The sequence below is a fragment of the Pseudomonas sp. TE12234 genome (assembly GCF_054061835.1).
In genome coordinates, this window is sequence record NZ_JBSSEP010000023.1 from 1 (window position 1) to 57,671 (window position 57,671).

Here is a 57,671-nt window from a genome sequence, read left to right on the forward strand (position 1 = left end):
ACAGGCGCCTTTGAAGTGCCTGCCAATCCACTCTCGCGGGCAAGCCCGCTCCCACAGGTTTTTGGATCGTTCACACAATCAAGTAATGCCTTCGGCCTTGTGGGAGCTGGCTTGCCAGCGATGACGGCCTGACAGGCGCCTTTGATGTGACTGTCAGACCGCTATCGCGAGCAGGCTCGCTCCTACAGGTTTTTGGATCGTTCACACAATCAAGTAATGCCTTCGGACTTGTGGGAGCTGGCTTGCCAGCGATGACGGCCTGACAGGCGCCTTTGATGTGACCGGCAGACCGCTATCGCGGGCAAGCCCGCTCCCACAGGTTTTTGCATCGTTCACACAATCAAGTAATGCCTTCGGAGTTGTGGTAGCTGGCTTGCCAGCGATGACGGCCTGACAGGCGCCTTTGATGTGACTGCCAATCCGCTATCGCGGGCAAGCCCGCTCCCACAGTTTTTTGGATCGTTCACACAATCAAGTAATACCATCGGACTTGTGGGAGCTGGCTTGCCAGCGATGACGGCCTGACAGGCGCCTTTGAAGTGCCTGCCAATCCGCTATCGCGGGCAAGCCCGCTCCCACAGGTTTTTGGATCGCTCACACAATCAAATAATGTTCTTCAGTCATTCAATGCATTGCCGCTCAAACCTCTACCTGCACCACCTCGATGCCCAGCTTGCGGTAATCCTCGATATTGCCCGTCGCCACATGGCGTTCGGTGATCAAGGTGTGCACCCGTGAACAGGGCGCCACCACGAATGGCTCCACCGCCCCGAGTTTGTCCGCTGTGGTCACCGCGATCACCCGCGAGGCGCTGTCGATCAGGGCCTGTTTCACCGGCACCTCGTCGAAATGCAGCGAGCTGATGCCCACCTCGGGATGAATCGCGCAGACCCCGGTGAACAACAGGTCAGCCTTGATTCCCTGCAGCAAGCGAAGGGTCTCGTGGCCGCTGACGGACAGGGTCGCCAGGTTGAGTTGCCCACCCGCGAGAATGACCTTGATGCCTTTGTATTCAGCCAGGCTGATGGCGGTCATCGGTGAAGTCGTGATGGCGGTGATGGAAATGTCCGAGGGCAACGAGCGCGCAATCTGCAGCGTGGTCGTGCCCGAATCGAACATCACGATCTGACCGTCCTCCACCCTTTGGGCGGCGAGCTGCGCCAGTCGGGTTTTCACCTCATCGGTTTCGCTGATGCGGGTGAAGTAATCCTTGCCCGTGTCCTTGGGTCGCGGCAACGCGCCGCCGTGTACCCGCTGAACCAGGCCGGCGTTGTCCAGCTCTGCGAGATCGCGGCGGATGGTGTCTTCCGACACGGCGAAGTGCTGGCTCAACCCGGAGGCCATGACCTTACCGTCACGTTCTAGGATCAAGAGGATTTTCTGCCGGCGCAGATGCGGGAGTTCGGCCGCGGAATGCTGATCGTGCATGTTTTTGCCTGTTTATGCGCTGATATGCGTGTTTGTGCGAGATTAGTCAAACGGCGCCAGAAACACAAACCGGGCGAGGCCAATCATCAATTGTTTCGATCTTTCAAATCACGAAGGCGAATTTTTTATTTGCGCGTGACCTGTTCAAGATGAGCGCCATCACAAAAAGCACCGGATGGACATCTCATGAATCTCAATTTCGCCTTCGCCTGCATGATCGTGGTCTCGTTTGCCATTGCGCTGGGCCACGCCTGATTCAAAACGCCCGGCCTTGCTCGATCTTGCCCTTGCTCAGTCCCAGCTAAGTTTCAGTCGGTAGCCTTTCTCTTGCGCAACTAACAGCGCTGCCCAGGAGAATCGATCGACATGAACCCGACACCCGCCGGCTGGCTCAACAAGGTGCCCGAAGTGACGCTGTCATTTTGGGTCATCAAGATCATGTCCACCACGGTCGGTGAAACCGGCGCCGACTTTCTGGCCGTCAACGCCGGCCTGGGGGCGGGCTGGACCAGTATCGGCATGGCGGCCCTGCTGGCCATCGCGCTGACCTGCCAACTGCGCACCAAAGCCTACACCCCCTGGATCTACTGGCTCACCGTTGTGTTGGTGAGCATCGTCGGCACGCAGATCACCGACATCCTCACCGACATGCTGGACGTGAGCCTGTACACCAGCACGGCGGTCTTTTCCGTACTGCTGGCGGTCAATTTCCTGGTCTGGTACCGGACCGAACACAACCTCTCCATCCGCGAAATCGTCACGCCACGGCGCGAGTTGTTCTATTGGGCGACCGTGCTCTGCACCTTTGCCCTGGGCACCGCGGCGGGCGACCTGGCCACTGAAGCATTGGGCCTGGGCTTCACCCTTGGCGCGGTGATATTCGGTGTATTGATTGCCGCGACCCTCGTCGCCTGGCGCCTGGGCGGCAATGTCGTGCTGACCTTCTGGATCGCCTACATCCTGACCCGCCCCTTCGGCGCGTCCCTCGGTGACCTGCTGACGCAAGCCAAAACCTACGGCGGCATGGGCATGGGCGCGACCTGGACCAGCGCGCTGTTCCTGTGCGTCATCGTCATTCTGGTGGCCGTCGCGCAAATGAGCGTCGGCAACCGCAAGCACATCACTCAGTAATTCTTCAAAAGCCATTCAGGGAACCGTCATGCGCCACGTTCAAAACGCCATCCGCCACCTTGCCATTGTTGGCGCCATTGCCTTGCTCGGCATCGCAACCGGCTGCTCGAAACCGGCGGACAAACCCAATGCCGCAGCCCCTTCAGGCGCGGTCAGCAACCCGGTCAACGCGGGGTCCAGACTGGGCGACTTGTCCGCGTTCCGCAGCATTGCCGCCGACGTCGCCGGGCTGGTCGACAAAAGTGACCTGCCTGCGGCGAAAGCGCGGATCAAGGACCTGGAAACCTCCTGGGACGAAGCCGAAGCCGGCATCAAGCCCCGTGCCGCCAGCGACTGGCATGTGGTCGACAAGGCCATCGACCGCGCCCTGTCTGCGCTGCGCGAGAGCAGCCCGGTCCAGAGTGACTGCAAAATCGCCATGGATGACCTGCTCAAGGCCTTCGACGCCATGAAAGCCACCCCATGACCGATGGCGGCGACCGGCGCTGAGGGCGCAGCGGACAATTCCGGGCGCAGGTGTTTCAATACAGGCGCGACGGCCGACACCGTCGCGTCTTTTTTTGGCGGAGGGAACATGCGGATACTGCTGGTTGAAGATGACCCGATGATCGGCGACGCGATCCAGAGCGCCCTCACGGATGCCAGTTACGCCGCCGACTGGGTCAAGAACGGCCTTCTGGCCCTGGCCGCGTTGCACACCCAGCACTACGATCTGGTGTTGCTGGACCTTGGTCTGCCCGGCAAGGACGGCCTCGATGTGCTCGACCGTATTCGCGGCGAGAACAACCCTGTGCCGCTGCTGATCATCACCGCCCGGGACAACCTCGATGATCGCCTGCGCGGGCTCGACGGCGGCGCTGACGATTTCCTGCTCAAACCCTTCGACATGGCCGAACTGCTGGCGCGCATGCGTGCGGTGCTGCGCCGTCACGGAGGCAGCGCCCTGTCGCGTCTCGACAACGGCGTCGTGGCCCTGGACCTGATCTCCAAGGAAGCCAGCACAGAAGAAAACCCCGGCGTTCTGCTCTCCAGTCGCGAGTTCGCCTTGCTCCAGGCGCTGTTGATCCGGCCGGGGGCCATCCTGTCGCGCAGCGAACTCGAAGACCGTCTGTATGGCTGGGGCAATGAAGTGGAAAGCAATGCGGTGGAGTTCCTGATTCATGCGCTGCGCCGCAAGCTGGGAAGCCATGTCATCAAAAACGTCAGGGGAATGGGATGGATGGTTTCAAAAAACGTTTAGGCGAGTCGGTCCAGCTGCGGTTGAGCGTGGCGCTGTCGCTGGCCATCCTGACGGTCGCCCTCCTGGCCGGGGTCTTCGCCTACGTGTCGGCCTTCGATGAAGCCCACGACATGCAGGACGACACCTTGCGCCAGATGGCCAAGCTGTTCGACCGCCAGCACATGACTCTCCAATACCCGGAGAATGGCGCGGCGGATGACGACGAGGCGCGCATCATTCTTCAGTACCTGGCCGACGGCAGCAAAGCCTCGGGGGACGATGATGCCGGCACGCCGCTGCCCTTCCCCACGACCCTGCCCGACGGCCTGTCGACCGTGCCCATTGCCGGCGAAGCCTTTCGCGTCCTGGTCAAGACCACCGCCCGGGGCGAGCGCATCGCCGTCGCCCAGGAAACCGGCGCCCGCGACAAGGACGCCCGTGCCAGTGCCTGGCGCAGTGTCCTGCCATTCCTCGTTCTGCTGCCCATCCTGCTGCTGGTGGTCAGTGACCTGGTGCGCAAACTGTTCCGGCCCATCGCCACGCTGTCGTCTGAAATCGACCGTCGCGATGAGCAGGAACTGCATCCGATCGACGAATACCACCTGCCCCTGGAAATCCGCCCCTTCGTCGTGGCGATCAATCGGCTGCTCAACCGTGTCGCGCAGTCCATGGAGAGCCAGCGCCGCTTCGTCGCCGATGCCGCCCACGAACTGCGCTCGCCGCTGACCGCCCTGTCCCTGCAGGCCGAGCGACTGGCCGCCGTCGACATGCCGGAACCGGCCCGCGCGCGGCTGGTGCCCTTGCGGCGGGGCATCGAGCGCGGCAGACAATTGATAGACCAGTTGCTGACCCTGGCCAAGGCACAGTCCACTGCGAGCAGCGAGGCATCGACAACCTCCGTGCACGAGGTCTATCGCCACGTGCTGGAAGATCTGTGGCCACTGGCCGAACGCAAACACCTCGACATCGGTGTCGAGATCGAACAGGACGTACGGGTGGGCATCAACGAAATCGACCTGACGGCCGTGGTGAAAAACCTGGTGGACAACGCCATCCGCTACACCCCGGCCCATGGCCGTGTAGACCTGACGCTGAAAATGGACAACGGCCAGGCCCTGTTGCAGATCAGGGACTCGGGGCCTGGTATAGCAGTGGAAGAACAGGAGCGGGTGTTCGACCCGTTCTATCGCAGCCTGGGCACCGATGAATCCGGCTCGGGGCTGGGATTGTCGATCGTCAAGGCGATCATGGACCGCAGTGGGGCGCGGGTGCGATTGGGTTTCACGAATGAACGGGCCAGAAGCGGCCTGTGTGTGTCGCTGTGGTTGCGCGTCAGCACCTGATCACGCCTTGACGGCCGATGCACCGGCCGTCAGTTGCTGGCCACGTGATCCATGTTGCCAGTCGTCACCAGCGCCTTGAGCGACGCATCGAACTGTTTCAGCGCATGCTCCTGCAACTCGGTCTGCTGATTGATTTGTGCGGCAATCTGCGGGGCGGGTTTGCCATGCACCCACACCGAAGGCATTTGCTTGGCGCGTGAGCCTTCGGCCTGGCCGATGTATTGCAGGTTCGAATCGTAGAACCTGGCGACAAACCGTGCTTCGACCTGGTTGTTGCGCTTGGACACCAGGCGGCTGTAGGTGTCGAGCATCACCACCACATCGGGATGCGCCTGAACGACGGCGTCGAGGTTGTCATAGACGGTCACCGAGGCGAACTGTTTCTGCAGCGACGCCATCAGCCAGTTGAGTGCACGCTGCGGATCGGAACTGTCGACGAACGCCTTGGCGATTTGCGGATCCATCTGCGGGTTCTTCGCGCCATTGACCGCAACGGCGTGGTAGCTCTCAAGGTATTGCTGGGTGTTGACGGTGTTCTCGCTGTAAAGCACCGCCACCGATTGCGCGTTGCGCAGGCTGAAGGCGCTGTCGGCGATCGGCGGGAAATGGCAGGACTGATCGGCCGCGACGGCCGGTACGGTGGCGGCAACGCTGCCGGTGAGTACAGCGACAAAAGCCAACAGGGTTGAGATTCTCATCGCGCTGATTCCTTCAAAGGCGAGATCGGTATAACGCTATCCTCCTCCTATGACAGAAAAACAGAACTTGCATTCTTTAATGATGAGTATCGACCAAATGAATGGTCGCTATCAGGGGCTCAATATGTCACTCACATGTTTAGAGTCATTGAACAGCGTGGATTTGAAGTGCCGAAGGGGCCGTGATCAGGTTTCAGTGATGGAAAACGTGCATCGCAGCGGTCTTTTTTGATGCCTGCTCAGTTATTGATTCCTTTCAAGCGGTCTACGCTATGCCAGAGACAATTCCCCACACGTCTGGAGACCGCGCCATGCTTCGCATCCTGCTGACTGCTCTCGCACTCCTCACCCTAAGCCTTCCGGCACAGGCCGCGGTGACGCCATTCCCCAAAACCTTCCGTACCCAGGACATCCCGCTCGATGGCGTCACCCTGCACGTGCGCGTCGGCGGCAAAGGCCCGGCCGTGGTGCTGTTGCATGGCTTTGGCGATACGGGTGACATGTGGGCACCGCTGGCGGCCGATCTGGCCAGGGACCACACGGTCGTGGTGCCGGATTTGCGTGGCATGGGTTTGTCGTCGATTCCAGAAAGCGGCTATGACAAAAAGACTCAAGCAGGCGATATCCGCGGGGTATTGGCGAAGTTGGGCATCGAACACTCGGTGGTCATCGGCCACGACATCGGCACCATGGTTGCCTTCGCGTACGCCTCGCGTTACCCGCAGCAGACTGATCGCCTGGTGGTGATGGACGCGCCAGTACCGGGCATCCCACCGTGGAACGACATCGTTCGCTCACCGATGCTGTGGCACTTCGACTTCGGCGGAGCGGACATGGAACGCCTGGTTGCCGGTCGTGAGCGGATTTACCTGGACCGCTTCTGGAACGAATTCGCGGGCGATCCGGCGAAAATCGATGAAAAGATCCGCCAGCACTACGCCGCACTCTACGCCCGCCCCGGCAACATGCGCGCCGCCTTCGCCCAGTTCCGCAGCATTCGTCAGGATGACGCCGACAACAAAGCGTCGATGGCGACGCGCCTGACCATGCCGGTGCTGGCCGTTGGCGGGGAGAAATCCTTCGCAAATAATGAAGCGATCGTGATGCGCAATGCGGCGGACAATGTCACCGAAGTGGTGGTGCCAGGGGCCGGGCATTGGTTGATGGAAGAGGCGCCGACGCCGACGATCAAGGCGATTCGGGACTTTATCGGGCAATGAAACACGGGGCTGAGGTGCACAACTTCTTCGAATCGCACAGTTGCCATGAATACGAACGCACGCACTGGAAGGCCAGGTAGCGCTGGCGCCCCCAAGGCTGCGGGGCCAAGGGCGCTGCATCAGTTATTTATACTCAAATGCCAGCTTAATAATATTTTACCGATATCAGGGTGATCCCTAGTCTTGACCCCAAGAGATGGCAGGCCACATACGGTTTGAATCCAACTTCAAAGGGTATTGAGATGACCACTGAAAAAATAAAAACAGATACGCTGATTGTGGGTGCCGGTCAGGCTGGCGTGGCCATGAGCGAACACCTGAGCAAACTCGGTGTGCCGCACCTGGTGCTGGAGCGTAACCGCATCGCCGAACGCTGGCGCACCGGCCGCTGGGATTCGCTGGTAGCCAATGGCCCGGCCTGGCACGACCGCTTTCCCGGCCTTGAATTCGACGACCTGAGCCCTGACAGCTTTGCCCCGAAAGAGCGAGTGGCCGATTACTTCGAAGCCTACGCGAAAAAATTCAACGCCCCGATCCGCACCGGCGTCGATGTACTGAAGGTCGAACGCAATGTCGGTCGCCCCGGCTTCACCATCGAAACCTCCGAAGGCGTGATCGAGGCCGCCCGCGTGGTCGCCGCCACCGGGCCTTTCCAGCGTCCGGTCATCCCGCCGATCGCACCGAAAGATCAACCATTGCTGCAGATCCACTCGGCTGACTACCGCAACCCTGGGCAATTGCCTGAAGGTGCCGTGCTGGTCGTCGGTGCCGGCTCGTCGGGGGTGCAGATTGCCGACGAATTGCAGCGTGCGGGCAAAAAGGTCTACCTCTCGGTCGGTGCCCACGATCGCCCGCCTCGCGCCTACCGCAACCGTGACTTCTGCTGGTGGCTGGGTGTGCTGGGCGAATGGGACCAGGCGGCGATGAAGCCGGGCCGTGAGCACGTGACCATCGCCGTCAGTGGCGCCCACGGCGGGCGCACCGTGGACTTCCGCGGGCTTGCCCATCGCGGCATGACCCTGGTCGGCCTGACCCAATCGTTCAACGGCAGCGTGGCGACTTTCCAGCCGAACCTGGCCGACAACCTGGCCCGGGGCGATGAGAACTATCTGGCGCTGCTCGATGCCGCCGACGCCTACATCGAGCGCAACGGCCTGGACCTGCCGCAAGAACCGGAAGCGCGGATAACCTTCCCTGATCCGGAGTGCGTGACCCACCCGATCCTGCAGCTCGATCTGGCCGAGGCCGGCGTGACCTCGATCATCTGGGCCACCGGTTTTGCCACCGACTACAGCTGGTTGAAGGTCAACGCTTTCGACGCCAACGGCAAACCGCAGCACCAGCGCGGCGTGTCGAGTGAGCCCGGGGTGTATTTCCTCGGTCTGCCGTGGCAGTCGCGGCGCGGTTCGTCGTTTATCTGGGGCGTGTGGCACGACGCGAAGTACGTGGCTGACCAGATCGCCATCCAGCGCTCATACCTTGAATACCGTGACCTCGAGCAACGCGAAGCGCAAACCGCCCCGCTCGCCCATAAAACCACGGTCACTGCCTAAGCCTTTTTCTGTCAGGAGCTTCAAATGTCCACGCCTACCCATACCCGTATTCGCATGTTCAACACCAAGCAGACCTACCCGAACCAGAGCCTGGACAACGACCTGTGCCAGGCCGTCCGGGCCGGCAACACCGTTTATGTGCGCGGCCAGGTCGGCACTGATTTCGAAGGCAACCTGGTGGGCCTGGGTGACCCTCGCGCGCAAGCCGAGCAAGCCATGCGCAACGTCAAACAGTTGCTGGAAGAAGCCGGCAGCGACCTGAGCCACATCGTGAAAACCACCACCTACCTGATCGATCCGCGTTACCGCGAGCCGGTCTATCAGGAAGTGGGCAAGTGGCTCAAAGGTGTGTTTCCGATTTCCACCGGGCTGGTGGTGTCGGCCCTGGGGCAGCCACAGTGGTTGATGGAGATTGATGTGATTGCGGTGATTCCCGAGTAAGCAGGCTTACCGAGTGGCTGCCATCGCTGGCAAGCCAGCTCCCACAGGGATCGCCATCATCTGTGGGAGCGGGCTTGCCCGCGATGGGGCCCGCCCAGACACCTCACATGGCAAGGCACACCAAGGAGCACACCCATGACCTTTTCCATCGCCGCACGCTGCCCCGAAACCGGTCAGTTCGGCATCGCGATAAGTTCCTCGAGCATCGCCGTCGGCGCCCGCTGCCCCTGGCTGCTGCCCGGTGTCGGCGCGGTGTCCACGCAAAACATCACCCTGCCGTCCCTCGGCCCGGAAGTCCTCGCCCTCATGGAACAAGGCCTCGCGCCGGCCGAGGCGCTGGATAAAGTGCTGACCCGCCATGGCTACAGCCAGTATCGGCAAGTCACGGCCATCGACCACCTCGGCCGCACCGCGCACTTCAGCGGCGCGCAAACCCTGGGTAACCACAACGCAGTGTCGGGCGAACAATGCGTGGCGGCGGGCAACATGCTGGCCGATCGTGCGGTGATCGAGGCCATGGTCGTGGCGTTCGAACACGGCGAAGGTCAACTTGCCGACCGCCTGCTCGCCGCGATGAAAGCGGCCATTGCCGCCGGTGGCGAAGCCGGGCCGGTGCATTCGGCGGCGATGGTGGTGGTGGGTGAACTGACCTGGCCGATCATCAACCTGCGGGTCGACTGGGCCGAGGAAAACCCGATCGGTCAGTTGGAAAAGCTCTGGGACGCCTATCGCCCCCAGGTTCAGGACTACATCGACCGCGCCCTGGCCCCGGACAAGTCGCCGGGCTACGGGGTGGCCGGAGACGACCGATGAGCCGCAGCCGCGAGTTGCTGCAAACCCTGGTGGCATTCGACACCACGAGTCGCGAATCCAACCTGCAGTTGATCGAGTTTGTCCGCGACTACCTCGCACGCTTCGATGTGCCTTGCGAGCTGATCTACAACGAACAGCGCAGCAAGGCCAATCTGTTCGCGACCCTCGGCCCGGCGGATCGTCCGGGCATCGTGCTGTCGGGGCATACCGATGTGGTGCCCGTGGACGGCCAGCCGTGGACCGTCGCGCCGTTCGAACTCACCGAGCGCGACGGCAAACTCTACGGTCGCGGCACGGCGGACATGAAAGGCTACATCGCCTGCGTGCTGGCGCTGGTGCCGGCGCTGGTGAAGGCCGACCTGCGGCTGCCGGTGCACATCGCGCTGTCCTACGATGAAGAAGTCGGCTGCCTTGGGGTACGGTCCTTGCTCAAAGCCCTGGAGCAGCGCCCGATCAAACCGATGCTCTGCATCATTGGCGAGCCCACCGAGCTCAAACCGGTGCTTGGCCACAAGGGCAAACTGGCGATGCGCTGCGACATTCACGGCCAAGCCTGCCACTCGGCGTACGCGCCACTGGGGGTCAACGCGATCGAATACGCCGCCGAACTGATCGGCGAACTGGGGCGCATTGGCCAGCGGCTCAAAGCCCCCGAGCATCACGACGCGCGCTTCGACCCACCGTTCAGCACCGTACAGACCGGCGTCATTTCCGGTGGCAAGGCCCTGAACATCGTCCCCGCCGACTGCCGCTTCGATTTTGAAATCCGCGCCCTGCCCTCACACGACCCGAATGAGGTGGCGCAGGAATTGAAGACCTATGCCGAGCAGCAGGTATTACCGCGCATGCGTGCCGTGAGTGAGCAGAGCGAGATTCGCTTCAGCGAGTTGTCGGCGTATCCCGGCCTGGCGACCGATGCCCACAGCGAAGCCGCCGAGCTGATCGCCGCGTTTTCTGGTTCCCGAGCGTTCGGCACCGTTGCCTTCGGCACCGAGGGCGGGCTATTCGATGCCGCAGGAATACCCACCGTCGTGTGCGGCCCCGGCAGCATGGAGCAGGGGCATAAGCCGGATGAGTTTGTCAGCCTGGAGCAATTGAACGGCTGCGATGAAATGCTGCAAAGGATGCTGCTGTCGATCTGTTGAATCACACCCATCACAACACCCTAAAACCCTTGTGGGAGCGGGCTTGCCCGCGATGAGGGCCTGACAGCCAATGATGATGTGGCTGACCGGCCGCCATCGCGGGCAAGCCCGCTCCCACAGGTTTTTCACCCCTCGGCTGGCATACATTTTTTAACGTCTATACCCACAATCTTACTAATTTATCTATCCCGCCCCACCGCACATCATCACTCCAACAAGAAAAGCGTCGTTCGCGCGGCGCTCACTGAAGTACGTCCACGTACTCATCTTTGCCCTGGAGTTCGTCATGGTCACCGCAACAACAACCTCCGCACCACTCATTGAGAAACACACGATCGGCTACGTGCCCCCCGAAGACCGTCACGGCAAAGTCCGGGACCTGTTCACCCTCTGGTTCGGCGGCAACATCGCGCCGTTGCCCATCGTCACCGGCGCCCTGGGCGTGCAGCTGTTTCACCTGAACCTGGTGTGGGGCATCGTCGCCATTCTGGTCGGGCATCTGGTCGGCGGCGTGCTGATGGCCCTGCACTCGGCGCAGGGCCCGCAAATGGGCATCCCGCAAATGATCCAGAGCCGCGCCCAGTTCGGCTCCCTCGGCGCACTGCTGGTGGTGCTGATCGCCGGCATCATGTACATCGGCTTCTTCGCCTCCAACATCGTCCTTGCCGGCAAGTCATTGCACGGCGTGGTCGACAGCGTGCCGGTGCCGGTGGGCATCGTCATCGGCGCCCTCGGTTCGGGCATCATCGGCATCATCGGCTACCGCTTCATCCATGTGCTCAACCGTATCGGCACCTGGGTGCTGGGCATCGGCATCGTGCTGGGCTTCGGCTACATCCTGACGCACGTGCAGACCGCCGACTTCCTGACCCGTGGCAGCTTCAACATTTCCGGCTGGCTGGCCACCGTGTCCCTGGCCGCGCTGTGGCAGATCGCATTCGCGCCCTACGTGTCCGACTACTCGCGCTACCTGCCCAAGGATGTGCCCGTCGCCGCGACGTTCTGGACCACCTACCTGGGCTCGGCGCTGGGCTCCAGCCTGTCCTTCATCTTCGGCGCCGTCGCGGTCCTGGCAACGCCCGTGGGCATGGACACCATGGACGCCGTCAAACTCGCCACCGGCTCCATCGGCCCGCTGATGCTGGTGCTGTTCCTGCTCAGCGTCATCAGCCACAACGCCCTCAACCTGTACGGCGCCGTGCTGTCGCTGATCACCCTGGTGCAAACCTTCGCCCACCGCTGGATCCCGACCGCCAAGAGCCGCGCCCTCCTCTCGCTGATCGTCCTGGGTGCCTGCTGCTTCGCCGCCGTCGGTGCTTCGGCAGACTTCATCGGCCACTTCGTCGACATGGTGCTGGTGCTGCTGGTGGTCCTGGTGCCATGGACCGCGATCAACCTGATCGACTTCTACGCCATTCACAAAGGTCAGTACGACATCAACTCGATCTTCCAGGTCGACGGCGGCATCTATGGCCGGTACAACCCACAGGCGTTGCTGGCCTATGCGATTGGCATCGTGGTGCAGATTCCGTTCATGAACACACCGCTGTACGTCGGGCCGATTTCCGAGCACATCAACGGCGCGGACCTGTCCTGGCTGGTGGGCTTGCTGGTGACGTCGCCGCTGTATTTCTGGCTGGCCAACCGTGACAGCGCGTACAAGCGCCGCCTTTCGAACGGGAAACTGGCCAACGCGATCTGACTACCCCCCAAAAAACTGTGGGAGCGGGCTTGCCCGCGAAGAGGCCACGGCGGTCAAAATAAATTTGATTGCCAGAACCGCATCGCCAGCGAACCCGCCCTGCAAAATTTAATGAACCCTGCCCAGCACCACTCACCTAACTGAATGACTATCAGGAGGTGACCCATGCACATCGAAACAATCTGGATCGTATTCGCAGCCGTGCTTCTGCTGATTGAGCTGTGGGCGATCAACCGGGTGCGAAAAGCCGAGGGGAAATCCAGTACCAAGGGGGTGTGGATGGTGGTGATCGTGTTTGTGCCGCTGTTCGGGCTGATTGCCTGGGCACTGGCCGGCCCCAAGCGCGTGGCGCAAAATCCGCATTCATCGCAGGCTTGAGAGTGATGCAGGATGCATAGCGATCACTCTCTGGACATTGCACGGTTTGAAAGACACAGCCCCGGTGATTCGGGGCTTTGTCGTTTCAAGCCACCTGATCCGCAGGAAAGCTGCCGGAGACCCGGGCCGCGTTCGGATGCCCTTTTGATTTTGGACTTCCGAAAATCCTGTAGGAAATTACCTTTTGAGGCGAGGGGACTTGCCCCCGTTGGACCACGAAGTGGCCCCAATCCCTGCCCCCGATTTCCCAAGACCCTGTGCACTGCCCGAAATACCGCGAAAGCCCGTAGACAGTGGCTATCCGCCTTGCCAAAACGACCGCCAGAGCGTCCTACAGCGCGGTTGTGAGCATGAAAATGGGCGCCTATATTCGCCCCGGTCGATGACACAAACAGCGACGGGTTTCGCAGCCCTAAAACGAGATGACCGATACCGTCGAATGAGAACTCTGGCAAAATCCGCCCGCGTTTTATTTCATGGCGGTTGTGCGTGGGAGACTTTCGAGTCTGCCGGGTGTCGGTCATCTCTCGGTCTGCGAACCCGCGTACAACTGCCACCCAATTGATTCGCAGCGAAAAGGTGGCGCCTCTAATTACTTCCGTAGAGCACTACTAATGACCATGAACAATCCGCCTCGCCGCTTCACCCCCATGTCCCAATTCGCCACCCACTACCCCGTACTGCTCATCGACAGCGACGCTCCACTTCGCGAACTGCACAACTGCGTCAGCGAACGCCTCAACGCCGTCCTCCAATACCTGCACCTCATGGCCTGCACCAGCCTCCCCGACTACGCCGAAAACGACATCAACACCGTCACCAACATCGCCCGGATCATGATCCAGGATGTGAGCGATGTGTTTCGGGTGATTGAGCAGCGTGGGTTTGAGGTGCCGAAGGGGCAGTGAGCAAGAATGTATGCGTACACCCAACAACAAGGTCGAGCGTTAGCTCGCCTCGCGGTGCTGTTGCGGTGCACGCCCCCTCGAGAGGCCGAGCGAAGGTTCTGCGCAGTGGGCCCACGGAGCAGGACCGGAGCGAGGGCATGCCGAGCACTAGCGAGGCACCGAACGACAGGGGCAAGAGCGCTTGGTTACTTGGCGCCGGGCGGCGTTCCGTTTTTCCAAGTGACCCGCCGTCAGGGCGGAACCCTAGGTGGCCGTTACAGCAGCAATGGATATGTACACCAGAAAGAAAATGGTCGGCTGTCAGGCCGCCATCGCTGCGATGCGGCGACCCGACGGGCCAGCTCCCACAGGGGAATGGGCACGTCAGAAAGAAAATGGTCGGCTGTCAGGCCGCCATCGCTGGCAAGCCAGCTGCCATAGGGGAATGTGTACACCAGGAAGAACATGGTCGGCTGTCAGGCCGCCATCGCTGGCAAGCCAGCTCCCACAGGGGAATGTGTACACCAGAAAGAAAATGGTCGGCTGTCAGACCGCGTTCGCTGGCAGGCCAGCTCCCACAGGGGGAACGTGTACATCAGAAGAAAATGGTCGGCCATAAGGCCGTCTTCGCTGGCAAGCCAGCTCCCACAGGGACAGCGCCGACGCGAAAAAAACACGCCAGCCATGAGGCCGCCATCGCCAGCAAGCCGGCTCACAAGGGAATACGTAGCTAAACCATCCTGCCGTTATCAGAAGTTCGCCGGCGTATTCGCACTGATAATCTCCGCCTCATCCGCCCCGATATTGCGGAACCGATGGGGCAAAGTTGTCGGGAAGTAATAGCCATCCCCGGCGTTCAACACACTGACCTGCCCATCGACCGTCAACTCAACCGTTCCCCGCGTCACCAACCCGCACTCTTCGCCTTCGGCGTGCACGATCGGTTCTTCCCCGGAACTGGCGCCCGGTGCGTATTGCTCGCGCAGCAGACGCATCTGCCGGCTCGGTACGGAGGCGCCGATCAGCAGCAGGCGCAGGCCGTGGCGGCCCAGGTCTGGCTGTTCGTTGGCGCGGAAGACGTATTGATGCTCGCGCGGGGGTTGATCGAAGGTGAAGAAGTCCGCCAGGGACATGGGAATGCCTTCGAGCAGCTTTTTCAGCGAGCTGACGGAAGGACTGACGCGATTCTGTTCGATCAGGGAGATGGTGGCATTGGTGACGCCGCTACGCCGGGCCAGCTCGCGCTGGGACAGTTTGTAGCTTTCGCGTACTAATTTGAGTCGAGAACCCGTATCCATGACAGCCTTATGTAAGAACGACTTAAGGGTAATGGGGGTGGAAAACAGGCACAGATCCTGCCGTTTCCCCTGTCCCTGAACCGTGAAAGGCGGCTATTAAATCACGTTTGTTGGTGTTGCTCAGCAGGTTCGATAAACGGTGGAAAAAAACAGCCTGTAGGAGCGAGCCTGCTCGCGATGGCGGTGTATCAGGGGGCATCCATTTTGGCTGATATGGCCTCATCGCCAGCAAGCTGGCTCCTACAGGGCGCGGCGGTGTTTCAGGTATTAAAAAGCCGGCGACACCTTTTGGGGTGGTCGCCGACGAGGTAAAGCCTAGATACCGAAACGGTCGCGCAGCGAGTAATACGCGGCACCCATCGCGGTGAGCGGCGCCGAAAAGGTGCGCCCGCCGATCATTGGCATGTGTGGCAACGAGGCGAACGCGTTGAAGCGTTCGGCGTCGCCACGGATCATTTCCGAGATCAGTTTGCCGGCCAGGTGCGAACAGGTGACGCCGTGGCCACTGTAGCCCTGCATGTAGTAGGCGTTTTTCTCGATGCGGCCGAACTGCGGCATACGCGACATGGTCAGCAGGAAATTGCCGGTCCAGCGGTAGTCGATCTTCACGTCCTTCAATTGCGGGAAAGTCTTGAGGATTTTCGGGCGGATCAGTTGCTCGATGTCATTCGGCTCGCGAGCGCCATAAACCACGCCACCGCCGTAGAGCAAGCGGTTGTCGGCGGTCAGGCGGTAGTAGTCGAGCAGGTAGTTGCAGTCTTCGACGCAGTAGTTGTTCTTGATCAGGCTGCGCGCCTGTTGCTCCGACAACGGCTCGGTCACGACGATTTGCGAACCGCATGGCATGCTCTTGCTGGTGACGCGGTTGTCCAGGCCTTGGGGCAAATAGGCGTTACCGGCGATCAGCAGGTACTTGGCACGAACCACGCCTTTGGCGGTGCGCACGGTGATCGGTTCGCCGTAGGTGATTTCCACCGCCGCCGATTGTTCGAAGATCTTGCCGCCCAGGCCAATGATCGCCGAAGCCTCGCCGAGGGCCAGGTTCAGCGGGTGAATATGGCCGCCCTGCATGTCCAGCAGGCCGCCGACGTAAGCGTTGGAACCCACTTCGCGCTTGATGTCGGCCGCGTCGAGCATTTTCAGGTTCTTGTTGCCGTAGCGTTCCCAGCTTTTCTTCTGCTCGGCCAGGCCTTTGAGTTGCTTCTTGTTCATCGCCGCGAAGATGCCGCCCGGGCGGTAGTCGCACTGGATGTCGTAGTGCTGTATGCGCTGACGGATGATGTCGGCGCCTTCGAAAATCATGCTGCCCAGGACTTCGGCCGTCCTGTCGCCATAGCGCTCTTCGATGACATCGACATCACGGCTGTAGGAGTTGACCAGTTGACCGCCGTTGCGACCGCTGGCGCCGAAGCCGACCTTGGCGGCTTCCAGCACGGTGACGCTGTAGCCCGCTTCGGCAAGGAACAGCGCCGAGGACAGGCCGGTGTAGCCGGCGCCGATCACGCAGACATCGCACTCCACCAATTCTTCGAGCACCGGGAAGTCGCCGGTGAAGTTACGGGTGGCGGCGTAGTAGCTGTTTACATGCTGTTGATTAATAGAGCTGTGTTTCATAGGTTTCTCCGAGGGTCGCCAGCAACGTGCCGGCGACCGCCGCTTAAAAGGTCTTAGAGCTTGATCCAGGTCGCTTTGAGTTCGGTGTACTTGTCGAACGCATGCAGCGATTTGTCCCGACCGTTGCCCGACTGCTTGAACCCGCCGAACGGCGCGGTCATGTCGCCGCCGTCGTACTGGTTGACCCAGACGCTGCCGGCGCGCAGGCCACGGGCGAAGGTGTGGGCCTTGCTCAGGTTGCTGGTCCAGACCCCGGCCGCCAGGCCGAAGATGCTGTCGTTGGCAATCGCCAGCGCTTCTTCGGCGGTGTCGAAGGTGATCAGCGACAGCACCGGGCCGAAAATTTCTTCACGGGCGATGGTCATGGCGTTGGTCACGCCGTCGAAAATCGCCGGTTCCACATACAGGCCACCGGTCTCTTCGAGGGTGCGGCTGCCGCCGGCGATCAGTTGAGCGCCCTGCTCCTGGCCGATGCCGATGTAGCGCAGCACGTTGTCCAGTTGACGCTGATCGACCACGGCGCCGACGGTGGTCGCAGGGTCGAGTGCATGCCCCGGTTTCCAGGCCTGCAGGGCTTCGACCAACAGCGGGATGAACTGATCGCGGATCGAGCGCTCCACCAGCAGGCGCGAGCCCGCGGTGCAGACTTCGCCCTGGTTGAAGGCGATACCGCTGGCGGCCGCCTGGGCGGCTGCGCGCAGGTCCGGTGCGTCGGCAAACACCACGTTCGGGCTCTTGCCGCCGGCTTCCAGCCAGACACGTTTCATGTTGCTCTGCCCGGCGTAGATCATCAGTTGCTTGGCGATCGCCGTGGAGCCGGTGAAGGCCAGCACGTCGACGTCCATGTGCAACGCCAGGGCTTTGCCGACGGTGTGACCGAAGCCCGGCAGGACGTTGAACACGCCTTTGGGGATGCCCGCCTCCAGCGCCAGCTGTGCGATGCGGATCGCCGTCAATGGCGACTTTTCCGAAGGCTTGAGGATGAACGAGTTGCCCGCCGCCAGGGCCGGGGCGAATTTCCAGCTGGCCATGATCAGCGGGAAGTTCCACGGCACGATGGCCGCGACCACACCCGCCGGTTCACGGGTGACCAGGCCGAGTTGATCGTGGGGCGTGGCGGCGACTTCGTCGTAGATCTTGTCGATGGCTTCGGCGGTCCAGCGGATCGCGTTGGCGGTCGCCGGGATGTCGATGCTCATGGAGTCGCTGATCGGCTTGCCCATGTCGAGGGTTTCGAGCAGCGCCAGTTCTTCCTGGTGGGCCAGGATCAGATCGGCGAAACGGATCAGGACGCGCTTGCGCTCGACCGGGGCCAGTCTGGACCAGACGCCGGACTCGAAGGTACGGCGGGCAACGGCGACGGCGGCGTTGGCATCGGCTTCGTCGGTGCTGGCGACGTTCGCCAGAAAGCGGCCGTCCACCGGGCTGATGCATTCGAACGTGGCGCCACTGGCGGCCGCGCAATACTGGCCGTCGATGAAGGCGCGGCTTTCAATGGTTAGGGACTGGAAGCGTTGCTCCCAATCGCTGCGAGTAATTGTCATTGTTGTGACTCGACGCAGGGGAATAGATGGTCGTGTTAACAGACGGAGCGAGTGGTCAGTAACCTGTGGCGAGGGAGCTTGCTCCCGCTGGACTGCTCAGCAGTCCCATCTTTTGGGGCCGCTACGCGGCCCAGCGGGAGCAAGCTCCCTCGCCACGGGTTGGGTGTCGGCGCTGTTAAACGGTATGCAGGTACCAGTTGTACTCAAGGTCGGAGATGGAGTTCTCGAACTCGGCCAGCTCGCTTTCCTTGCACGCCACGAACACGTCGATGTACATCGGGTCGATGTATTTGGCCATGACTTCGCTGTCGTCCAGCTCGCGCAGTGCATCGCGCAGGTTGTTCGGCAGGCTCTGTTCGTTTTGCTCGTAGCTGTTGCCTTCCACCGGGGCGCCTGGCTCGATCTGATTGGTCAGACCGTGGTGCACGCCCGCCAGGACCGAAGCCATCAGCAGGTACGGGTTGGCGTCGGCACCGGCCACGCGGTGTTCGATGCGCACGGCGTCCGGCGAACCGGTCGGCACGCGTACCGCCACGGTACGGTTGTCGATGCCCCAGCTTGGCGAATTCGGCACGTAGAACTGTGCGCCGAAACGACGGTAGGAGTTGACGTTCGGGCAGAGGAACGCCATCTGCGCCGGCAGGGTCTCGAGCACACCGCCGATCGCATGTCGCAGCGCGGCGTTCTGCTCGGGATCCTCGCTGGCAAAGATGTTCTTGCCGTCTTTGTCGAGAACCGAAATGTGGACGTGCAGACCGTTGCCCGCCTGGCCCGGATACGGCTTGGCCATGAAGGTGGTGTCCATCTCGTGGTCGTAGGCGATGTTCTTCACCAGACGCTTGAGCAGGACCGCGTAGTCGCATGCCTTGATCGGATCGGCCACGTGATGCAGGTTGACTTCGAACTGCGCCGGGGCGCTTTCCTTGACGATGGCGTCAGCCGGGATGCCCTGCTCTTTCGCGCCTTCGAGGATGTCTTGCAGGCAGTCGACGTATTCGTCGAGGTCGTCGATCAGGTACACCTGGGTCGACATCGGACGCTTGCCGGAGACCGGCGAACGTGGCGACTGCGGACGACCGTTCACGTTGTCCTGGTCGATCAGGTAGAACTCCAGTTCGAACGCGGCGCAGATGGTCAGGCCCATGTCATCGAACTTGCGCACGATATTGGCCAGCACCTCACGCGGGTCAGCGAAGAACGGCTCGCCTTCCAGCTCGTGCATGGTCATTAACAGTTGCGCGGTCGGGCGCTTCTGCCAGGGCTCGATGCTGAGGGTGCCAGGGATGGGGTAGCAGATACGGTCGGAGTCGCCGATGTCCAGACCCAGGCCGGTGCTTTCCACCGTCGAGCCGTTGATGTCCAGAGCAAACAGAGACGCCGGCAGGTTGATGCCTTTCTCGTAAACCTTATGAAGACTGGTGCGTTCGATGCGCTTGCCGCGCACCACACCGTTCATATCCGCAATCAGAAGGTCGACGTACAAAACCTCAGGATATTTCTTAAGGAATGCGTTTGCTTCGTTGAGTTGAACGGTACGCAGAGGGACCGACATGATGCACCTATTTTTTACTGTTAATTATTATGTTCACCGCCCTTTCACGAGCCCAGTCAATCCGAAAGGCAAAGTGAAGTCAATAGCGAACACTGAGCCTTTCAGCGTTTATTTTTGGGCCTCTCAGAAGCACGAGAGTGCCAGATACCCCCTCAAACACACGTAAATCCTGATCTTCAGACGTGCGGCGTTTAGAATTTTTTACATGAGAGTTGTTAATTAAAATCAACAAGGCTAAGCTCCGGAAAAGCTCGTTCAAGTGTGAAACTTCGAGGTGATAAAAATGGCATTCAAGCCATTGATCGGCGTTACTGCATGCGTCAAACAGATTGGCCTGCATCCCTACCACGTCAGCGGCGACAAGTACTTGCGTGCTGTCAGCGTTGCCGCACTGGGGCTGCCTGTCGTCATTCCTTCCCTGGCTGAACTGACCGAAATCGAGGACCTGCTGCCGCAGCTCGACGGCCTGTTGCTGACCGGCTCGCCTTCGAACGTGGAACCTTTCCACTATCAAGGCCCGGACAGCGCTCCCGGCACGGAACACGATCCCCAGCGGGATCGCACCACCCTTCCCCTGATCCGTGCGGCCATTGCGGCCGGCGTCCCGGTGCTCGGCATCTGCCGCGGCTTTCAGGAGATGAACGTGGCGTTCGGTGGCAGCCTGCATCAGAAGGTCCATGAATTGCCCGGCTTCCTTGATCATCGTGAAGCCAACCACCCTGACCTGGCGGTGCAATACGCACCGGCGCACACCGTCGACGTGCAACCGGGCGGCGTGTTCCAGGCACTGGACCTGCCCACGCAATTCCAGGTCAATTCGATTCACAGCCAGGGCATCGACCGACTCGCCCCCGGCCTGCGCGCCGAAGCGCTCGCGCCGGACGGCCTGATCGAAGCGGTCTCGGTCGAGCACAGCAAGGCCTTCGCCCTCGGCGTGCAATGGCACCCGGAATGGCAGGTCTTGTCGAATCCTCCTTATTTGAGAATTTTCCAGGCGTTTGGTGAGGCGTGCCGGCAACGGGCGGCGCTGCGTCATGGGCGCTGACTGACGACCTCAAACACGATTCAACGATTTCACTGCCCCCGTGAGTCAGGCGGGCGCGCTTGTGCGCGTCGGTCCCTCACGACAACAACACACTGCAATAACAACAAGTACTACCAGGCAGCCAGGACGGCGGCGCCGAATAAACCCGAGCGGTGCGGGCCAGTGAGTCAAACGCGAGACCCTGTGGGACCAGCGTTTCGACTGACTGACACAGCCCGGCAAGGGTTTGCAATCAACTATTAAGTCAGGCCGCGTTGGCCCGACGACTGAAACCTGTTGGGAGTTTCAAATGGCAAACGCCTCCAGCATCTACCGGAAGGCTCTTGAAGGTCACCAGGCACCGAAAAAGGTGTTGGTGAAAGTCGACCGCGTCACCAAGAAATTCGACGAAACCACCGCCGTGGACGATGTGTCCCTGGAAATCCATCAAGGCGAAATCTTTGCCCTGCTCGGTGGCTCCGGCTCCGGCAAATCGACGCTGCTGCGCATGCTCGCCGGCTTCGAACGGCCGACCGAAGGCCGCATCCTGCTCGACGGTGTCGACATCACCGACATGCCGCCCTACGAGCGGCCGATCAACATGATGTTCCAGTCCTACGCGTTGTTCCCGCACATGACCGTGGCGCAGAACATCGCCTTCGGCCTCAAGCAGGACCGTTTGCCCGCCGCGGAAATCGACGCCCGCGTGGAAGAAATGCTGCGCCTGGTGCACATGACCCAGTACGCCAAGCGCAAACCCCACCAGTTGTCCGGCGGCCAGCGTCAGCGCGTGGCCCTGGCCCGCTCCCTGGCCAAGCGTCCGAAATTGCTGTTGCTCGACGAACCGATGGGCGCACTGGATAAAAAGCTGCGTTCGCAGATGCAGCTGGAACTGGTGGAAATCATCGAGCGCGTGGGCGTGACCTGCGTGATGGTGACCCACGACCAGGAAGAGGCCATGACCATGGCCCAGCGCATCGCCATCATGCACCTGGGCTGGATCGCCCAGATCGGCAGCCCGGTGGACATCTATGAAGCACCGGTCAGCCGCATGGTCTGCGAGTTCATCGGCAACGTGAACGCCTTCGAAGGCACCGTCGTCGAAGACCTGGAAGGCTACGCGATCATTCACAGCCCGGACCTGGAACAGAAGATCTACGTCGGTCACGGCGTCAGCACTTCGGTGCAGGACAAGTCGATCACCTACGCCATCCGCCCGGAAAAACTGCTGGTCAGCACCACCAAGCCAGAGGCCCGCTACAACTGGTCCAGCGGCAAGGTGCATGACATCGCCTACCTCGGCGGTCACTCGGTGTTCTACGTGGAGTTGCCTGGCGGCAAAGTCGTGCAGTCGTTCATGGCCAACGCCGAACGCCGTGGCGCACGTCCGACCTGGGACGATCAGGTCTACGTGTGGTGGGAAGACGACAGCGGCGTGGTACTGCGCGCATGAAAACCTTCAATCAGCAATTCCTGCGCCTGGTGCCCAGTGGACGAAAATTCGTCATCGGGATTCCCTTCCTGTGGCTGTGCCTGTTTTTCCTGTTGCCGTTCTTCCTGGTGATGAAGATCAGCTTCTCGGAAGCGGCCCTGGCCATTCCGCCCTACTCGGAGATCTACACCTACGCCGAGCAGAAATTCCAGCTGATGCTCAACATCGGCAACTACACCATGCTGGGCGAAGATGAGCTGTACCTCTCCGCCTACCTGGGTTCGTTGAAGGTCGCGCTGTTCAGCACAATGATGTGCCTGGTGATCGGTTTTCCGATGGCCTACGCCATTACCAAGGCGAGCAAGGAAGCGCAAAACGTCTTGATGCTGCTGATCATGATGCCGACCTGGACCGCGATCCTGATCCGCGTCTACGCCTGGATGGGCATCCTCAGCAACAACGGTTTGCTCAATGCGTTCCTGCTGTGGACCGGGCTGATCGATCACCCGATCGAGATCCTCAACACCAACACCGCCGTTTATATCGGCGTGGTGTATGCGTATCTGCCGTTCATGATCCTGCCGCTGTACGCCAACCTGGTGAAGCACGATCAGAGTCTGCTGGAAGCCGCATCGGACCTGGGTTCCAGCACCTTCAACAGCTTCTGGAAAATCACCGTGCCGCTGGCCAAGAACGGCATCATCGCCGGCTGCATGCTGGTGTTCATTCCAGTGGTCGGTGAGTTCGTGATCCCGGAACTGCTCGGTGGCCCGGAGACCCTGATGATCGGTCGCGTGCTGTGGCAAGAGTTCTTCAATAACCGCGACTGGCCGGTGGCGTCCGCCCTGGCGGTGGTGATGCTGTTGATCCTGATTGTGCCGATCCTGCTGTTCAACCGCAGTCAGGCCAAAGAAATGGAGGCACGAGGATGAAACGTTTCGGCTTTTCAAAAATGATGCTGGTGCTCGGCCTGTCGTTTATCTACCTGCCGATGCTGATTCTGGTGATCTACTCGTTCAACGCCTCGAAACTGGTGACGGTATGGGGTGGCTGGTCGTTCAAGTGGTACGCCGGCCTGCTCGACAACACCCAGTTGATGGGTTCGGTGGTGCGCTCGCTGGAGATCGCTTGCTACACCGCGCTGGCGGCCGTGGCCCTGGGAACACTGGCGGCGTTCGTCCTGACCCGCGTGACCCGCTTCAAGGGTCGCACGCTGTTCGGCGGCCTGGTCACCGCACCGCTGGTGATGCCGGAAGTGATCACCGGTCTGTCGCTGTTGCTGCTGTTCGTGGCCATGGCGCAGTTGATTGGCTGGCCGATGGAACGCGGCATCGTGACCATCTGGATCGCCCACACCACGTTTTGTGCCGCCTATGTGGCAGTGGTAGTCTCCGCGCGCCTTCGCGAGCTGGATCTGTCCATCGAAGAAGCGGCCATGGACCTGGGTGCGAAGCCATTCAAGGTGTTCTTCCTGATCACCATTCCAATGATCGCGCCCTCCCTGGCCGCCGGCGGCATGATGTCGTTCGCCCTGTCGCTGGATGACCTGGTACTGGCGAGCTTCGTCTCCGGCCCGGGTTCCACGACCCTGCCGATGGAAGTGTTCTCGGCGGTGCGTCTGGGCGTGAAGCCGGAGATCAACGCCGTGGCCAGCCTGATCCTGTTGGCGGTCTCGATCGTGACCTTCATGGTCTGGTACTTCAGCCGCCGTGCCGAAGCCACCCGCAAGCGGGCGATCCAGGAAGCGATGGACCAGACTGCCAGCGAATCGTGGCAGGCGCCTGAGAAGAAAATGCTGGGAGCGACGGCGTAAGTCCTGGGACTTGCTCCTTGTGGCGAGGGAGCTTGCTCCCTCGCCACAGGCACTGTGTAACCACCCAGGTATTGGGGCTCACTGCCACAGGTTTTGTGTCTACTGCACTTTGTGTGTTTTGAATAAGAAAAGAAATGGAGTTGTACCGATGAAAATGTTTGGCAGGACTCTGCTGACACTGTCCTTATTGGGCGCGATTGCCACCGGCGCCCAGGCCAATGACAAGGTACTGCGCGTCTACAACTGGTCGGATTACATTGCCCCGGATACCGTCAAGAAGTTCGAAGACGAGACTGGCATCCAGGTGACCTACGATGTGTTCGACAGTAACGAAACCCTTGAAGCACGCCTGCTGGCGGGCAAATCCGGCTACGACATCGTCGTCCCTTCCAACAGTTTCCTGGCCAAGCAGATCAAGGCCGGGGTCTATCAGGAACTGGATAAATCCAAGCTGCCGAACTGGAAAAACCTCAATCCGGTCCTGCTGAAAAACGCCTCCGCCAGTGATCCCGGTAACAGCCATGCCTTCCCGTACATGTGGGGTTCGATCGGCATCGGCTTCAACCCGGACAAGGTCAGGGAAGTGCTCGGCGCCAATGCCCCGACCAATTCCTGGGACCTGCTGTTCAAACCGGAGAACGCGGAAAAACTCAAAGCCTGCGGCATCAGTTTCCTCGATTCGCCGACCGAGATGCTCCCGGCCGCCCTGCATTACCTGGGCTACCCGGTGAACGATCAGGACAAGCAACACATCGCGCAAGCCGAAGCGCTGTTCATGAAGATTCGCCCGTCGGTGGCGTACTTCCACTCCTCGAAGTACATCTCGGACCTGGCCAACGGCAACATCTGCGTGGCGGTCGGTTACTCCGGCGACGTGCTGCAAGCCAAGGCCCGCGCCCTGGAAGCCGGCGACAAGGTGAAGATCGACTACAGCATCCCCAAAGAAGGGGCCGGCAGTTTCTACGACATGGTCGCCATCCCGCGTGATGCCGCCAACGTCGAGAACGCCCACCTGTTCATGAATTTCCTGATGCGCCCGGACATCATCGCCGAGATCACCAACAACGTCGGCTACAGCAATGCCAACGCGGCCGCCACGCCGCTGGTGGATGAATCGATTCGCAACGATCCGGGTTCGTATCCACCCCAGGAAGTGATGGCGACCCTGTATGCCATTCCCGACATGCCGATCGGTGTGCAGCGGGTGATGACCCGGGGCTGGACCAAGGTGAAGCTGGGTAAATAACGCATCACCCTGTGGGTGAAGCGGTCGAAATTTGATGGTCCGATTTACGTTCATGCAGCGCCTTACCACCGCTGCATCACTCACCTGGCTCCTCGGTTAAGGTGAGTTTCGGCGCCTTCGGGCTAATGCCGATCAGTTAAGAGATAGAGCGAGCACTCAGTAACCTGTGGCGAGCAAGCTTGCTTGCGCTGGGGCGCGAAGCGGCCCTAAAAAAATGGGACTGCTACGCAGTCCAGCGCGAGCAAGCTCGCTCGCCACAGGTACAGTGTTCATCCTTAACTGACTGGTATTACGCCCCCAGGCGCCTTTTTTTATAGCAGTTCCTATGCCACCCCCAGCGGCCAATCGGCCAGCGCCCGGTAGCGGCCCTTGTGGGATTCGAACAGGGTGAAACGGTCGGCGCGCAGGAAAAACTCCGGCGGCGAGGTCGACTCGGGCACCGGCGCCCGATAGTCGCGGGCCAGGGTCAGGTGCGGACGAAACTCCCGTGGTGCGTCCTCCAGCCCAAACGGCAACAAGGCCTGCTCCAGGTCATACACCAGGCGCAGCAGCGCCGGCGGTGCCTGCTCCGGCGCCAATACCAACACCCCTGCCCTGCGCCAGACATCCAGCCGATCAAGGGCCACGGTCAATCGCGCGCCGGGGGTGCGTACAGACGCGACCGCCGTGCAGATGTCCGCAATCTGCCCTACCGCCACCGAGCCGAGAAACTTCAGGGTCAGATGGAAGTTCTCCACCGGCACCGGGCGTCCGCTACGCAGTTGCAGCGCGCCGCGCCACTGGGCGATGGCCTTGCGTTGCGCGGGGGCGCAACCCAGGGCAAAAAACAGCCGTTTGAACGGCTCGCGGGATTCGTCATTCATGCAGGGCACCTCGGCGGGGACACCGCCTGAGTGTACAACCTGTGGCAAGGGCGCTGGGTCAGCGAAGGCAACGATGCGGCGTCAATGAAAACGCCTTCGCCGGCAAGCCGGCTCCCACAGAGATCTCCGGCGGGAGCAAGCGCCCTCGCCACAGGTCTATAGTTGAGGCTGGCGAATCAACCGGAGGGGGCCATGCGACAGATCATCAGCAAGGAACCATGGTGGGCCGAGCCACCCAGGCCCGGCCAGGATGAGTTCGAACTGGAATGGGGCTGGCTGGTGCACTACAGCGAAGGCGAGCCGCGTTTCGAATTCGTCAGGGTACGGCCGACCGATGACGAAATTCGCCATCGCAAGAGCTGCAGGATCACCCCGACGTCAGAGTGACCCTGCGAGCGGGCTCAAGCCTTGACGAGCAGCTCGAAACCGCCGAACACCATGCGCTGGCCATCGAACGGAATCGGACTGACGTCCGGCTGCGTGCGCGGGTCTTTCATCATTTTCTCCATCCCGGCATTGCGGGTGGCCTTGTCCGGCCAGATGATCCAGCCAAACACCACGGTCTCGTCTTCCTTGAGTTTTACCGCCATCGGGAACGAAGTGACCTTGCCTTCCGGTACGTCTTCACCCCAGCACTCGGCCAGGCTCAATGCGCCGTTTTCCTTGAAGATCGTTGCAGCGATTTCGGCGTGTTTCTTGAATTTTTCACGATTGGCGGTGGGCACCGCCGCGATAAAACCATCTACATAAGACATGGGTGTTCTCCTTCAGTCATGGGTTGAGCTGCTGATTAGTCGAATCAGTCGGGCTCCAATCGACAGTCCCCACGCCTATACCGACCGGCGGTTCAGCACTCTGGGCCAGGCTGCCTTCGATTTGCGCGGCCATGTACAAAGTCCCGGCCATGACACCGGTGTTCGGATCCTGCACCAGCTTGATCCAGGCTTTGTCGAAGGTGTTGCCCAGGCTGCTGCGAATCAACGCTTCGCTGTCCGGCCGGTCAGCGGCCTGAATCAATGCGCGAACCCCCGCCACCCCCACGGTAATCAACCCGCCAGCGAGTTTGCCGGCGGCCGCCGCCACCGCACTGGCCGCCCCGCGCGGGGCCATTTCGGCTTCCATCCGTTGGCTTGCGCGCTTGGCCACCGGCGCCATGGCGGTGTCCGTTGAGCCAACGCCTTTAGTGCCGCCGGCCTTGTGGATCTTGTCGACCAACGCGGAGTAGGCCGGCAAGGCGTTCAAATCAGTGTAAACGACCTGATAGAGCGAGGCGTCCCGGGCCGGTGGTGGCCCAAGGGCAATGGCCGGGATTTTCTGGATACGGCCATTGAGTTGCGCCATCGGCACGTCATGGCGCTGGGAGATTTTCTGCAGTTCTTCCTTGAGAATGTCCACGTAGAAGGCCGCCGCCAGGCTGAGAATCGCGTTCGGGTCGATCTCCACCGCCACCGGCGCCAGAACCTTTTCCTGATACTGCTCCAGCAGATAAGCGGCCAGACGCCTTTCCGTGGCGTCCTGCTCGCCCTTGGCGTTGATGGTGTACCAGCTGACCTTCATCGACAGCCATTCCTGGGTCCAGTAACTGCTGAACCAGGGGATGAAATTCTGCTCGGTCAGTTCGTAGACCCGGGTGCGCCAGTAGTCCATGGCGCCCTGCGCGTAGATTTTTGTCTGTTCGGTCGCCGATTGCGACGCCAGGATGATCTCCCGATCCACTTGTTGCCAGGTGCTGGGAGAAATCACCACTTGCGGTGCTTCCACCGGCGCGCGCGGCGACATGGCGCACCCGGCCAACACCACCAGCACGGCGACGATCAACCAGCGCAGGTTCAAGATCACGGTTCCTAAAGTCGGCTCCGAACGGAATGTTCGGTGTTCAAGAGCCCCTCAATTGAGTATAGGTGGCGGCCATTGTCGGCTGAGCGTGGATCGTGGCCCTCAGATACCCCGCAAAAACCGACCATCACTTGCGTCGATATTCACCATCGCCACGAATGCCTTCCGCCCCGCCACCGTCAGCGTAGGATCGATTCCAACCCAACACGAAACCCTGTAGCGGAGGGCCGTACCATGCTGATCCATCTCCTGACCTGTCTGGCCCTGACGGCCTTCACGTTGAGTGTATTGGGCTGGTTCGTCCTCTCCGAGGAGCGCACGTCATGATCAACGAAGTCACCCTGTCCGTGAGCTTCCCGGTGTTCGGCAGCAACTATTACTCGCAACCTTTCGAGTCTCGTAAAGTGTTGACCCTGGTATTCGACAAAAAATTCGAAGCCTTGCTGATTCCGGCCGCCGCCAATCACTTCAACAACGAAGTGGTGGGGCTCAACGATCAGTTCCGGTTCTTGAACGATGTGCTGGCCGAGCATTTGCTGGCGACCGAAGTCGCCGCGACGGCGCGCCGCCATCAGTACATCTGAGGGGCCGACCCAGACGACGCGTCCATCGGGTCGGCGATGATTGATCGCAGGTGATCCTTCAACGGCTTTCCTGGGCGGTCGCCGTTGCCCGACCAATGGCAAAGAGATCCCCCACTTGCTCGATGAGCTCACGGCTGTCGGCGAACATTTGTTGCCAGTCGGTGGGGAACCGCACATTCAACGGCAGTTGATCGATTCGCCATTTCGCCGGCAGCGGGTGATCAAACCGGGCGGCGACCTGCAAACCCATTTCGCTGGCCGTGAATGGTCCTCGCAACACCGTGGGTGTACGCCCGGCACTGTCCACAGCCTGGACAACATGGGCATCCAGCCAGTCCCCATTGGGCATGCGAACGCGCAGCGCCTGGCCAATCGCGGCGTAGCTGATGTTCTGCGGCTCCAGGTAAATCCACAGCAGCGGGTCTTCCTGTCGCTCGATGCGCATCAGCAAGGTGCCGGCTCCGACGTTTTCACCGGGGTTGACCATGACTTCCGCCACTCGCCCGCCCTGCGGGGCCTTGATCGGCAGCGCGGCCAGGCGCGTCTTCAGCCACTGCAGTTCGGCGTTCTGTTGAATGACATCTCGCTCGACGCTCAACGGCGCCTGATTGGCCAGTTGCTCGCGGCGCTCGAACGCCAACAGATCGGCCCTGAAGCCATCCAGCTCAGACTTGGCCGTCAACACTTCTCCCGGAGAGACGGCACCTCGATCCACCAGGTCTTCCAGCACCTTCACACGCTCCTGCGCCCTCCCTATGCGGGTATTGAGCAACTGTCGCTCGCTGCCGCCCAATTTGGTATTGCGTGCCGGCGTCGTGTTGGTCGGCATGGCCGCCAGTTGCGATAGCCGGGCCCGCCATTCGGGGTTGTCGAGATTGACCAGGGGTTGATTGACGCCGATCTGGTCGCCGGCCTTGACGAACAGTTGCTCGACCCGACCGGTATCCCGTGCGCGCACTTCGATGATCGGCAAGCGCAACTGAGCCGGCGCGTCGATCATCAGCATCCCGTAGGCCAGTTTGCCGCCCAGCCAGATCAACGGGCTGGCGACCAGGAACAGGATTAAATACCAGCGCACGCGAAACGCCGTGCGTTTGCCCGGGGCATAGAGCACGTTCAAACCCTGCTCCTGGGTCGGGCTCAGTTCCTTGCGACTATCAAAACGAATCTTCATGAGGGTTCACCGTTTTGGAAAGTCTCGCCAGGCTTGCCAGTCAATGCCGGCAATCCCGAGAGGTTGCAGTTGTTCACGCCAGACGCTGCTCTGGTGTTGCAACTGTTCGGTCGAAGCGCCGGCCCAGGACTCCGTGGCGTCCAGTTGCGGCTCCGTGCTTTGTGCCAGGCGAAATTGCAGGTCGGGCCAGCGCCTGGCGATTTGCTCTACCATTCGCGCGCTGTTGTTCGGATTGCGCGTGTAAATCATCAGGCTGACCTGACGCACGCCCGCATCGGGAAGCGCACAGGGCACGCAGGGGTGTCCGGGTTTGGGATCAGCGAACCAGCGATGGTGACTGGAAATCTCGACCGGCCATGGGCTCACTGAAGAGGCTGTATGCAAGGTTTCGAGCCAGTCTTTAAGGCGCTGATCCGGGACGGGCATGCCCAGTTGCTCGACCTCCAGGTCCAGGTGCAGGCTGATGAAGGCAAGCCCTTTGAGTTTTCCCAGCAGATCGGTGAGCTGATGGCGTTCCGGCGGCTCGATCCAGCTCGGATCGCCCAGTAACAGGCTGACTTGTACCCCCTTGTCCGCCGCGTCCCGCAGCAGTTGTTCCAGGCGCTGGCGGGTCGCGCCCAGGTCTTTGATCTGAGCGGCCTTGAGGCCCAGGTAAATCTTGTCCATCCCGGCGTTGCGCAGTGCCTCCAGTTCAGCCGGCCGCTGGTCAGGATCGAGCAAGGCTTCGCTGTCCCAGACATAACTGGCCTGGGACCATCTTTGCGCTTGCGCCGCCTGAGCCATCAACGGCTGGGCCACCAGCAGGGGCAAGCACAGGGCCAGAAGGATTGATCGCATATCAAAACCTCGTGGCGCGTTTGAGCACCCACCACGGCGCCATCGAGCTTTCTTCATGCCCGCGACGGAACATTTCGTTGAGCATGGCGACCACGCTCCAGCAACGCAGGAGCAACATGAACATCGGGAAAAAAGGCACCAGCAAGCCCAGGGTCATGTCTTGCCGGGGGCGGTCGGACACCATCAACAGCATGGCGCCGAACATCAGCACGGTGATCGTCAGGTACAACAGATAGATCAGCGAAAACAGAAACAGCAGGGTCATGCCCGGCAGGATGAAGATCGCCAGCAAGGTGTAGCTGAAGATGATGAACGGCAGCACCAGCTGGAAAAAGAAGCCGGTCACCAGGATCATCAAAAAGGTTTTCCAGCCTAATAATTTCGGACTGATGTTGCGGTTGTGCTTTCTGATGTACAGAAAGAACAGGTCGCCGTCCCAACGCAATCGCTGCATCAGGAATTGACTGAGTGTCGCGGGCGCGTCGGTGTGACCGATCGCTTCAGGCTCGAACGGGATTCTCAGGTCATGGCGCTTGAAGTAGCTCTTGATGCGCAGCGTCAGGTCAAGGTCTTCGGCTGTATGGGTGTTCCAGCCGCCGATTTTCACCAGGAAGCTACGGCGGAAGGCGCCAAAGGCACCGGACACGTTGTTGACCAGATTCCATTCGGCCAGGCCGATTTTCGACATGTGGATCGACAGCAGGTACTCCAGCGACTGCATCGCCGTGACCCAGGAGCCCCAGACGTTGCGTACCCGCAGGCTACCGGCCACCGCGGGCACCATGGGGTCTTCGAAATGCCGCACGATGGCGCTGACCATGTTGTTGTCGAAGGACGTATCGCCATCGAGCGCCATCACGATTTCGCCGCTGGCCAGCGACAGGCCGGCGTTCAATGAAGACACCCGTCCGCCCCGCTGCCATTTGGCGATCGGGCGCAAATGGCGCCGGGGGTACAACTGCGGGTCCACGTTGAAACTGCGCACGGCGGCCAGCGTCGCCTGGTTCACGGTGGCGCCGTCCACCACGGGAATCATCTCGATGTGGCCGCCATACGTCTGCTCGCACAGGCTCAGGAGCGTGGTCTGCACGTCCATTCCTTCGCTGTAGCAGGTGATGATGCACGATACCTTGGGCTGATAAACGCTGATCTTCGGCACGCGGGAACGCCGACGTGCGAACCAGCGCAGCACGCCCAGCATCACCAGGATCATCATCGGCAATTCAAAAATCAGAAACGATGGAAAGAGCATGTAGAACAACCGGCTCAGACCATCCGCCCCGGCAAGCCCGCCCAGCGCGTTGTAGAGTTGTTCCATCAACGGGTTCATGGGTGTCACACCAACTCGCCGGCCAAACGGGCCAACAGTAATTGACCATCTTCCTGATCAAGAAGATCGTCCGGCGCCGTGATGCTGACGACACGCAGGGAGAGGTCGCTGACCTCCGGCGCCGAAAACAGCTCGGCAATCCGGCTCAAGCGTTGTTTGACGCATTCCAGACCCTTGCCGTCGGTATGGGGCAGCATGATCCAGAAGAACTCTTCGGTGCTTCGCGAGCAGCGGTCCGTTTCCCGCACGGTTTCCTTCAAACGATCGGCCACGCTATCGATGAAGGCATGACCGCGTTGTTCCCCCAGTTGCGACAAGGTCCCGCTCAGGTTGACGAAGCGCATTCCGATCAGGGAGAAGGTCGGCACCGGATAGCGGCGCACAATCTGGATCTGCCAGCTCAGCAGATCATAGAAATCCTTGCCGCCCAGCAGGTTGAGCCGACCAAAGCCGGGGACCGATCGCTCGCTGAACTCCTGGCGGCAGCGGAACCGTCCGGCTTCGGTCAGGCGGAAATCCCTGACCTCGCGGACACGCAATTTGTCCGGCGTATGCGACAAGCCGCAATCCAGGCAACGCGCCTGCACTTCGGCATCGACAAAAAACGCCTGGCATGAGCGGCAGCGATAGTTTTCCATCGGGCGGTCGTAATCGGTACCGATGTGACGCAGCCGGCTCAAACAGTTGGGGCACAGCAGCACGCCGTCTTTGAGAAAGGATTCCTGCGGGCCCACATGCCCACAGGTAAAGCAGTGCAAGGAAGGTTGTCGCGAAATGTCCAGGGCCTGACACTCGGCGCAGACGTCGATGTAATTGAGCCGGCCCGAACCGCATTCCGAACAGAGGCGAACCCGATCGACCAGCACCCCCTCTTCCAGCCAGCCTTGCTGCACCATCAAGCCCAACCAGACAAAGGCATTGATCTGCTCGTTGTCAGCCAGGGCTTCCAGCAGCGGGTAGCGGTAATGCTGGGGCACCTCCGGGTCGCGCAACGCATACACATAGGTGTTGCCGCGTAACCACAGCCAGGACAACACCCGGCTTTCAAATCGCTCGGGCGCGGCGCCTTGTTCAAGCAACCTGAAGCGCTCTTGCCAGGCGACCCAAAGCTGCTTGATCTCGCTGGCATCGACCGGGCATGCACCATCACCCAAGGCCTCACACCAGCCATCCTGGTCGCGGCAACAGTAAATGAGGGTGTAGCGATACGGCGGGATAGAGCGCAGCTTTCGCAGCACTTTCCCCGCATAAGCGGCGGGCATGTCCAGCAGTACCACATCAAATGCGCGGGCAGCCAACAGACTGCCAAGGTCGGAAAAGTGTTCAAGTCCGGGAAGGTTCAAACTTGGCACTCTATTACCGAGTATCGCGATTCGAGGATTTGGAATCGACATGACGCACGTCCTCTACAGAACGACAAGTGCGGTTTATTGAAGTGACCAACACTAACACCGATGAAGAAAAGCGTTCGATTTATTTTGATTTCTTTCCAGATACACGGCAACAGCACTTCGTCAGCCATTTTCCCCGATAACCCGGCTTCTGTTTAGCAATAACAACAATCATGACTCAAATAATACAAACTAATTTATCGATATAAATCAATTAGCTAGACAATATAAAAGGGCAAATTATTGTATATATCCGCAGTACTAGTAAATCGCCACATTGATAGCGTTGCGCCAGTCACCACACTTGCGAACTCTTCTCTTTAGACATTTATAATTATTGAGCCTGCCGCATACCTCATCCAACGGCATAAGTTCAAAGTATTTTTATATGATTATCTTCGCTCATATAACAAAAGGCCCACACATACAAAATCAGTAACAACAGCTTAACACCAGCACTCAATATATCGACTAAGTTGCCACGAATTTAAACTGACTGTTTCTTCAGTTACTTTCTATTCCGAACAAACCACTCGAAGACATTCACGTAACCAGCGATGCACGGGGTCGGCATCCATTCGCGGGTGCCAGAGCATGGCCACGGTGAACGTGGGCAACGATAAAGGAAGCTCGAAACTGTGCATGCCTTGTCGCAGGTCTGCGGTGTGGCGCTCCGGCACGCTGACGATCAAATCGCTGGCCCGGGCGAGCGATAGAGCCGTGGAAAAACCGGCGACGATGGTGGCGACCTGGCGCTCCAGCCCGAGCAATTCAAGGGCATCATCAATCGGCCCCTTGTCCAGGCCGCGCCGGGACACGCTGATGTGACTGCCTGCGGCGAAACGTGCGGCACTCATCGGGCCCTGACTCAACGGATGCCCCGAACGCACCACGCCGATCAAGCGGTCACGAAACAGACCCTGGGTGCGCAACTCCGGACCGGCGCCCTTGCCCACCACCCCGGTTTCCAGATCCACCGTGCCGTCACGCAGTGACGTGCTGTCTTTGTCCGGTTTGTGCACGAAGCGCAGGCGCACACCGGGCGCTTGCCCGGCGACGCGTGCAATCAGCCTGGCGCCGAAATTGTCGACGAAACCTTCGCTGGTCCGCAGCGTGAACGTGCGAACCAATTGCGCGAGGTCCGGTTGCTCGGCCGGACGCAATACCGCTTCGACCTCCTGCACCAATTGACTGACCCGCTCACGCAACGCCAGCGCCCGGGGCGTGGGCACCAGACCGCGTCCGGCCCTGACCAGCAACGGATCGCCAGTGGTTTCGCGCAATCGCGCCAGCGCCCTGCTCATCGCCGAAGGGCTCAGGCGCAAGCGCTTGGCGGCGCGGGCCACGCTGCCTTCTGCCAGCAGCACATCTAGGGTGATCAGCAAGTTGAAATCGGCGCTGGACATGGGATGCCTCGTGGCGGGCTTATAGGGCGTTGAACGCACGTATTAATTGCAAAGGGTGCGTCTTCCGCCATGTTAGGCGCGGGCGTAGTTTTGCGATAGCTCCAATCGGGAGTGGCCACGACAGGGGGACCCATGAATTCCACAACGGCAATGACAGAAGGCACGCAACGAACAGGATCCGTCAGGTGGGCACTGGCCAGCCTGTCAATGTCGATGCTGCTGTCCGCCCTCGGCACCAGCATCGCCAACGTGGGTTTGCCGACGCTGGCCCAGGCGTTCGAGGCTTCCTTCCAGCAGGTGCAGTGGGTCGTCCTCGCGTATCTGCTGGCCATCACCACGCTGATCGTCAGTGTCGGACGGCTCGGCGACCTGGTCGGGCGGCGGCGCCTGCTCTTGAGCGGGATCGGTCTGTTCACCCTGGCTTCGGCCTTGTGCGGCCTGGCACCGACCCTCGGCCTGCTGATTGGCGCGAGGGCCGTGCAAGGCCTCGGCGCGGCGATCATGATGGCCCTGACCCTGGCCTTCGTCAGCGAGACGGTGCCAAAGGAGAAGACCGGCAGCGCCATGGGCTTGCTCGGGACGATGTCAGCGATTGGCACCGCGATGGGACCTTCCCTCGGTGGGCTGTTGATCGGCGGATTCGGCTGGCGGGCGATGTTCCTGATGATGCTGCCGTTGGGCCTGGTGACGCTGCTGCTTGCCTATCGCCACTTGCCGGCCGATCAGCGCAAAGCGAACACCGTACGCAGCGGTTTCGACCCGCTCGGCAGCCTGCTGTTGGCCGTGACCCTGGGCGCTTATGCATTGGCCATGACCCTTGGTCGCGGCCACTTTGGTCCGTTGAACATCGCCTTGTTGCTGGCGGCGTGCGTGGGCGTCGGCCTGTTCATTCGGGTGCAGACACGCGTCGCGGCGCCGCTGATTCGACTGGCGATGTTCCGCGATCCGCAGTTGAGCGCCAGTCTGGCCATGAGCCTGCTGGTGACGACGGTGATGATGGCAACGTTGGTGGTCGGGCCCTTCTATCTGTCGCGGGCGCTCGGGCTGGATGCGGTCGGGGTCGGGTTGGTGTTGTCCGTCGGGCCGCTGGTGGCGGCACTGTCCGGCGTGCCCGCCGGGCGCATGGCCGACCGCTTCGGCGCGCGGCGCATGACCCTGGCCGGGCTCATCGCCATTGCGCTAGGCTGTTTCACCTTGTCAATGCTGCCAACATCGTTCGGCATCGGCGGCTACCTCGCGCCCATGGTCATCATCACCCTGGGTTATGCGGTGTTCCAGACTGCCAACAACACCGTTGTCATGAATGATGTGGCGCCTGACCAGCGGGGCGTGGTGTCCGCCTTGCTCAACCTGTCGCGCAATCTCGGCCTGATCACCGGGGCCTCTGTACTGGGCGCGGTGTTTGCCCTGGCATCGAACTCGGTCGACATCAATACCGCGCATCCCGAGGCGGTTGCCAGCGGCATGCGCGTGACGTTCATGGTCGCGTGGGGGCTGATCGGTATCGCTTGCCTGATCGCCCTGGTCAGCCGCCGCCGTGAACACGCCTGAACCGCTGATTCAGGCGGCTGCCGTCTACGGCTGCAACACCACCAGTGGCGTGTCCTTTTTGACGATGTAGGTCGCCAGCTCCGAGCCTTTGCCCTGGCCGATGTTCTTCGCCACATGGGCGATGCCCGCCGGGATGTACAGCGAATCACCGGCCTTGAGCGTGACCGGTGGTTGCCCTTCGAGTTGATATTCAAAGGTGCCGTCAATCACGTAGGCGACTTCGACGCCGGGATGGGAATGCTTGGGCGACGTCACGCCGGCATCGAAATCGACCCGGACCTGAATGACTTCACGTCCTTCGACATCGAGGTCACGACGGACCAGATCGGTACGCGAGAGCCCGGCCTGCCAGTTTTTCGCCGGGGCTTTGCTCTCCTGCGCCTGAGCGAGGCCGGTAAAGGTGCCGAGTGTCGCGGTGACCAGCGCAACGCCAAGCCAGCCAGCAGCGTAACGGGTGTTGATTCGGGACATAGCCATTCTCCAGTGAGCGCAGGGTAAAAGCGCGGGTGCCGTTGTGGGGCAGCGCCATTAGGCGTTCACCGTGTATCGCGCATGTGTCGCGCTGGGCCCTGTTTTGTATGCGTACGTCACTGTTGCGGCTGAAGATACGTTGCAATACAAACCGCAAGCGGTTGCAGGCCGGAAGCTTTGCGCAAGCCGGCCTGCTGATGCAGCAGTCCGCGCAAAGGTTTCAATGGCGCTGTTGCCCGGGATGGGGCGAGCACGACGCCGTGACGTCGCGCTCGCCGGTCACTCAGTGAGGGGCGCGAGGGATGGTCTTGAGCAGGTCTTCAGGGCTGATGTGGCCGACCACCGACTGAGCGCTGCCCGGTTGCGGCAGGTCCAGGATGTGGCCCTTCATCTTGCCGATCACGTGCATTTCGCACGGCTTGCAGTCGAACTTCAGCGTCAGCACTTCATCGCCGTGCACCAGTTGCATCGGCGCTACCTTGGTGCGCACGCCCGTCACGCCCTTGGCCTGTTTCGGGCACAGGTTGAAGGAGAACCGCAGGCAGTGCTTGGTGATCATCACCGGCACTTCGCCGGCCTCTTCGTGGGCCTCGTAGGCCGCGTCGATCAGCTTGACGCCGTGACGGTGATAGAAATCACGGGCCTTCTGATTGTAGACGTTGGCCAGGAACGACAGGTGCGATTCCGGGTACACCGGCGGCGGGTTGGTCTCGGCTTTGCGACCGCCCCGTGGATGTGCGGAGATGCGCGCCACGGTCAGTGCTTCGATCACTTCGCGGCGCAAGGCCTTGAGCTGCGAGTTGGGGATGAACCAGGCCTGGGGGGCGTCGAGCTTGATGTTCGTAGCGTGGTACTCGGTGGTGCCCAACTGGCCCAGCAGATCGTGCAGTTGTTCCAGGGCCTGTTCCGGCTTGTTGGCCACACCGAACGGACCGTCGAGGCTAACGCTGGCGCTGACGCCCTCTTCACTGGTGGCGGTCAGTTCCAGGCGCTCTTCACGCAGGTGCGCGACCCACGAAAGGCCGATCCGGCGCTCGGCGGACGTCTTTTGCAGCGCCTGGGCCCAGTTGTGATCCAGGTTGCGGCTGAGCGGGTGATTGGGGCGCAACTGGTGCAAGCCTTTTGGCATCTCGTTCGGCTCGACGCGGTAGCGGTAGCGCTTCTCGCCGTCCTCTTCGAACTCGCCCTTGGGCTCGGCGATGTTGGTGCGCCAGCCCACCACTTCACGCTTGACCAGCACATTGAGGCCGTCGCCGTTGGACAGCGGCTCGTGGGTGACCACCAGCAGATCGCGCTTGCCGACTTTTTCCACCACGCCCACCGGCAGGCCGGTGAAGGTCGGCGAGTCGAAGGCGCCGATGTCGATCTTGCGTTCGCTGACGAAGTAGTCGGTGCTGCCGCGGTGGAAGGTCTTGTCCGGATCGGGCAGGAAAAAGTGCGCGGTGCGGCCGCTGGAGGCACGGGCCAGGTCCGGGCGGTCTTCGAGCACAGCGTCGAGGCGCTGGCGGTAATAGGCGGTGATGTTCTTCACATAGCCCATGTCCTTGTAGCGCCCTTCGATCTTGAACGAGCGCACGCCGGCTTCGACCAGGGCGCGGATGTTGGCGCTCTGGTTGTTGTCCTTCATCGACAGCAGATGCTTCTCGTAGGCGATGACCCCGCCCTTTTCGTCTTTCAGGGTGTACGGCAGACGGCAGGCCTGGGAGCAGTCGCCCCGGTTGGCGCTGCGGCCGGTCTGCGCGTGGGAAATGTTGCACTGGCCGGAAAATGCCACGCACAGCGCGCCGTGGATGAAGAACTCGATCGCCGCGTCGGTCTCGTCGGCGATGGCGCGGATTTCCTGCAGGTTCAGCTCACGGGCCAGCACCAGTTGCGAGAAACCGGCCTGATCGAGGAATTTGGCCCGCGCCAGGGTACGGATGTCGGTCTGGGTACTGGCGTGCAGTTCGATCGGCGGGATATCCAGTTCCATCACGCCCAGGTCCTGGACGATCAGTGCGTCGACCCCGGCATCATAGAGTTCGTGGATCAGCTTGCGCGCCGGCTCCAGCTCGTTGTCGTGCAGGATGGTGTTGATGGTGGTGAACACCCGGGCGTGGTAGCGATGGGCAAACTCCACCAGTTGGGCGATATCGCTCACTTCGTTGCAGGCATTGTGGCGGGCGCCGAAGCTTGGGCCGCCCAGGTACACGGCGTCGGCGCCATGCAAAATGGCCTCGCGGGCGATGGCTACGTCGCGGGCGGGGCTGAGCAATTCGAGGTGATGCTTGGGTAGGGACATGTGTTTTTAGTCTGGCCTGTCACGATCAAGGCACGCATTGTAGCGGCGAAACCCTAGACCGGCACCCACAGGCTGCCCGATGGCGCTCACTTGCTGACTTTCTTCAAAACACAGCAGATCAACTATGGGAGCGGGCTTGCCCGCGATGGCGTCAGCACGGTCAATATCAACATCGCCTGATACTCCGCTTTCGCTGCGATGCGACAAGCCAGCTCCCACAGAGTTTTTGGTCGCCCTCAGACTCCGCAGACACCCACAATCCCTGTGGGAGCGGGCTTGCCCGCGATGGGGGCGGCACATCCAGCATCTTGGTTGTCTGACCCACCGCCATCGCGGGCAAGCCCGCTCCCACAGGGTGAGTGTCGCTGAAAGGGATCAGCCCTTGGCGGCCATCGCGGTGACTTCCACGCGCATGCCTTCGACCGCCAGCGCGGCTACGCCAACGGCGGCGCGTACCGGCCATGGTTTGGCGAAAAAGCGTTGGTAAACCTCGTTGAAGGCGGCGCGGTCGGCCATGTCGGTGAGGTAGATGGTCAGGTGCAGAACCCGGTCCATGGAACTGCCGGCACGCTCCAGCGCCACCTTCAGCGCCTGCAGGGTGCATTCGCTCTGCAGGGTGATGTCGCCCAGCTCCAGGCTGCCGTCGGCGCGGGTCGGGATCTGGGTGGAGACCAACAGGCCGCCAAAACCGGCGACGTCGGAGGAGATGGAATCGGCATCGGGGTCCGGAACAAAGGTGATGTCTTGATTGGCCATGGGCAACTCTTGCTTGAATGGGTAAAGGGTCGGTCGAAACCGGGCGGCCAGTTTACAGTGCCATTGTCAGGCCGTCCCTTAATCAGCTCGAAATCCCCAGCCCCAGGCAGAGCGGCCCTGCCCCGTTGCACACGGCCCCGCCCGCGTTTGCCAGATCAATGAGTGGCGCGAAGGCCTGGGCAGGCAGCGGGACCGAGAAGAAATTGCCCTGGCCGATCTCGTAACCCTGGGCCTTGAGGATGTCGCGCTGGACGGCGGACTCAATCCCTTCCGCCACCACGGTCAACGACAGACTCCTGCCGATGCCGATGACCGACTCGCTCAGGGCCCGGCAAGACCTGTCGTGTTCCAGGTCGTCGACAAAACTCTTGTCCAGCTTCAGCTCGCTGATCGGCAGGTGCCGCAGATAGCCCAGACTGGAATAGCCCGTGCCGAAATCATCGATGGCCAGCCGCACTCCCAGCGCATGCAGATCGCGGATGGTTTTATGGGTGCCTGGACTGTTGCAAAGCACCACACCCTCGGTCACTTCCACGCACAAGTCAGCGGGTTGCAAGCCGTATCGCTGCAATTGGCCGGCAATCAGCTCGGCCAGGTCGAGGTTGTGAAAGTTGATCGGCGACAGGTTGATCGAGAGCGACGCAATCGCCAATCCTTGTCGCCGCCACGCGGCCAGTTGCTCACACGCCGCTTGCAGCACCCATTGACTCAGTTCATTGATCAGCCCGCACTCCTCGGCCAGCGGTATGAATTGCCTTGGCGAGATGTCGCCCAGTATCGGATGCGCCCAGCGTGCCAATGCCTCGACACCCACCAGCCTGCCGTTGTTGAGATCGATCTGTGGCTGGTAGAACAGCTCAAGACTGTCGTTGGCCATGGCGTTGCGCAACGCTGTCTCCATGACCAATCGGTCTTGAGCCTTCCGGGTCATCTCTTCGACAAAGAAGCTGAAGCTGCCGCGTTCGATGCGTTTGGCCTGATACATCGCAATGTCGGCACGGTGCAACAGGCTCTCCATGTCACGCCCGTCACCGGGAAACAGGCTGATGCCAATGCTGGCCGAAACGACCACAGATATGCCGGCAATCGTGGTCGGGCGACTCAGGAGCAGCATCAGCCGCTCGAGAAAAGTCGCGACCTGTGTGGCGTTCATGCGTGGCAGCACCAGCACGAACTCGTCGCCGGACAGACGCCCGACCAGGTCGGACTCTCGCAACACGCTGCGCAACCGGTGCGCCATGACGCGCAACAACTCGTCACCCGACGCATGGCCCAAGGCATCGTTGATTTGCTTGAAACGATCCAGATCGACGAACAGCACGGCCAGCTCCGCCTGCTCACGCGCCATTGCGACCAGGGTGCGCTGCGCTTGGGCGAGCAGGAAACTGCGATTGGGCAGGCCGGTCAGGCCGTCGTAAAAGGCCATTTTTCGAATGGATTGGCGGGCTTGCTCGCGTTCGAGCGCCAACATGCACAGATGGGTGCCCGCTTTGACCAGATGGCCGTGCAAGGGGTCAGGCCCGCGGCTTTCGCGGAAATACAGGGCAAAGGTCGCGGCGATGCGCCCGGCACCGTTGCGCACCGGCATCGACCAGCAAGCCTGCAAGCCGGACTGTTGAGCCAGGTGCTTGTAGTCCGCCCAGAGCGGGTCGTTATTGATGTCGGTCACCAGCACGGGCTCGCCCCGGTAGGCGGCGGTACCGCAGGACCCCGCCACGGGGCCGATGGCCAGGCCTTCGATGGCCCTGGAGTATTCGGTCGGCAAACCGGGGCTGGCCAGGGGATGCAGAATCCCTTGCGGGTCGACACTGAGGATCGAAACGATGACTTCGGGGGCGATGCGTTCGATTTCATGGCACAACAGCGTCAGCACGCTTTCCAGCGACTCTTCCTTGAGCAATGCGCCGATGACTTTGTTTTGCAGCACCTCATGCAGCTTTGACTGGGTAATGTCCGTCAGCACGATCACCACGTGCTCGACCTGATCCCGAGCGTCGAACACGGGCGTCGAGGACACATGCACCCACAGGCGCTGGCCGCTGCGTTTGCTGACAAGCGCGCTGAACTCGTGAGGCTGACCGCAGAGAACGGCTTCCAGCTCCGGCTCCGCGTGAGTTTCGGCCCGCGCGTCGGGCACGAAGAACAGCATCGGTGATTGCCCGATCACCTCTTCACGGGAATAGCCCAGCAAGCGGATCAGCCCGTCATTGACGTAGATAAGCTGCCTGTGGGCGTCGACGATGCAGGTCGCCGAATGCGTGGCATTGATCGACATCGACAGCAGCCGGTGCTCGAGGTCTTGCACGCGCAGGTGCGTGACATCCTTGAGGAACGCCGCATGCAGGGTCTGATCGTGCAGGGTGATTTTCGAGACGGACATCACACCCCAGCGCTCCTGGCCGTCGCGGCGCAGGATCCGCACATCCAGACCGCTGTGCTCGCGGGAAGAATCGTCCGGGGTCAGGCTCAGCCCCCGGGGGATCAGGGCACTGACTGCACGGCCCAGCACGTCCATGCGCGAGCAGCCCCAAAAGCGCTCGGCAGCGGCGTTGAAAAACACCACAAGGTCGAGCTCATTCACGACCACCACGGCGTCGATAGCCTGCTCCAGCGTTTGCACAAACAAGCCTTGCGCCGCGTCGTCAGTTGCCAGCTCGACCCTTGTGTTCATCGCTGCCACTTCTATCCGTGCAACCACCGCCTTTCATCCAGGAAAGCCCGTGGGACGCCGCAAGACCCTGTCCTTGCCGGAAGGGACCCATCATCCAGACAACCGTTGATTCCGGTTAACGACGCGGTACAGCATCAAACGCATGAAAAACAGGATAGCCGTGAAGTGGCGACCTGACGAAAACACCGACGTCAGGCCACCCGTTCAATCTTTTGCGAACGGCGCTTCTTCTCCGCACCGTTCAAGCGCATCAAAACGATTCGAACGAACTTGTTCCAGGCATAACCGACCAGGATCCCGCCAAGGATGGCGATAATCACCGCCAGTACAGGGCTGTCATTGAGGCGACGGGCCAAGGACTGGAATTGAAAGTGCGTCAGATAAATGTACAGCGTTGACGCGGCGATGGCGGCAAGCCCCCGCGCGATCAGGCCGGGTACGGGCACGGAACGGATCCAGATCACCGCAAGCACCGCTGGCACCGCCACATCGATGTATTCGCTCATGCCAACCGCCGGCAAGCCATGTCCGTAGAACTCCAGTACGTCCCGCCCACCGAGCACAATCACCGTCACCGCACTGGCCAGCCATTTGCGCCGGGTGGAGTCGGCATAGTGAATGGCCATGCCGAGCACCATGATCGCCAGGTAATGCTGCGGCACCCGGTTATTGAGCGCTGATGCGTCAAACACATAGGCACTGATCAACAGGTCAGCCACCGCCAGCAGACAGGACGCCATGAGCAAATAACGGAACGGATTGGAAAGGATGATTTTCCTGACGCGCTCGAACGACAACACGATCCCGATGATCACGATCATCTGCAACAGCACCTCAATGTACCAATAGGTGAAGTTGCCGATTTCCCTGGGTGGAAACCAGTTGGAAATCATCAAGATTGACGGCCAGTGAACCCTGTCGAAAAGCACCTGGGTCAACACCGTATACAGGACCGTGGGCACCGCGATACTGGCCATGGACTTGAGGAGCGTACTGGCGTTACCGCGTTCATTGATGGCTTGAACCTGGAACCTCGCCAGGCTGAGACCGGACACGGCGAACAACACGGCCGTCTCGCCGAAAAACGCCCAATCGGAAAACAGATGAAAATGCCCGACCACAATCATCACGATGGACATGACCCGCAGCAACACGGGAACTTCCATCGCCCGAATGGCCAGCCTCGACGGTTTCGCCGTGTTGGCCAGCTCACCCAGATCACGGACCGGCAGCATTTCCCATCGATCAGGCAGATGCCCGATCAACTGCTCAAGGACCATTGAAGCCTGGACAAACGACAGCGAATCGCCGCCCAGTTCCACGAACGACAGGTTGGCATCGATAGACGGGACTTCGAGGATTTCAGACCAGGCATCCGCCAGTTTGAGCGTCAGCGGCGACAGGTTCTGGTTCGAGCCAGGGGACGCCGCATCCGTTGAGGCGCCCACCGCAGCCAGTGCCCGCTTATCGATCTTGCCGTTCGGTGTCAGAGGAATGGCGTCCAGGAAGACGAACTGCGCCGGCACCATGTAGTCGGGCAGCTCCTTGCCGACATGCTCACGCAATTGAACCGAGGAAACAGGGTCGGTTGAAACGCAATAGGCCACCAGCCTCACGTTCGAACGATCGTTCGCCGCCAGCACAACGCACTGTTTGACGCGGGGATGGCGCGAAAGGGTGCCTTCGATTTCGGTCAGTTCGATTCGGTGCCCGCGAATCTTGACCTGACTGTCACCGCGCCCCAGAAACATGACACTGCCATCTGGCAGATAGGTGCCAAGGTCGCCGGTCTTGTAGCAAATATCGTCCGGGGCATGGGTAAAGGGATTGGCCACAAAACTGTCCCGGGTCTTTGCCGCGTCGCCCCAGTAACCCAATGACAAATAGGGACTGCGAATCAGGATCTCCCCGACCTCTCCGGTGCCGGCCAGCTGACCGGCCTCATTCACCAGCAGCAGTTGTGCGCCGTCAATGCCTTTGCCCAGGGGTATCCGCGCATTGTCGGCGGCGGGATCGAGCGGGTGAAACGCCATGGCTTGCGGCGTTTCCGTCGTGCCGTAAAAGTTCACGCTCTTTGCATCGGGTGCAATGCCGCGCATCTGTTCGTACAAGGTATCGCTCAGGGCATCGCCGCCCCAGAACAGATAGCGCAGATCGTTGAATCTGGAGCCATTGATCTTTGCCCCCGCCTCTATGAGCTTGCCCAGGGGCGGCGTCAGGTGAATCACCGAAACGGCATGCTTATGCAGCCATGTGGCCAAAGCCGATGGGTCGATCACGAGCGATTGCTCCGGGATGACCACTTTGGCGCCGATCGACAACGGGGTGAAGACGTCCCTGTAGACGGGGTCATGCCCCAGTCCGGACAGCAGGGAAAAACAATCGCTTTCCGACAGCGAATGGTGCCGGGTATGCCACTCGATGAAATGAACCAGGGGGGCATGGTGCGTGACAATCCCCTTCGGCTCACCGGTACTGCCCGATGTGAAGGTGATGTAGGCCGGATGTGCCGGGTCGACTGCCGGCAAATCCTCTGGATCAACGGCATGGGCATGCAGTGATTCGCTGGGCGATTCGGCAATCTTCACCACCCGTGGAGGAGCAACCCCTGGCTGGGTTTGCCCATGCCCCGGGTCGAAGGTCGCCCCGCCGCAGAGCAACACAAATGAAGGTTGCAGTATGCGAATGATCTGCTCGATGCGCGCCGCAGGATAGGCCATGTCGGCGACGCTGAACGTCAGCCCGGCGCGTGAGGCGCCGAGCATGGCGTAGACCAGGCCTGCACAGCGGTTCGACACGATCACCACCCGGTCCGACGCGCTGGCGCCCTGTTCAATCAGCAAACCGGCTATGCGCCGGCTGGTCTCTTCCAGTTGACGATAAGTGCACGTCACATCGTGAGCGATGACTGCGGTTGCATCAGGCGTGCGTCTGGCCTGCTGCAAGAAATCCATGAATATCGGACGTTCGACACAATATTCCAGGGGCTGCGTTGGGTTGGGGCGAACATCCTGCATTTATTGATCCTGCTCCGCATGAAGTCGATTGCGACCCGGTACCCATGACCGCAATCGAATTGACGCCGTCATTCCTTGGTCAGTGCTCCGGGCAAGGTAGCGCCCTGCTGGAAAATCACCGTTTGTGCTGGCATCGGCGCCGGGAAGCCGGCCTCGCCGAGGGCATCCTTGATGATGCGGTTGGTGTCGAAATACACCTGCCAGTAGTTTTCGTTATGGCAGTAAGGTCGCACCGCCAGCACCGGCCCCACCAGGTTGAACTCGAGAATCTCCACATCCACCGCCGGCTCGGCGAGCACGTTGGGGATGGTCGCGATTTTCTCCTTGAGCAAGGCCGCTGCCGCCTTCCAGTCGGCCGCTCCGGAGAGCTGTGCCTTGAGTTCAACACGGCGGAACGGATTGTGGGTGAAATTCTGGATGTTGTCGCTGAAGATCTTGTTGTTGCCCACCAGGGTCAGCACGTTGTCCGGGGTGTTGATCGCCGTGGCGAACAGGCCGATTTCGGTCACCGTGCCGGTCACCCCGCCCGCGCAGATGAAATCGCCCACCTTGAACGGGCGCAGGACAATGATGAAGGCACCGGCCGCCAGGTTGGCCAGCAACCCGGACCAGGCCATGCCGATCGCCAGACCGACCGCAGCGAGCAACGCGGCGAAGGTGGTGGTCTGCATCCCGAGGTAACCGAGAATGCCGATCACCAGGATGATGTTCAGCGTCACCGTGATCGCCGAGCCCACGTAACGCAGCACAGTCGGGTCTACCCTCTGCTTGCCCAGGGCTTTCTGCACCATATGGACGGCAAAGCCGATCAGCCAGCGCCCGACGATCCAGAACGCTATGGCGGTCAGAATCTTGACTGCGAACGCGGCTCCGTAGGCCTGCACGATAGCGATGAGGGCGTTGAATTTGGCAGTGGTGACATTAACGATGGACTCGTCCATGGGGGGAGCTCGCAAATGAGGGTCGACCTCAAGACGCTAGCACAGCCGGCGAACCCCGCCAGTCGATCGAACGTTGTACCCCTCTGAACAGTCGAGCGGCGAACCTGCACAACGATACACAACCCCGGATTCGAGACACATGCAACGTACATAACGGTGGAAAAGTGGGCCGGTCGCAATTACGACGTGACGATCAATCTGGTTTAAGCCCCCGAACCGGTGCGGGCACGGTCCTTGTAGGCGCTGGCCTGCCAGCGATGGTCGTTAACGATAACGCGTGCGGTCTGGTTAAACGCGGCGTACTTGAGTCCATCGCCAGCAGGCTGGCTCCTACATGAACTCTTAGGACACATCCCGTCCCTTGTGGGAGCTGGCCTGCCAGCGATGGTCGTTAACGATAACGCGCATGGCCTGGTTAATCGCGGCGTACTCGGGATCGTCGCCAGCAGGCTGGCTCCGACGGAATTTTGTGAGTTCCATTAAAAAGCCCGCTCAAGGCGGGCTTCGAAGATCAAGTAGGTGGCCAGCGCTGGTCTCTGGCTTACAAGGTTTATCAGGCCTCCCACAGAACAGTCATGGAACCATCTTGTAGCTAAAAGTACTGTTCTGCTTCACACGGCATAAGGGCTGGATCTCAGCGCGGAGATCTTTCTAACCGTGTACCCTTCGGAGCGCGCCCCACGCCTCCTCGCTATCCGCTTGCGCATCAGTCTGCGTCATCACCTACACCTTCAGAGTAGCAAAGCACTCAGCGCCCGGGACGGTGTTTTTAGACCGATTTCATCCTGCGAAATACGGGGCAGGACGGAAAAATGCTATCGCCCGCCCGCCTTGAATCCGTCATTCATCGGATAGGTTCCGCCTGCCCTGGCATTGCCCTTAAGCTCGACTCAAACGCTGCGTAAATGCACACACACCTGCAAAACTGCAGCACTCTTCGAGAAGCGGTCTCTCCCCTATGCCCTGTTTTGTGGCTGTCGAGATTGGCATGCGAAATGCCCCGTCCTTCTCCACCCCTTAGCCGAATCGAGCCGATCCACCGATGGATATCCTGAATTTGCTGGCCAGAAAAGCCCAGCCTCTTGCAAGCACCGTCAGTGCCGACGGGCAACTGCTCAACCTGTCCGCCAGCCTGAGCGATCAATTGGGTTATGCGCTTGAAGAGCTGCTGTCTCAACCGATCGAACGCATTTTCAGTGTCGAGTCGGTGCGCACCGTACAAGCATTGTTTGCCAACCCGCCAGCGGACGAACAGATCCACAGCCTGGAGCTCACCCTGATTCGTCACAACGGTGGCCTGCTGCACGTGATCGCCAGTGGATTGCTGGAGTGGCGCTCGGTACAGCCGGCGCGCCTGCACTTGCTGAAAATCCCCCTCGGATCCCTGGGCCATCGGCTGCGGGAAATGCACAACGCCAATGAAGTGATGAGCCAGATGCTGCAGAGCGCGAAGGTGGCGTACTGGTGCATCGAGTTCGCCGAAGCAGTGGACATCCACAATTGCCCGGATGAAATAGTCCGCCAGGTGTTCGAAAACGACTCCCATTGGCGCTTGTGCAACCGTGCCATGGCCGAGGTCTATGAAATGCCGTCGGATGTCGACTTCAACCAGCAGCCGGTGCGCCTTTACTGGCCGCGCAGCCCGGCCAACGAAGAGTTCGTACGGCGCTTGATCGAGTCCGGTTTCAGCGTCGACTGCGCGCTCTCGGTGGATCGCCGCCACGATGGCTCGCCGGCCTATGTCGAGAACGATGTACGGGCGACCATCGTCAACGGCCAACTGCTGCGGATGTGGGGCAGTATTCGCGACGTCAGCCAGGAACTGCGCATGCAGCATGACGCCGAGCAGCGCATCGATGCCTTGCGCCGGGTGTTCGATGCGGTGCCCGACGCCGTGCTGGTGATCGATGAACACTTGCAACCGCAATGGCGCAACGCGGCTTTTGAAGACACCTTCGGCATCTCCCATGGCGCCGGTATCGCGCGCTTGCTGCTGGACATGGCCTTGCCGGAACGCACCTGGCACAACCTGCCCCTGCCGGACCTGCGCGGACGCGAGCGCCATTTCAACGTGCATTGCTCGCGCATTCTGGTTCGCGAGGGCGTGGCATGGCGGGTCGCGGTCTTTCGCGAAAGCCAGGGCGTTCGCCGCGTCGAAGAGTTGCACCCATGAAAGACTCGAACCTGCCACCCTCGTTGCAAATGGGTATGCGCTCTTCGGTCAATGCCAGCAGCGAGGTGCTGGGTGCCTTGCTGGAAACCCCGGCGTTGCACGCGTTGCTCGACAGCTTCAGTGAAGCCTTGATCGTCACCGACGGTGAAGGCCGGGTGCGCTTTCTCAACCTTGCCGCCGAGCGCGTCAACCGCCTGTCGAAGCAGCAAGCGATCGGCTTGCCCGAGACTGAATTTTTCCAGCGTTCGGCCTTGAATTACGACGACTTGCTGACCGCCCTCAATCGCGGTGGCAACAGCGCCCTGACCCGCTCCCGGGAAGGACGCGTGTTGCTCAGCAGCACCCACGCGATTCCCACCGGCGCCTACGAAAAACCGTTCCGGATGCTGACCCAGAAGGACTTCGACGGCAGCCAGCCGCCGCGCCGGGCAGCGCTCGGCAGCCGCCCCCTGGAGCCGCAAGGCCTGCGCGACCCACAGGACAGCGCCCTGCACCTCTCACCGCAGCTGTCGAGCATCGCCGACACCGGCGTGCGTGCCTTCCGCCGACGCGCGCGGCTGTTGCTCCTGGGTGAGCCCGGCGTCGGCAAGACGGCGATTGCCCGCCACATTCACCGAGCTGCCGGTTGGGGCGATCGGCCATTCATTCACGTCAACTGCGGGAGCATTCCTGAAAGCCTGTTCGAGTCGGAAATGTTCGGCTATGAGCGCGGCGCGTTTACCGGGGCGTTGCAAGGCGGCAAGCAAGGCTATATCGAGGCGGCATCCGGCGGGACACTGTTCCTCGACGAAATCGGCGAGATTCCGCTGCATGTGCAGGCCAAACTGCTGAAGTTTCTCGAAGACAGCACCATTCAGTCAGTCGGCTCGCCCTTGAGCAAAACCGTGCAGGTGCAAGTGATTGCCGCCACCAACAAGGACCTGCGCCATCTGGTAAGCACCGGTGAATTTCGTGCCGATCTCTACTATCGCCTGGCCGTGTTGCCCGTGGAAATTCCCCCCCTGCGCCAGCATCGTGATGACTTGCCGTTCCTCATCGACATCCTGCTCAGCCGCATCAACGGAGATCGCGAACCTTCCTTGAGCCTGTCGGCCGGTTGCCGCAAGCGCCTGATGGGTTATGACTTCCCGGGCAATATTCGCGAACTGGTGAATATTTTCGAACGCCTGGCGGTCCTCGCCGACGATGAGGCGCAGGAGCATCATTTGCCGGCTGAACTGTTGCACCCGGCACCTTTGCAGCAGCGTTTCAAACCCGCAGTGGCGGAGAACGGCCCGGAGCAAAGCCTCGAGCAGAACCTCAAGCTTCAGGTCCAGCAGTTCGAACGCCAGGTCATCCTCCAGGCCGTGGAGCTGTGCGGGAGCAAACGCAAGGCGGCGCAGCATCTGGGGATCGACATCGGCACGCTGATTCGCAAATTGCAGCGCGACTGACCTCAAAGGCTGTAAACACCGTCCTGCAGGCGCTGGCTTGCCAGCGCCTGCAGGGAGGTTCCTTGCTGCATCGGCGTGCTGCAAAAACGCCTACAAATCCAGTTACTTTTGCCTGTACCCCACCGAAAAACAAACAATAAACCCTTTAAATTCAACATCTTAAATAACTGGCACGCCCTGTGCTCCTGCTATCGCAACCCACCGTCGTTGGGCTTTGCATCACAGCCGGCTTTCAACAGCCGAGCCGATAGTCAGGAGGAATAACAAGAATGCTGATCACCGGGATCAAAAGCCGGCCAGTCTATGACCGGCTGCAACCGCTGCCGGGCGGTACGCGGCACATCATTGCAGGGCAAGGCAGTGGCGGGCGCGCCATGTTGCGCCTGCTCGACGAGATGGCCGGGCTGGACCGGCCCATTACCTTGCTGTACTCCCGGGAGTCCTTTTCCGGCCAGGACTTTCTCGCCCGGTTACAGCAGCACCCAGGCCATCAATTGGAGCTGTTCGCCAGTAACCAGGCGTTGATCGACGCCCTGAACGACCTGCTCTTCGATGCACGCATGGGCACTCGACTTTACCTGGCCGGGTCCGAAAGTTTCCTGGGCAGCGCCATGCAAGTGGCCACTCGCTTTGACCTCAATCGAGACGAAGTACTGCGCGAACACTCCGGCACGCTGGTGCGCCGGGTCTGGTGCGTGCACTGCGACACCTACACCGAAAACGTCACCCAACGCGTCTACGACTGCCCTGGTTGCAGTCTGACGCTGGTGGTGCGCGACCACTATTCCCGGCGGCTGGCCGCGTTTCAGGCGGTCAAGGCCGATGCCGAAGTACCGGGCGAACTGCCGCCTGCCGAGGAGCTCGACACATGAGCCAGAACACTGGGACTTTGAATCTGCGCGTGGCCCGAATCGAAGCGGTGACCCCGGAAATCAAGCGCTTCACCCTGGTCTCACCGACCGGCGAGCACCTGCCGGCGTTCTCCGGTGGCAGTCATGTGGTGGTGCTGATCGCCAATGGCCGCAACACCTTGCGCAACCCTTACTCGCTGCTGAGTTCGCCCTACGACACCAGCAGCTACCAGATTGCCGTGCGTCGGGTAGAGAGCGGTCGCGGCGGTTCGGTGGCCCTGCACGACAGCGTCAAGGAAGGCGATCTGATCGAAGTCACGCCGCCGGTCAACCTGTTCCCGCTGATCAAACAGGCACGCCTGCATCTGTTCATCGCTGGTGGCGTCGGCATTACCCCGGTGATTTCCCAACTGGAAGAGCTGCGCCTGAGCAAGGTGCCGTTCGAGCTGCACTACGCAGTGCGCGGCGAAGAACATGCGCGGCTCGGCAAAGAGTTGCGGGCGACCTATGGCGAGCAGGTGCACCTGTACCGCAAAGGCATCGAAGCGCGCATGGACATCGGCCAGGTACTGGCTGATCGCCCGCTCGGCAGCCACGTTTACGCGTGCGGCCCGGACAGCATGATCGATGCCACCCTGACCATTGCCCGTGACCTGGGCTGGACCGACAGCCACGTGCACTTCGAACGATTCCTGGAACAGAGCAGCGGCGGCGAGGCCTTCAGTTTCACCCTCGGCCGCAGCGGCGCGACCATCGAGGTTTCGCCCGACCAGACCATGCTCGAAGCCGTGGAAGCGGCCGGGTACAGCATGCCCTACCTGTGCCGCGGCGGTGCCTGTGGCCACTGCGAAACCGAGGTGCTGGAGCTCGACGGCGAGCTGCTGCACACCGATGACTGGCTGTCCGACGAGGACAAAACCAGCTGCAAGAAAATCATGCCCTGCGTATCTCGCGCCAAGTGCAATCGCCTGGTCATCGACCTCTGATCGACGGAGAAAAAACAATGAATATCCAATTCAATCCCGACGAAACCTACCGCGACGACTACACCTTCGCCAACAGCCCGGAAACCATCGCCCGCGCGCCCTTCCCGTTCCCCGATGACGACTACATGTACTCGATGAACCTCGAGCCCCATGTCTCGGTGGGGGACGGTGCGTTCCGCGCCGCATTCGATATCGACGAGCACTACATCAGCGAATGCCGTGACCGGGCGATCACCCTGGAGAAAGACCCCGGCATGCATTACGTCTCGGCGCCGCACATGATGGAAGCGCAGTGGGACTTGCTGGAACTGATCATGGAATCCTACGCCCGGGACTACCCGCAGTACTTCAGCCTCGAACGTGAAGGCCGCCAGTGGCACTGGACCAACCGCCTGCTGGACATCGACGACCGCTTCACCTTCGGCGATCCGGCCACCCTGCCCTACGAGCCGATGGAGTACGTGACCCGCCAGGCCCAGGGCGACTGGGTATTGCAGGAGGAGCGCGACGGCACGCTGTACTGGGGCGCGGGCATCGCTACCCAGCGCGCCGATTATTCCCTGCGTTTCAACCTCGGCATGAGCTGGGAAGAGTTCCACGGCCCGGTGCCGCTGGTGAAGGAAATCGGCATGCTCGACCGGGCGCTGAAGTTCCTGTTGCGCCTGCGCACCGGGCATCCGGTTCGCCGCCTGAACTGGTCGCTGACGGTCAACCCACGCCTCGAAGTCTCGGCCGAAAGCCTGCCGGAATGGGCGCCGGACCGGACCCTCGTGACCGCGCAGAACGCCGGCAAGCTGGTTTACCTGCGCATCGAGTTGCAGCCCCTGCATCGCTTGCCGCGCAGCAACGCCATCGTCTTCCCGATCCGCACCTACCTGCTCAGCCTCGAAGACATCGCCACCAACCCGGCCTGGGCCCGACGCATGCACCGGGTGCTGCGCGACCTGAACCAGCAACTGGTCGACTACAAGGGCTTCAGTCGCTACCGCGACGCGGCGGTCGAGTGGCTTTCGCAGTACGACGACGGGCGCGACAGCGAAGTGAAGCAGCAGGCTTGAATCGCAACCGCCCTTCGCAGGAGCCCGGCTTGCCGGCAAAGGCGTCCATGAAAACGCCATCGCTGGCAAGCCGGCTCCCACGGGTCGGATGTGCAGCGAACAGAACAACAAGCTCCACAGGAGCAACAGCGGCCCCACCCGCCAGCCTTAATCACTGCCATTGATAATGAGGAAATAACATGAGTGGCTCACCTAACGCGCGTGCAAGCGTCAGCGCCGATCAGGATGCGGAACAGCTCCGCGCCCTCGGCTACAGTTCGGACTTCAATCGCAGCATGAGCCTGTGGGAGAACTTTTCCCTGGGTTTTACCTACCTGTCGCCGGTCGTCGGCGTCTATACCCTGTTCGGTTTGTGCCTGGCCGCTGGCGGCCCGCCAATGTTCTGGTCCTACCTGCTGATCGGCGCCGGACAGATGCTGGTGTGCCTGATTTTCGGTGAGGTGGTGTCGCAATTCCCGATTTCCGGGGGGGTGTACCCCTGGGCCCGCCGGTTGGTGGGCAAACGCTGGGCGTGGATGGTCGGCTGGGTGTACGCCTGGGCCTTGTGCGCGACCATCGCCGGGGTCGCGGTGGGTGCCGGGCCGTATCTGGCTATCCTGCTCGGCTTCAAGCCCGGTCCCGAGGCCAACATCCTCATCGCCCTGGCGATCATCCTGCTCTCCACCGCATTGAACCTGGTGGGCACCAAACTGTTGGCGCGGGTGGCGATGTTCGGCTTTATGTGCGAGTTGGTCGGCGCGATTCTGGTCGGCGGCTACCTGCTGATCTTCGAGCGTCATCAGCCGCTCAGCGTGCTGTTCAACACCTTCAACCTCGAGGTGAATGGTTCGTACCTGCCGGCGTTCCTCGCGGCGTCGTTGGCCGGCCTGTTCCAGTACTACGGCTTCGAGGCCTGCGGCGATGTCGCCGAAGAAACGCCCAACCCGGGCAAGCGCATTCCCAAAGCCATGCGCATGACCATCTACATCGGTGGTGCGGCGGCGATGTTCGCCTGCCTGGCGCTGATCCTCTCGGTGCCGGACATGGCCAAGGTCCTGGCCGGTGAAGACACCGACCCGGTCGCCACCATCCTGGCCAACGCCTTCGGTCCGGTCGGATCGCGCCTGGTCATGGCCGTGGTGATGGTGTCGTTCATTTCCTGCGTGTTGAGCCTGCAAGCGGCGGCCAGCCGGCTGTTGTTCGCCTACGCCCGCGACGAAATGATCGTCGGCAGTTCGCTGTTCAAGCGCCTGTCGGCCAACCATGTGCCGTCGTTCGCCCTGCTGGTCAGCGGCCTGGTGCCCGCGGCGATTGTCTGCCTGGGTTTGTTCATGGCCGATGCCGTGGCCACCATCGTCGGCTTCGCGGCCATTGGTATCTACGTGGCCTTCCAGTTGATCGTGGTCGCCGCGTTGATCGCCCGGGCCAAGGGCTGGCGCCCGAACGGTCAATTCACCCTCGGCGCCTGGGGCCTGTGGGTGAACCTGGCCGCGCTGGTCTACGGTGTGTGCGCCATCATCAACATGGTCTGGCCGCGCTCGCCCGACGCGGCGTGGTACATCAACTACTCGATGATCCTGACCACGCTGGTGGTGATGGGCGCCGGGCTGGTCTACATGCTGCTGGGCAAGCCTTACGACAAGGGCACGGCGCCGGCGGGTGATGCGTGGAAGTTCTCCAAACCCAAGGCCAACGCGACGGGAGTGACCGGCGCAACGCTGCAACAGCCTTGAGGCCATCGCCCCTCAACGACCTGTAGGAGCTGGCTTGCCGGCGAAGCTTTTGGCGTCATTGAATGCCCCTTCGCTGGCAAGCCTGCTCCTGCGGGCTTTGTGTCCTACGCAATTGTGCGGCCCCCCTACAACGTCCGCTGGCTATTGCCAATGCCCTTGGCAATATCGATGCCCCAATCCATCGCCGCCTCCATGTCCATCATGTGCGGTTTGGGATCATGGTTCTCGTCAATGACCGTGCCGTCCGGCCGGTATACACCGATGAACATCCCCAGCGAGCCGTCCCTGAGGATTTCGGCCTTGACCTCGATGCTGCATCCATTGGACAGCGTTTCCTTGTGGACCAGATGGCGCTCAGTCATTGCGGCATTCCTCCCCGTACTGGATTTGGACCCTATTGGCCATGCTAGCTCAGACCCGGCAAACAGCGCTGATTCACAGGACCAGAGGCGCACCCTGACAGCGGCGTAATGCCACCTATACTACAAGCCACCTCCCCTCAGGGGTCTGCACGCCCAACAATAATAAGCAGAGGTGGAACATGGTCTGGCAGCAGGTCTACGATCCGTTCAACAACCCGGTGCTTTCAACGCTCATGGCGGCCGTGCCGGTGGTCGTGATGCTGGCCTCCCTGGCATTTTTTCACGTCAAGGCGCACCTGGCGGCGCTGCTCGCCCTCACCTCCGCCTTGCTGATCGCCATCTTCGCCTTCGGCATGCCCGCCAACATGGCCGGTTCGGCAGCGTTGTACGGCGCCGCCAATGGTCTGTTGCCGATTGGCTGGATTGTGCTGAACATCATCTTCCTGCACCGGCTGACCACCGAGAACGGCTCGTTCAAAGTGCTGCAGGATTCCCTGGCGAGAATCACCGACGACCGTCGCCTGCAACTGTTGCTGATCGCCTTCTGCTTCGGCGCGTTCTTCGAGGGGGCGGCCGGCTTCGGGACCCCGGTGGCGGTGACCGGGGCGATTCTGATCGGTCTGGGCTTCTCACCACTGGCCGCCTCTGGCCTGGCGCTGATCGCCAACACCGCGCCGGTGGCCTTCGGCGCCCTGGGCACGCCGATCATCACCCTGGCCAAGGTCACCGGGCTGGATGAAATGGAACTGTCGATGATGGTCGGCCGGCAACTGCCGTTCTTCTCGGTGATCGTACCGTTCTGGCTGATCTGGGCCTTCGCCGGTTGGCGCAAGATGCTGGAGATCTGGCCGGCGATCCTGGTGGCCGGGGTCACCTTTGCCGTGCCGCAGTTCCTGGTGTCCAACTATCACGGGCCCATGCTGGTGGATGTGATCGCCGCGCTGATTTCCATGGCCTGCCTGACCGCGTTCCTCAAGGTCTGGAAACCGGCCACGGTGCATACCTCCGCCGCCCTTTCCGGACGGGTCGACCATTCGAAAATCGATACCGAGCATGAGAGCAAAGCCGAGCCGAACGCGACCTTTGCCAGCGATGCCAAACCTGCGGTGATGCGTGCGTGGATGCCATGGATCATCCTGACCATCTTCGTCTTCGCCTGGGGCACCCAGGGCTTCAAGAACCTGTTCGACACGCGCCCGGCGATCGATCCGGCCACCCACTCGGCCAGGCTCGACCCGCAGGGCAAACCGTTGTCTGAGGCCAATCCGATATTCGCGCCGGTCCTGACCTTTACCACCATCCATCAGCAGATCGAGAAGGTGCCGCCGGTGGTGCCGGCACCGAAAACCGAGGATGCGGTGTACAAGTTCACCTGGTTCACCGCCACCGGCAGCGGCATCCTGCTCGCGGCGATTCTCGGCGGATTGCTGATGGGTTACTCCATCCCGCAGCTGATCAGCCAATACCTGCGAACGCTATGGGTGGTGCGCTATTCGCTGATCACCATCACCGCCATGCTCGCCCTCGGCTTTCTCACGCGTTATTCGGGACTGGACGCCACCATGGGCCTGGCGTTCGCCGCGACGGGGATTTTCTACCCGATGTTCGGCACCCTGCTCGGCTGGCTCGGCGTCGCCCTGACCGGCTCGGACACCGCCTCCAACGTGCTGTTCGGCGGCTTGCAACGGGTCACGTCCGAGCAACTGGGCCTCAGCCCGGTGTTGATGGCCGCCGCCAACAGTTCCGGCGGGGTCATGGGCAAGATGGTCGATGCCCAGTCGATCGTGGTCGCCTCCACCGCCACCCGCTGGTACGGCCATGAAGGGGAAATCCTGCGCTACGTGTTCTTCCACTCGATCATCCTGGCGATCCTGGTTGGCGGGCTGGTCACGTTGCAGGCCTATGTGGCGCCGTTCAGCCACCTGGTGGTGGGCGGCCATTGATCGCCCCAGGTCCTGGCCAGCCTCGAAATGCCCGGGCAATCGTCCGGGCTTTTCACGAAGGGAGTATCGTAAAGCGACCATGAACATTCTCTACGATGAACGCGTCGACGGCGTGCTGCCGGACGTGGACAAGGCCGGGTTGTTGCAGGCTCTGCGCACGCAGTGGCCGGACCTGGAAGTGCTGCATCAGCAGGAAGAACTCAAACCGTACGAATGCGACGGGCTGTCGGCCTACCGCACGACGCCGATGCTGGTGGTGTTGCCCCGTGACATTGCGCAAGTTCAGGGCGTGCTGCGCCTGTGTCATGAGCGTCAGGTGCCGGTGGTCGCCCGTGGTGCCGGCACGGGTTTGTCCGGGGGCGCCTTGCCACTGGAAAAGGGCGTGCTGCTGGTGATGGCGCGCTTCAATCAGATTCTGCACATCGACCCCGCTGCGCGCACCGCGCGGGTCCAGCCCGGCGTACGCAACCTGGCCATCTCCCAGGCCGCCGCGCCCTACGGCCTGTACTACGCGCCGGACCCTTCCTCGCAAATCGCCTGCTCGATCGGCGGTAACGTCGCCG

49 protein-coding genes (1 of these 49 running past the window's edge) are annotated in these 57,671 nt (G+C 61.2%); 28 read left to right on the forward strand and 21 right to left on the reverse strand.

Annotated features, from left to right (window positions below; all coding sequences use genetic code 11):
- Positions 1 to 639: 639 nt before the first annotated feature.
- The gene (locus tag ACVWYU_RS26745; RefSeq protein ID WP_247257314.1) at positions 640 to 1,428 is read right to left on the reverse strand and encodes a DeoR/GlpR family DNA-binding transcription regulator; all 789 of its coding nucleotides are present in this window, start codon (positions 1,426 to 1,428) and stop codon (positions 640 to 642) included.
- Positions 1,429 to 1,794: 366 nt separating this feature from the next.
- Here ACVWYU_RS26745 and ACVWYU_RS26750 point away from each other — a divergent pair, with 366 nt between their 5' ends.
- From ACVWYU_RS26750 to ACVWYU_RS26765, 4 genes are all read left to right on the forward strand, one after another.
- Positions 1,795 to 2,559 carry a COG4705 family protein gene (locus tag ACVWYU_RS26750; RefSeq protein WP_248915145.1) on the forward strand — a complete coding sequence of 255 codons (765 nt, stop codon included), beginning with the start codon at positions 1,795 to 1,797 and terminating at the stop codon, positions 2,557 to 2,559.
- A gap of 28 nt (positions 2,560 to 2,587) precedes the next feature.
- Positions 2,588 to 3,025 (forward strand): hypothetical protein, encoded by a 438-nt coding sequence (locus ACVWYU_RS26755; RefSeq protein ID WP_390956479.1) that lies wholly within the window; start codon positions 2,588 to 2,590, stop codon positions 3,023 to 3,025.
- A 108-nt stretch (positions 3,026 to 3,133) separates the two neighbouring features.
- A complete protein-coding gene (locus tag ACVWYU_RS26760; RefSeq protein ID WP_457374114.1) occupies positions 3,134 to 3,799 on the forward strand; it encodes a response regulator in 666 nt (221 codons plus the stop codon).
- Positions 3,775 to 5,121, forward strand: coding sequence for an ATP-binding protein (locus ACVWYU_RS26765; RefSeq protein ID WP_457374115.1), 1,347 nt, complete (start codon positions 3,775 to 3,777; stop codon positions 5,119 to 5,121). Before ACVWYU_RS26760 ends, ACVWYU_RS26765 begins: the two co-directional genes overlap by 25 nt.
- 29 nt (positions 5,122 to 5,150) lie before the next feature.
- On the opposite strand, the gene ACVWYU_RS26770 is transcribed toward ACVWYU_RS26765, so the two are convergent.
- A complete protein-coding gene (locus tag ACVWYU_RS26770) occupies positions 5,151 to 5,819 on the reverse strand; it encodes an ATPase (protein WP_457374116.1) in 669 nt (222 codons plus the stop codon).
- A 311-nt stretch (positions 5,820 to 6,130) separates the two neighbouring features.
- Between ACVWYU_RS26770 and ACVWYU_RS26775 the strand changes: the two genes are divergently transcribed.
- The 8 genes from ACVWYU_RS26775 (at position 6,131) to ACVWYU_RS26810 (ending at position 13,979) form a co-directional block, all read left to right on the forward strand.
- Entirely contained in the window at positions 6,131 to 7,039 is a 909-nt protein-coding gene (locus tag ACVWYU_RS26775) for an alpha/beta fold hydrolase (RefSeq protein ID WP_457374117.1), read from the forward strand.
- A gap of 242 nt (positions 7,040 to 7,281) precedes the next feature.
- Complete coding sequence (locus ACVWYU_RS26780; protein ID WP_457374118.1) at positions 7,282 to 8,592, forward strand: flavin-containing monooxygenase; 1,311 nt, start codon at positions 7,282 to 7,284, stop codon at positions 8,590 to 8,592.
- Between the two features lie 24 nt (positions 8,593 to 8,616).
- Positions 8,617 to 9,033, forward strand: coding sequence for a RidA family protein (locus ACVWYU_RS26785; protein WP_047528033.1), 417 nt, complete (start codon positions 8,617 to 8,619; stop codon positions 9,031 to 9,033).
- 135 nt (positions 9,034 to 9,168) lie between these two features.
- Positions 9,169 to 9,846, forward strand: coding sequence for a DUF1028 domain-containing protein (locus ACVWYU_RS26790; protein ID WP_457374119.1), 678 nt, complete (start codon positions 9,169 to 9,171; stop codon positions 9,844 to 9,846).
- A complete protein-coding gene (gene argE / locus ACVWYU_RS26795) occupies positions 9,843 to 10,991 on the forward strand; it encodes an acetylornithine deacetylase (protein WP_457374120.1) in 1,149 nt (382 codons plus the stop codon). Before ACVWYU_RS26790 ends, argE begins: the two co-directional genes overlap by 4 nt.
- A 286-nt stretch (positions 10,992 to 11,277) precedes the next feature.
- A complete protein-coding gene (locus ACVWYU_RS26800) occupies positions 11,278 to 12,693 on the forward strand; it encodes a purine-cytosine permease family protein (protein ID WP_248915153.1) in 1,416 nt (471 codons plus the stop codon).
- Positions 12,694 to 12,858: 165 nt separating this feature from the next.
- Positions 12,859 to 13,071, forward strand: coding sequence for a PLD nuclease N-terminal domain-containing protein (locus ACVWYU_RS26805; protein ID WP_457374121.1), 213 nt, complete (start codon positions 12,859 to 12,861; stop codon positions 13,069 to 13,071).
- A 614-nt stretch (positions 13,072 to 13,685) separates the two neighbouring features.
- The gene (locus ACVWYU_RS26810) at positions 13,686 to 13,979 is read left to right on the forward strand and encodes a fructose-bisphosphate aldolase (RefSeq protein ID WP_457374122.1); all 294 of its coding nucleotides are present in this window, start codon (positions 13,686 to 13,688) and stop codon (positions 13,977 to 13,979) included.
- Between the two features lie 728 nt (positions 13,980 to 14,707).
- On the opposite strand, the gene ACVWYU_RS26815 is transcribed toward ACVWYU_RS26810, so the two are convergent.
- From ACVWYU_RS26815 to ACVWYU_RS26830, 4 genes are all read right to left on the reverse strand, one after another.
- A complete protein-coding gene (locus ACVWYU_RS26815) occupies positions 14,708 to 15,256 on the reverse strand; it encodes a cupin domain-containing protein (protein WP_007938772.1) in 549 nt (182 codons plus the stop codon).
- Positions 15,257 to 15,571: 315 nt separating this feature from the next.
- On the reverse strand, positions 15,572 to 16,870 hold the full coding sequence (locus tag ACVWYU_RS26820) for an NAD(P)/FAD-dependent oxidoreductase (RefSeq protein WP_457374123.1): 1,299 nt from the start codon (positions 16,868 to 16,870) through the stop codon (positions 15,572 to 15,574).
- Between the two features lie 53 nt (positions 16,871 to 16,923).
- Complete coding sequence (locus ACVWYU_RS26825) at positions 16,924 to 18,414, reverse strand: aldehyde dehydrogenase (protein ID WP_090320169.1); 1,491 nt, start codon at positions 18,412 to 18,414, stop codon at positions 16,924 to 16,926.
- 175 nt (positions 18,415 to 18,589) lie between these two features.
- Complete coding sequence (locus ACVWYU_RS26830) at positions 18,590 to 19,966, reverse strand: glutamine synthetase family protein (protein WP_090320167.1); 1,377 nt, start codon at positions 19,964 to 19,966, stop codon at positions 18,590 to 18,592.
- 283 nt (positions 19,967 to 20,249) lie between these two features.
- On the opposite strand from ACVWYU_RS26830, the gene ACVWYU_RS26835 reads away from it, so the two are divergent.
- From ACVWYU_RS26835 to ACVWYU_RS26855, 5 genes are all read left to right on the forward strand, one after another.
- Positions 20,250 to 21,011 (forward strand): gamma-glutamyl-gamma-aminobutyrate hydrolase family protein, encoded by a 762-nt coding sequence (locus ACVWYU_RS26835; protein WP_090320164.1) that lies wholly within the window; start codon positions 20,250 to 20,252, stop codon positions 21,009 to 21,011.
- Between the two features lie 289 nt (positions 21,012 to 21,300).
- A complete protein-coding gene (gene potA, locus ACVWYU_RS26840; RefSeq protein WP_248915156.1) occupies positions 21,301 to 22,443 on the forward strand; it encodes a polyamine ABC transporter ATP-binding protein in 1,143 nt (380 codons plus the stop codon).
- Between the two features lie 29 nt (positions 22,444 to 22,472).
- On the forward strand, positions 22,473 to 23,354 hold the full coding sequence (locus tag ACVWYU_RS26845; RefSeq protein WP_247257323.1) for an ABC transporter permease subunit: 882 nt from the start codon (positions 22,473 to 22,475) through the stop codon (positions 23,352 to 23,354).
- Positions 23,351 to 24,235, forward strand: coding sequence for an ABC transporter permease subunit (locus ACVWYU_RS26850; protein WP_247257302.1), 885 nt, complete (start codon positions 23,351 to 23,353; stop codon positions 24,233 to 24,235). The genes ACVWYU_RS26845 and ACVWYU_RS26850 overlap by 4 nt, the downstream gene beginning before the upstream one ends.
- Positions 24,236 to 24,383: 148 nt before the next feature.
- Positions 24,384 to 25,481 (forward strand): polyamine ABC transporter substrate-binding protein, encoded by a 1,098-nt coding sequence (locus ACVWYU_RS26855; RefSeq protein WP_090320152.1) that lies wholly within the window; start codon positions 24,384 to 24,386, stop codon positions 25,479 to 25,481.
- A 323-nt stretch (positions 25,482 to 25,804) separates the two neighbouring features.
- On the opposite strand, the gene thpR is transcribed toward ACVWYU_RS26855, so the two are convergent.
- Positions 25,805 to 26,344, reverse strand: a complete 540-nt coding sequence (gene thpR, locus ACVWYU_RS26860) for an RNA 2',3'-cyclic phosphodiesterase (RefSeq protein ID WP_090320150.1) — start codon at positions 26,342 to 26,344, stop codon at positions 25,805 to 25,807.
- A gap of 192 nt (positions 26,345 to 26,536) precedes the next feature.
- On the opposite strand from thpR, the gene ACVWYU_RS26865 reads away from it, so the two are divergent.
- Positions 26,537 to 26,731, forward strand: a complete 195-nt coding sequence (locus ACVWYU_RS26865; protein WP_090320147.1) for a hypothetical protein — start codon at positions 26,537 to 26,539, stop codon at positions 26,729 to 26,731.
- A gap of 14 nt (positions 26,732 to 26,745) precedes the next feature.
- On the opposite strand, the gene ACVWYU_RS26870 is transcribed toward ACVWYU_RS26865, so the two are convergent.
- Positions 26,746 to 27,099 (reverse strand): DUF1428 domain-containing protein, encoded by a 354-nt coding sequence (locus tag ACVWYU_RS26870; RefSeq protein WP_457374124.1) that lies wholly within the window; start codon positions 27,097 to 27,099, stop codon positions 26,746 to 26,748.
- Between the two features lie 16 nt (positions 27,100 to 27,115).
- Positions 27,116 to 28,177, reverse strand: a complete 1,062-nt coding sequence (locus ACVWYU_RS26875) for a hypothetical protein (RefSeq protein WP_457374125.1) — start codon at positions 28,175 to 28,177, stop codon at positions 27,116 to 27,118.
- A 326-nt stretch (positions 28,178 to 28,503) separates the two neighbouring features.
- On the opposite strand from ACVWYU_RS26875, the gene ACVWYU_RS26880 reads away from it, so the two are divergent.
- Positions 28,504 to 28,764 carry a hypothetical protein gene (locus ACVWYU_RS26880; protein ID WP_090320138.1) on the forward strand — a complete coding sequence of 87 codons (261 nt, stop codon included), beginning with the start codon at positions 28,504 to 28,506 and terminating at the stop codon, positions 28,762 to 28,764.
- 58 nt (positions 28,765 to 28,822) lie between these two features.
- Here ACVWYU_RS26880 and ACVWYU_RS26885 read toward each other — a convergent pair whose 3' ends face one another.
- From ACVWYU_RS26885 to ACVWYU_RS26905, 5 genes are all read right to left on the reverse strand, one after another.
- A complete protein-coding gene (locus ACVWYU_RS26885; RefSeq protein WP_457374126.1) occupies positions 28,823 to 29,938 on the reverse strand; it encodes an HlyD family secretion protein in 1,116 nt (371 codons plus the stop codon).
- A gap of 6 nt (positions 29,939 to 29,944) precedes the next feature.
- The gene (locus ACVWYU_RS26890) at positions 29,945 to 30,775 is read right to left on the reverse strand and encodes a hypothetical protein (protein WP_457374127.1); all 831 of its coding nucleotides are present in this window, start codon (positions 30,773 to 30,775) and stop codon (positions 29,945 to 29,947) included.
- A gap of 1 nt (position 30,776) precedes the next feature.
- A complete protein-coding gene (locus ACVWYU_RS26895) occupies positions 30,777 to 32,105 on the reverse strand; it encodes a glycosyltransferase family 2 protein (RefSeq protein ID WP_248915161.1) in 1,329 nt (442 codons plus the stop codon).
- Positions 32,106 to 32,110: 5 nt separating this feature from the next.
- Entirely contained in the window at positions 32,111 to 33,457 is a 1,347-nt protein-coding gene (locus ACVWYU_RS26900; RefSeq protein WP_457374157.1) for a TackOD1 domain-containing metal-binding protein, read from the reverse strand.
- Between the two features lie 554 nt (positions 33,458 to 34,011).
- Positions 34,012 to 34,902 (reverse strand): LysR family transcriptional regulator, encoded by an 891-nt coding sequence (locus ACVWYU_RS26905; protein ID WP_390956495.1) that lies wholly within the window; start codon positions 34,900 to 34,902, stop codon positions 34,012 to 34,014.
- 132 nt (positions 34,903 to 35,034) lie between these two features.
- Between ACVWYU_RS26905 and ACVWYU_RS26910 the strand changes: the two genes are divergently transcribed.
- The gene (locus ACVWYU_RS26910; RefSeq protein ID WP_457374128.1) at positions 35,035 to 36,453 is read left to right on the forward strand and encodes an MFS transporter; all 1,419 of its coding nucleotides are present in this window, start codon (positions 35,035 to 35,037) and stop codon (positions 36,451 to 36,453) included.
- A gap of 24 nt (positions 36,454 to 36,477) precedes the next feature.
- On the opposite strand, the gene ACVWYU_RS26915 is transcribed toward ACVWYU_RS26910, so the two are convergent.
- The 6 genes from ACVWYU_RS26915 to ACVWYU_RS26940 all read right to left on the reverse strand — a co-directional run bounded on the left by ACVWYU_RS26915 (position 36,478) and on the right by ACVWYU_RS26940 (position 46,590).
- The gene (locus tag ACVWYU_RS26915; RefSeq protein ID WP_457374129.1) at positions 36,478 to 36,924 is read right to left on the reverse strand and encodes a cupin domain-containing protein; all 447 of its coding nucleotides are present in this window, start codon (positions 36,922 to 36,924) and stop codon (positions 36,478 to 36,480) included.
- Positions 36,925 to 37,207: 283 nt separating this feature from the next.
- Positions 37,208 to 39,205 carry a peptidase U32 family protein gene (locus ACVWYU_RS26920; RefSeq protein ID WP_457374130.1) on the reverse strand — a complete coding sequence of 666 codons (1,998 nt, stop codon included), beginning with the start codon at positions 39,203 to 39,205 and terminating at the stop codon, positions 37,208 to 37,210.
- A gap of 375 nt (positions 39,206 to 39,580) precedes the next feature.
- On the reverse strand, positions 39,581 to 39,961 hold the full coding sequence (locus ACVWYU_RS26925) for a RidA family protein (RefSeq protein WP_090320103.1): 381 nt from the start codon (positions 39,959 to 39,961) through the stop codon (positions 39,581 to 39,583).
- A gap of 82 nt (positions 39,962 to 40,043) precedes the next feature.
- Positions 40,044 to 42,632 (reverse strand): EAL domain-containing protein, encoded by a 2,589-nt coding sequence (locus ACVWYU_RS26930; protein WP_457374131.1) that lies wholly within the window; start codon positions 42,630 to 42,632, stop codon positions 40,044 to 40,046.
- Between the two features lie 191 nt (positions 42,633 to 42,823).
- Positions 42,824 to 45,649: an amino acid adenylation domain-containing protein gene (locus ACVWYU_RS26935; protein WP_457374132.1), complete on the reverse strand. Its 2,826-nt coding sequence runs from the start codon at positions 45,647 to 45,649 to the stop codon at positions 42,824 to 42,826.
- A gap of 68 nt (positions 45,650 to 45,717) precedes the next feature.
- Entirely contained in the window at positions 45,718 to 46,590 is an 873-nt protein-coding gene (locus ACVWYU_RS26940) for a mechanosensitive ion channel family protein (protein ID WP_090320093.1), read from the reverse strand.
- A 1,042-nt stretch (positions 46,591 to 47,632) separates the two neighbouring features.
- Here ACVWYU_RS26940 and ACVWYU_RS26945 point away from each other — a divergent pair.
- From ACVWYU_RS26945 to ACVWYU_RS26970, 6 genes are all read left to right on the forward strand, one after another.
- A complete protein-coding gene (locus tag ACVWYU_RS26945) occupies positions 47,633 to 48,763 on the forward strand; it encodes a PAS domain-containing protein (RefSeq protein WP_457374133.1) in 1,131 nt (376 codons plus the stop codon).
- The gene (locus tag ACVWYU_RS26950; RefSeq protein WP_247257285.1) at positions 48,760 to 50,196 is read left to right on the forward strand and encodes a sigma-54 interaction domain-containing protein; all 1,437 of its coding nucleotides are present in this window, start codon (positions 48,760 to 48,762) and stop codon (positions 50,194 to 50,196) included. The genes ACVWYU_RS26945 and ACVWYU_RS26950 overlap by 4 nt, the downstream gene beginning before the upstream one ends.
- A 269-nt stretch (positions 50,197 to 50,465) precedes the next feature.
- Positions 50,466 to 51,068, forward strand: a complete 603-nt coding sequence (locus ACVWYU_RS26955; RefSeq protein WP_248915170.1) for a dimethylamine monooxygenase subunit DmmA family protein — start codon at positions 50,466 to 50,468, stop codon at positions 51,066 to 51,068.
- The gene (locus tag ACVWYU_RS26960) at positions 51,065 to 52,033 is read left to right on the forward strand and encodes a PDR/VanB family oxidoreductase (protein WP_457374134.1); all 969 of its coding nucleotides are present in this window, start codon (positions 51,065 to 51,067) and stop codon (positions 52,031 to 52,033) included. The genes ACVWYU_RS26955 and ACVWYU_RS26960 overlap by 4 nt, the downstream gene beginning before the upstream one ends.
- A 17-nt stretch (positions 52,034 to 52,050) precedes the next feature.
- Positions 52,051 to 53,091, forward strand: coding sequence for a heme-dependent oxidative N-demethylase family protein (locus tag ACVWYU_RS26965; protein ID WP_090320072.1), 1,041 nt, complete (start codon positions 52,051 to 52,053; stop codon positions 53,089 to 53,091).
- Positions 53,092 to 53,270: 179 nt separating this feature from the next.
- On the forward strand, positions 53,271 to 54,803 hold the full coding sequence (locus ACVWYU_RS26970; RefSeq protein WP_248915173.1) for an APC family permease: 1,533 nt from the start codon (positions 53,271 to 53,273) through the stop codon (positions 54,801 to 54,803).
- Positions 54,804 to 54,928: 125 nt separating this feature from the next.
- Here the strand turns inward: ACVWYU_RS26970 and ACVWYU_RS26975 are convergent, their stop codons facing one another.
- The gene (locus ACVWYU_RS26975) at positions 54,929 to 55,165 is read right to left on the reverse strand and encodes a hypothetical protein (RefSeq protein WP_090320064.1); all 237 of its coding nucleotides are present in this window, start codon (positions 55,163 to 55,165) and stop codon (positions 54,929 to 54,931) included.
- Between the two features lie 179 nt (positions 55,166 to 55,344).
- On the opposite strand from ACVWYU_RS26975, the gene ACVWYU_RS26980 reads away from it, so the two are divergent.
- Entirely contained in the window at positions 55,345 to 57,108 is a 1,764-nt protein-coding gene (locus tag ACVWYU_RS26980) for an L-lactate permease (protein ID WP_457374135.1), read from the forward strand.
- A 79-nt stretch (positions 57,109 to 57,187) separates the two neighbouring features.
- Positions 57,188 to 57,671, forward strand: the beginning of a protein-coding gene (gene glcD, locus ACVWYU_RS26985) for a glycolate oxidase subunit GlcD (RefSeq protein WP_457374136.1). It continues 1,016 nt past the right edge of the window; the window shows 484 of its 1,500 coding nt (coding positions 1-484); the start codon lies at positions 57,188 to 57,190; the stop codon falls past the right edge of the window.

Excerpts from the sequence above, each read along its gene's own strand:
- ACVWYU_RS26925 (WP_090320103.1), bottom strand. The coding sequence starts at position 39,961 with ATGGCCAATCAAGACATCACCTTTGTTCCGGACCCCGATGCCGATTCC.
- ACVWYU_RS26755 (WP_390956479.1), top strand. The coding sequence starts at position 2,588 with ATGCGCCACGTTCAAAACGCCATCCGCCACCTTGCCATTGTTGGCGCC.
- ACVWYU_RS26820 (WP_457374123.1), bottom strand. The coding sequence starts at position 16,870 with ATGAAACACAGCTCTATTAATCAACAGCATGTAAACAGCTACTACGCC.
- argE (WP_457374120.1), top strand. The coding sequence starts at position 9,843 with ATGAGCCGCAGCCGCGAGTTGCTGCAAACCCTGGTGGCATTCGACACC.
- ACVWYU_RS26855 (WP_090320152.1), top strand. The coding sequence starts at position 24,384 with ATGAAAATGTTTGGCAGGACTCTGCTGACACTGTCCTTATTGGGCGCG.
- ACVWYU_RS26770 (WP_457374116.1), bottom strand. The coding sequence starts at position 5,819 with ATGAGAATCTCAACCCTGTTGGCTTTTGTCGCTGTACTCACCGGCAGC.
- ACVWYU_RS26750 (WP_248915145.1), top strand. The coding sequence starts at position 1,795 with ATGAACCCGACACCCGCCGGCTGGCTCAACAAGGTGCCCGAAGTGACG.
- ACVWYU_RS26865 (WP_090320147.1), top strand. The coding sequence starts at position 26,537 with ATGCGACAGATCATCAGCAAGGAACCATGGTGGGCCGAGCCACCCAGG.
- ACVWYU_RS26880 (WP_090320138.1), top strand. The coding sequence starts at position 28,504 with ATGATCAACGAAGTCACCCTGTCCGTGAGCTTCCCGGTGTTCGGCAGC.
- ACVWYU_RS26970 (WP_248915173.1), top strand. The coding sequence starts at position 53,271 with ATGAGTGGCTCACCTAACGCGCGTGCAAGCGTCAGCGCCGATCAGGAT.
- ACVWYU_RS26805 (WP_457374121.1), top strand. The coding sequence starts at position 12,859 with ATGCACATCGAAACAATCTGGATCGTATTCGCAGCCGTGCTTCTGCTG.
- potA (WP_248915156.1), top strand. The coding sequence starts at position 21,301 with ATGGCAAACGCCTCCAGCATCTACCGGAAGGCTCTTGAAGGTCACCAG.
- ACVWYU_RS26775 (WP_457374117.1), top strand. The coding sequence starts at position 6,131 with ATGCTTCGCATCCTGCTGACTGCTCTCGCACTCCTCACCCTAAGCCTT.
- ACVWYU_RS26815 (WP_007938772.1), bottom strand. The coding sequence starts at position 15,256 with ATGGATACGGGTTCTCGACTCAAATTAGTACGCGAAAGCTACAAACTG.
- ACVWYU_RS26890 (WP_457374127.1), bottom strand. The coding sequence starts at position 30,775 with ATGCGATCAATCCTTCTGGCCCTGTGCTTGCCCCTGCTGGTGGCCCAG.
- ACVWYU_RS26780 (WP_457374118.1), top strand. The coding sequence starts at position 7,282 with ATGACCACTGAAAAAATAAAAACAGATACGCTGATTGTGGGTGCCGGT.
- ACVWYU_RS26760 (WP_457374114.1), top strand. The coding sequence starts at position 3,134 with ATGCGGATACTGCTGGTTGAAGATGACCCGATGATCGGCGACGCGATC.
- ACVWYU_RS26785 (WP_047528033.1), top strand. The coding sequence starts at position 8,617 with ATGTCCACGCCTACCCATACCCGTATTCGCATGTTCAACACCAAGCAG.
- thpR (WP_090320150.1), bottom strand. The coding sequence starts at position 26,344 with ATGAATGACGAATCCCGCGAGCCGTTCAAACGGCTGTTTTTTGCCCTG.
- ACVWYU_RS26915 (WP_457374129.1), bottom strand. The coding sequence starts at position 36,924 with ATGTCCCGAATCAACACCCGTTACGCTGCTGGCTGGCTTGGCGTTGCG.
- ACVWYU_RS26835 (WP_090320164.1), top strand. The coding sequence starts at position 20,250 with ATGGCATTCAAGCCATTGATCGGCGTTACTGCATGCGTCAAACAGATT.
- ACVWYU_RS26950 (WP_247257285.1), top strand. The coding sequence starts at position 48,760 with ATGAAAGACTCGAACCTGCCACCCTCGTTGCAAATGGGTATGCGCTCT.
- ACVWYU_RS26790 (WP_457374119.1), top strand. The coding sequence starts at position 9,169 with ATGACCTTTTCCATCGCCGCACGCTGCCCCGAAACCGGTCAGTTCGGC.
- ACVWYU_RS26885 (WP_457374126.1), bottom strand. The coding sequence starts at position 29,938 with ATGAAGATTCGTTTTGATAGTCGCAAGGAACTGAGCCCGACCCAGGAG.
- ACVWYU_RS26825 (WP_090320169.1), bottom strand. The coding sequence starts at position 18,414 with ATGACAATTACTCGCAGCGATTGGGAGCAACGCTTCCAGTCCCTAACC.
- ACVWYU_RS26850 (WP_247257302.1), top strand. The coding sequence starts at position 23,351 with ATGAAACGTTTCGGCTTTTCAAAAATGATGCTGGTGCTCGGCCTGTCG.
- ACVWYU_RS26830 (WP_090320167.1), bottom strand. The coding sequence starts at position 19,966 with ATGTCGGTCCCTCTGCGTACCGTTCAACTCAACGAAGCAAACGCATTC.
- ACVWYU_RS26960 (WP_457374134.1), top strand. The coding sequence starts at position 51,065 with ATGAGCCAGAACACTGGGACTTTGAATCTGCGCGTGGCCCGAATCGAA.
- ACVWYU_RS26870 (WP_457374124.1), bottom strand. The coding sequence starts at position 27,099 with ATGTCTTATGTAGATGGTTTTATCGCGGCGGTGCCCACCGCCAATCGT.
- ACVWYU_RS26975 (WP_090320064.1), bottom strand. The coding sequence starts at position 55,165 with ATGACTGAGCGCCATCTGGTCCACAAGGAAACGCTGTCCAATGGATGC.
- ACVWYU_RS26955 (WP_248915170.1), top strand. The coding sequence starts at position 50,466 with ATGCTGATCACCGGGATCAAAAGCCGGCCAGTCTATGACCGGCTGCAA.
- ACVWYU_RS26810 (WP_457374122.1), top strand. The coding sequence starts at position 13,686 with ATGACCATGAACAATCCGCCTCGCCGCTTCACCCCCATGTCCCAATTC.
- ACVWYU_RS26965 (WP_090320072.1), top strand. The coding sequence starts at position 52,051 with ATGAATATCCAATTCAATCCCGACGAAACCTACCGCGACGACTACACC.
- ACVWYU_RS26930 (WP_457374131.1), bottom strand. The coding sequence starts at position 42,632 with ATGAACACAAGGGTCGAGCTGGCAACTGACGACGCGGCGCAAGGCTTG.
- ACVWYU_RS26945 (WP_457374133.1), top strand. The coding sequence starts at position 47,633 with ATGGATATCCTGAATTTGCTGGCCAGAAAAGCCCAGCCTCTTGCAAGC.
- ACVWYU_RS26895 (WP_248915161.1), bottom strand. The coding sequence starts at position 32,105 with ATGAACCCGTTGATGGAACAACTCTACAACGCGCTGGGCGGGCTTGCC.
- ACVWYU_RS26980 (WP_457374135.1), top strand. The coding sequence starts at position 55,345 with ATGGTCTGGCAGCAGGTCTACGATCCGTTCAACAACCCGGTGCTTTCA.
- ACVWYU_RS26765 (WP_457374115.1), top strand. The coding sequence starts at position 3,775 with ATGGATGGTTTCAAAAAACGTTTAGGCGAGTCGGTCCAGCTGCGGTTG.
- ACVWYU_RS26920 (WP_457374130.1), bottom strand. The coding sequence starts at position 39,205 with ATGTCCCTACCCAAGCATCACCTCGAATTGCTCAGCCCCGCCCGCGAC.
- ACVWYU_RS26800 (WP_248915153.1), top strand. The coding sequence starts at position 11,278 with ATGGTCACCGCAACAACAACCTCCGCACCACTCATTGAGAAACACACG.
- ACVWYU_RS26935 (WP_457374132.1), bottom strand. The coding sequence starts at position 45,649 with ATGCAGGATGTTCGCCCCAACCCAACGCAGCCCCTGGAATATTGTGTC.
- ACVWYU_RS26940 (WP_090320093.1), bottom strand. The coding sequence starts at position 46,590 with ATGGACGAGTCCATCGTTAATGTCACCACTGCCAAATTCAACGCCCTC.
- ACVWYU_RS26910 (WP_457374128.1), top strand. The coding sequence starts at position 35,035 with ATGAATTCCACAACGGCAATGACAGAAGGCACGCAACGAACAGGATCC.
- ACVWYU_RS26745 (WP_247257314.1), bottom strand. The coding sequence starts at position 1,428 with ATGCACGATCAGCATTCCGCGGCCGAACTCCCGCATCTGCGCCGGCAG.
- ACVWYU_RS26905 (WP_390956495.1), bottom strand. The coding sequence starts at position 34,902 with ATGTCCAGCGCCGATTTCAACTTGCTGATCACCCTAGATGTGCTGCTG.